We start from the raw sequence: 56,186 nt of genomic DNA, 5'->3' as shown, positions 1-56,186 counted from the left end.
CATCGACCTGTTCAGCGATGCCGACCCCAAGACCCTGCTCAACCAGCTGCAGGACGACATTCTCGAACTGCGCCCGCTGGCCGAAACCCGTGAGCAGTGGCCCGCAGTCGACCCCGCCAAGGACCGCTCGGTGCGCTTCCATGTAGCCCACAGCCCGCAACGTGAAGTGGAGATCCTCCACGACCAGCTGCTCGCGCGCTTTGGTGCCGACCCCACGCTGCGCCCACGGGACATCATCGTCATGCTCCCGGCCATCGACGCCTATGCCCCGCACATCCGCGCGGTATTCGGCCAGCTGGAGCGCAGCGACCCACGCTACATCCCGTTCACCCTCACCGACCAGGGCCAGCGCGGCCGCGACCCGCTGCTGATCGCCCTCGAACACCTGCTCAAGCTCCCCGACAGCCGTTTCGCTGTCAGCGAAGTGCTCGACCTGCTCGACGTACCCGCCGTGCGCGCCCGCTTCGCCATCCAGGAAAGCGACCTGCCCACCCTGAATCGCTGGATCGAAGGCGCCGGCATTCGCTGGGGCCTCAGCGCCGAGCAGCGCGCGACCCTCGGCCTGCCTGAAGGCCTTGAGCAGAACAGCTGGCGTTTCGGCCTGCGGCGCATGCTGCTGGGCTATGCCGTGGGCGTGGGTGAAGGCTGCGACGGTATCGAACCTTACGACGAGATCGGCGGCCTCGACGCCGCGCTGATCGGCCCGCTGGTGGCTCTGCTCGACGCCCTTGAAGTCGCCTGCCAGGCCCTGACCCAACCAGCCACCGCAACCGAGTGGGGCGAGCGCCTGCACGCGCTGTTGCAGGTGTTCTTCCTCGCCGAACACGAGCACGACGAGCTGCTGCTGGCCCAGCTCCAGGACTTGCGCGACACCTGGCTCGAGACCTGCGAGTCGGTCGCCCTGCAAGACCCACTGCCGCTCACCGTGGTGCGCGAAGCCTGGCTGTCGGGCCTGGACCAAGGCAAGTTGTCCCAGCGTTTTCTCGCAGGCTCCGTGAACTTCTGCACCCTGATGCCCATGCGCGCCATCCCGTTCCGCGTGGTCTGCCTGCTGGGCATGAACGACGGCGACTACCCGCGCGCCCAGCAACCGCTGGACTTCGACCTGATGGCCAGCGACTACCGCCCCGGCGACCGTTCGCGCCGCGAGGACGACCGCTACCTGCTGCTCGAAGCCCTGCTGTCCGCCCGCGACCAGCTCTACGTCAGCTGGGTCGGCCGCAGCATCCGCGACAACAGCGAGCGCCCGTCCTCGGTGCTGATCGGCCAGTTGCGCGACCACCTTGCCGCCGGCTGGCAACTGGCTGGCGCCAAGCCCGGGCAGAAGGACGACCCCGGCCAGCAACTGCTGCACGCCCTGACCCAGGAACACCCGCTGCAGCCCTTCAGCCAGCGCTACTTCCAGAAGGGCAGCGCGCTGTTCAGCTTCGCCCACGAGTGGCTGGCCCTGCATCAGGCCGGTGAAGGCGAACAGGCCGAACCCCAAGCCCTGCCACCGTTCAGCAGCGATGAACCACTGACCCTGGTGCAGTTGCAGGATTTCCTGCGCCACCCGGTTCGGCACTTCTTCAGCCAGCGCCTGAAGGTATTCTTCGAGGCCCTGGAAGCGCCCACCCCCGACGAAGAGCCCTTCGTCCTCGACGCCCTGCAACGCTATGGCCTGAGCGAAAGCCTGCTCGGCGCTGCGCTGGCCGAACCCGACAACGCCGAGCAAGCCCTGCAGCGCCAGGCCCGGCGCCTGCAAGCCTGCGGCCTGCTACCCCTGGCCGGTTTCGGCGAAGCGCTGCAGGCCGAACTGATCCAGCCACTGCCCGACCTGCTGCAACGCCACCGCCAGTTGCTGCAACGTTGGCCGAGCGTGGTCGAAGGCGCCTTGCCGATCCACTTCGAGCACGGCCCGCACGCGTTGGAAGGCTGGCTCGGCCGCGTCTACCAGGCCGAAGACCAAAGCCTGCTGAGCATCAACACCGTACCCAACACCCTCAGCGCCGGGCGCAATGCCCTCAAGTGGCAACGCCTGATCCCGGCCTGGGTGATGCACCTGGCCGCCTGTGCCAGCGGCTACCCGCTGCACACCGCCCTGGTGGCCAGCGACCTCACCCTGCTGCTGGCCCCCCTGGCCAGGGAAGAGGCCGCCGAGCGCCTGGCAGACCTGCTGGTCGCCCGCCAGGCCGCGATGAACGCGCCGCTGCCGGTGGCCGCCAAGACCGCCTTCGCCTGGCTGGCCCAGAGCGACCCGGACAAGGCCCTGGCCGCGGCCACCCGCGCCTACGAAGGCGACGGCCAGAACAGCTTCGGCGAGCGCAGCGAAAGCCTGGCCCTGGCCCGCCAGTACCGCGACTTCGCCGCCCTGGCCCAGGATGAAACCTTCGAAGGCTGGTGCGAAACCCTGTACCGCCCCCTGTTCGCTGCCCCCTGGCAGACCCTCGGCAACCCGGAGAGCGCCCAATGAGCCAGGCCCGCCCATTGGCCCTGAGTTTCCCCCTGCACGGCAGCCAGCTGATCGAGGCCAGCGCCGGCACCGGCAAGACCTTCACCATCTCGGCGCTGTACCTGCGGCTGATCCTCGGCCACGGTGGCGAGCAGGCCTTCGAGCGTGAACTGCTGCCGCCGCAGATCCTCGTGGTGACCTTCACCGACGCAGCCACCAAAGAGCTGCGCGAGCGTATCCGCGCCCGCCTGGCCGAAGCCGCGCGGTTTTTCCGCGGCGAGCTTGAAGGGGCCGACCCGCTGTTGCACCTGCTGCGCGCCGACTACCCCGAAGAACACTGGCCACGCTGCGCCAACCGCCTTGAGATCGCCGTGCAGTGGATGGACGAGGCCGCCGTCTCGACCATCCACGGCTGGTGCCAGCGCATGCTGCGCGAGCACGCCTTCGACAGCGGCAGCCTGTTCACCCAAAGCCTGGAAACCGACCACAGCGAGCTGCTCGGCCAGGTGGTGCGCGACTACTGGCGGCGCTTTTGCTACGGCATGCGCGGTGAGTCGCTGGCCTGGGTGCGCGGCAACTGGGGTAGCCCCGATGCGCTGCTGCCGCGCATCCGCCCGCTGTTCGGGCGGGTGCGCGACAGCGTGCAGGCCGAGGAGCCGCAGGCGCTGATCGAAGCCACCCTGCGCCAGCGCACCGAGCAACTGAACCAGCTCAAGGCCCCCTGGGCTGCCTGGGCCGATGAGCTGCAGCAAATCTGCCGCGACGCCGTGGCCGCCAAGCAGGCCGATGGCCGCAAGCTGCAAGCACGCTTTTTCGAACCCTGGTTCGACAAGCTGCGCACCTGGGCCGCTGATGAGCAGGCCATGGAGCTGGACCTGGGCACCGGTTTCACCCGCCTGACCCCTGCCGGCATGGCCGAGGCATGGAAGGCCGGCGAGCCCCCCGAGCACCCGGCGTTGCACGCCATGGAGGGCCTGCGCGAGCAACTGCAAGGCCTCGCCAGCCCCGACGTGCAACTGCTGGAGCATGCCGCCGGCTGGGTCTCGGCGCGGTTCGAAACAGAAAAGCGCCGCCGCGCCGAAATGGGCTTCGACGACATGCTCCTGCGCCTGCAGCACGCCCTGGCCAGCGAGGCCGGCGAGCGCCTGGCCGGACTGATCCGCGAGCAGTTCCCGGTGGCGCTGATCGACGAATTCCAGGACACCGACCCGGTGCAGTACGGCATTTTCGAGCGCATCTACCGCATCGGCGAGAACAACCCGCACACCGGCCTGTTCATGATCGGCGACCCCAAGCAGGCGATTTACGCCTTCCGTGGCGCCGACATTTTCACCTACCTCGGCGCCCGTCGCGCAACCCTCGGCCGCCTGCACAGCCTGGACACCAACTACCGCTCAAGCCAAGCCATGGTCGCGGCGGTCAACCGCGTATTCCTGCTGGCCGAAGGGCGTGAGCAGGGCCGTGGCGCCTTCCTGTTCCGCACCGCGCGTGACAACCCGCTGCCCTTCGTCGAGGTCAAGGCCAAGGGCCGCAGCGAGCAATTGCTGATCGACAGCCAGCCCGCCACCGCCTTGCAATGCTGGCAGCTGCAAAGCGACGAGCCGGTGTCCAACACCCTCTACCGCCAGCGCCTGGCTGCCAGTTGCGCCAGCCATATCGTCGCGCTGCTCAATGGTGGCCAGCAGGGTGTCACCGGCTTTGCCGATGGCGACGGCACGCTGCGCCCCTGCCTGCCCTCGGACATCGCGATCCTCGTGCGCGACGGCCGCGAGGCCCAGCTGGTGCGCGCCGAACTTGCCGCCCGCGATGTGCGCAGCGTGTACCTCTCCGACAAGGACTCGGTGTTCGCTGCGCAAGAAGCCCACGACCTGCTGGCCTGGCTCAAGGCCTGCGCCGAGCCCGATTCCGAGCGCCTGCTCAAGGCTGCCCTGGCCAGCCTCACCCTCGACCTGCCGCTGCTGGAACTGGAGCGCCTGAACCAGGACGAGCGGGTGTGGGAAGACTGGGTCATGGACTTTCGCCGCTACCGCGACACCTGGCAGCGCCAGGGCGTGCTGCCGATGCTGCGCCGCCTGCTGCACGACTTCCAGCTGCCGCGCAGCCTGATGGGGCGCAGCGACGGCGAACGGGTGCTGACCAACCTTTTGCACCTGGCCGAGCTGTTGCAGCAAGCCGCCGGCGAGCTGGACGGCGAGCAGGCGTTGATCCGCCACCTGGCCGAGCACCTGGCCAACGCTGCGCAGGCCGGTGAAGAACAGATCCTGCGCCTGGAAAGCGACGAGCAACTGGTCAAGGTGGTGACCATCCACAAGTCCAAGGGCCTGGAATACCCGCTGGTGTACCTGCCGTTCATCTGCACCGGCAAACCGGTGGATGGCTCGCGCCTGCCGCTGTCCTGGCACGATGACGACGGCGCCGCCCACCTGACCCTCACCCCCAACGCCGAGCAGATCGAGCGCGCCGACGACGAGCGCCTGGCCGAAGACCTGCGCCTGCTCTACGTGGCCCTGACCCGCGCCCAGCACGCCTGCTGGCTGGGCGTCGCCGACCTCAAACGCGGCACCCAGCGCAGCTCGCAGTTGCACCGCTCGGCCCTCGGCTACCTGCTCGGCGGCGGCTTGCCGCTGGCAGCCTCGAGCCAACTGGGCGAATGGCTGGACGCGCTGCAGGCGGCAACCCCCGCCATCGCCCGCCTGCCGCTGCCAGAGGCCGACGAGCAACGCTACCGCTCCCCGGCCAGCACGCTTGAGCTGCTGCCCCCGCGCAAGCCGCGCCGCGCCGCCGCCGAGCACTGGTGGATCGCCTCCTACAGCGCCCTGCGTGTGGGCGACCAGACGCTGATCGCCGACAGCTCCCAGGCCCAGCAACTGCTGGACGACGAGGTGCTCGACAGCCAGCTGCTGCGCGAAGTGCCGGCCGAGGCCGGCGACATCCACCGCTTCCCCCGTGGCCCGGCGCCCGGCACCTTTCTTCACGGACTGCTGGAATGGGCCGGCCGCGAAGGCTTTGCCGAAGTCAGCGCCCAGCCCGAGCAGATCGAGCATACCGTTGGCCGGCGTTGCAACCGCCGCGACTGGGCCGGCTGGATCCCCACCCTCACTCAGTGGCTGCACGCCATGCTGGTTCAGCCCATGCCGCTGCAGGACGCCAGCCTGACCCTGGCAAGCCTGAGCCAGTACCAGATCGAGATGGAGTTCTGGTTCGCCAGCCACAAGGTCGACGCCCTGCAACTCGACCAACTGGTAGCCCGCCACACCCATGCCGGCGCCGCCCGCCCGGCGGCCCAGCCGACCCAGCTCAACGGCATGTTCAAGGGCTTCATCGACCTTGCCTTCGAACTGGACGGGCGCTACTACGTGGCCGACTACAAGTCCAACTGGCTCGGCCCCGACGCCCAGGCCTACAACGCCCTGGCCATGGAGCAGTCGATCCTCGAGCACCGCTACGACCTGCAGTACGTGCTGTACCTGCTGGCCCTGCACCGCCAGTTGCGCGCGCGCCTGCCCGACTACGACTACGACCGCCATGTCGGCGGTGCCCTGTTCATCTTCCTGCGCGGCGTTACCGCCGCTGGCCACGGGCTGTACCACGCCCGCCCGCCACGGGCGCTGATCGAAGCGCTCGATGCGTTGTTCCGCGGCGAAAGCGCCCCGGCGCAGCAGGACCTGTTTGCCGGAGCCGCGCCATGAGCCGAAGCCTCGACGACCTGCTGCCCACCGCGCTGCAAGCCGAGCACCTCAGTGCCCTGGCGCCGCTGCACAGCAGCCTCGACCTGCTGGCCCTGCTCGACCGCTGGGTGGAGCGCGGCTGGCTGCGCGCCCTCGACCGGGCGTTCGTCAGCTTTCTCGAAGAACGCGCCCCCGGCAGCGACCCGCTGGTACTGCTGGCTGCCGCCCTGGCCAGCCACCAGTTGGGCCACGGCCACGTGTGCCTGGACCTGGCGCAGACCCTCGCCGAGCCGGACTTCGCCTTGTCGCTGCCGCCGGAGGGCGATGCCCTGGCCGGCCCGCTGCTGCTGCCTTCGCAGCTGCTGGCCAGCCTCGACCTGCCGACCTGGCTGCAACGCATCAGCGAAAGCCCGCTGGTGGCCGACGCCGATGCCCCCGGGCAATCGCCCCGGCCGCTGGTGCGCAGCGGCGAGCGCTTGTACCTGCGCCGCTACTGGTCCTACGAGCGGCGCATCGACTCGGCGCTGCACCAGCGCCTGGCGCGTCAGCAGGCGCAGCAGCCCGACTTGGCCGAGCGCCTCGGGCAACTGTTCGCCGGCGGCGCACCGGCAGGCGAGGTGGATTGGCAGAAGCTCGCCTGTGCCCTGGCCACCCGTGCCGGTTTCAGCGTCATTACCGGCGGCCCCGGCACCGGCAAGACCACCACCGTGGTGCGCCTGCTGGCCCTGCTGCAGGCCCCTGCGGTCGAGCAGGGCAGGCCGCTGCGCATCCGCCTGGCGGCGCCCACCGGCAAGGCCGCCGCGCGCCTTACCGAGTCCATCGGCCAGCAGGTCGAGCGCTTGCAGGTGGACGGCGCCGTGCGCGCGCAGATCCCCACCGAGGTCAGCACCGTGCACCGCCTGCTCGGCAGCCGCCCAGGCTCCCGGCACTTTCGCCACAACGCCGGCAACCCGCTGCCGCTGGATGTGCTGGTGGTCGACGAAGCCTCGATGATCGACCTGGAGATGATGGCCAACCTGCTCGACGCCCTGCCGCCGGCTGCGCGCCTGGTACTGCTAGGCGACAAGGACCAGCTGGCCTCGGTGGAAGCCGGCGCGGTGCTGGGCGACCTGTGCCGCGACGCCGAAACCGGCTGTTACTGGCCGCAGACCGTCAACTGGCTGGAGCAGGTGGGCGGCCAGTCGCTGGCCGCCAGCGGCTTGCAGCCAGGTATCGCCGAGCGCAACCCGCTGGCCCAGCAGATCGTCATGCTGCGCCATTCGCGGCGCTTTGGCGAAGGCAGCGGCATTGGCCAGTTGGCCCGGCTGGTCAACCGCCAGCAGGCAGACCAGGCCCGCGAGCTGCTGAACAACAAGCCGCAGGACGTGTTTTGCCTGACCCTGGGCGGCGAGCACGACAAGCGTTTCGACCGCCTGCTGCTCGATGGCCTCGACCGCGGCCCTGAAGGCCCGCAAGGCTACCGCGGCTACCTGCGGACCATCGGCCGCCTGCGCCCGCCGCCCGGCACCCCTGGCGACGACCCGCGCTGGGAGCAGTGGGCGGCGCAAGTGCTGCGCAGCTTCGAGGACTTCCAGCTGCTGTGCGCTGTGCGTAAAGGCGCGTGGGGCGTCGAGGGCCTGAACGAGCGTGTGGCCCGGGTACTGCACAACGCCGGGCTGATCGACAGCCAGCAAGCCTGGTACGAAGGCCGCCCGGTGCTGGTGACCCGCAACGACTACGGCCTGGGCCTGATGAACGGCGACATCGGCATCGCCCTGCGCCTGCCTGACGATCAGGGCCAGGCCCTGCTGCGCGTGGCCTTCCCGCGTAACGACGGCAGCGGCGGGGTGCGCTTCGTGCTACCCAGCCGCCTGAGCGAGGTTGAGACCGTGTACGCCATGACCGTGCACAAGTCCCAGGGCTCGGAGTTCGCCCACACCGCCTTGGTGCTGCCCGACGCGCTGAACCCGGTGCTGACCAAGGAGCTGGTATACACCGGCATCACCCGCGCCAAGCATTGCTTCAGCCTGGTCGAGCCGCGCCAGGGCGTGTTCGAGGAGGCCGTCCTGCGCAAGGTCAGGCGCATCTCCGGCCTGATGCTCGAGCAGCTCTGACGCCAACACTCTTTGGGATTCAACCCTCTTAAGGGCCATTGCGCTTTGGGGCGTTGCACAGCGCATGATTCAGGCCCTGCGCAATCCTGTAGGAGCCGGCTTGCCGGCGATCACCGGCACAGCCGGTGCCAGCTTTCGCCTGGGCCGGCCCTATCGCCGGCAAGCCGGCTCCTACAGGCACAGCGCTGGCCTGAGACTAATGCAATCCCTGTGGGAGCAACTGTCTTGTGCTGCCTGAACCGGCCTCATCGCCGGCAAGCCGGCTCCTACAGGTACGGCACTGGCCTGAAGCTTATGCAGTCCCTGTGGGAGCGGCTTTAGCCGCGAACACCGGCGCAGCCGGTGCCATCCACTGCGCCACCTGCTGCTCCATGCCATCCATGTGCTATCGTTGCGCCGAGTTAAGACGCGATTTTGAGAGATATCTCACATGACAGGCACCAGGGACCGGTTGACAGGCTGCATGCTATCGCTGTTGCTGGCCGCCCTGTTGCTGTGCGCCGGCCCCGCCCGTGCCGACTCCGCCACCCCCGCCCAGGCCCAGCAGCGCGCCAAGGCTGTGACCCAGGTGGTGCTGGGCATCCTCAGTTACGCCCGCTGGCCCAGCGAACCCAACCCCCTGCGCCTGTGCCTGGTAGGCCCCACCGAATACGCCGACGACCTGATCAAGGGCAACCTGCAGAACTCCGGGCAGCCGCTATTGGTGCGTCGCCTGCTGGCCACCGATGCCAGCGTGGCCAGCGCCTGCGATGCGCTGTACATCGGCCGGCTCGACCAGAGCCTGCGCGAGCGGCTGTTCCAGGCCATCAACGGTCACCCGGTACTGAGCATCAGCGAGGCCGACGACCCCTGCACCGTGGGCAGCCTTTTCTGTCTGCGGGTCAGCGACCAGCAGGTGACCTTCGAGGTCAACCTCGACTCGGTCGCCCGCAGTGGCGTGCGCATTCACCCCAGCGTGCTGCAACTGTCGCGGCGCCGGGCGGTGCAGCCATGAAGCCCAAGGCTGTGCGGTTCCCCCGGCCAACCCTGCGCGCGGTGCTCGGCCGCGGCCACCTGCTGGTGGCTTGCCTGGCCGCGGGCCTTGCCGGCGTGCTGGTAACCCTGCTCGGGGTGGCCGCGCTGCGGGTCAACGCCAACCACAACCTGCACCTGATCGCCCGCTCCATCAGCTACACCGTCGAGGCTGCAGTGGTGTTCCGCGACAGCGCGGCGGCCAATGAGGCGCTGGCGCTGATCGCCGCCTCGGAAGAGCTGGCCGAAGCCCGGGTCTACGGCGACGACGGCACCCTGCTGGCCCACTGGAAGCATGACGGGCAGGGCTTGCTGGCGCAGTTGCAGGCCAAGGTGGCCGGTGCCTTGCTGGAAGAACCGGTCAACCTGCCGGTGCAGCACATGGGTCGCCAGGTCGGCCATGTCGAGCTGGTTGGCCAGGGCGGCAGCCTGGTGCGTTTTCTGCTCAGCGGCCTGGCCGGCATCCTGCTGTGCGCCGTGGCCAGTGCGCTGCTGGCGTTGTACCTGTCGCGGCGGGTGTTCAGCGACATCATCCGCCCGCTGCGCCACCTGGCCAGCGTGGCCCATGCCGCGCGGCGCGAACGCAGCTTTGGCCGGCGCGTGCCGCAAACCCAGATCGCCGAGCTGAACGAACTGGGCAACGACTTCAACGCCCTGCTCGACGAACTCGAAGCCTGGCAGAGCCACCTGCAAAGCGAGAACGCAAGCCTCGCCCACCAGGCCAGCCACGACAGCCTCACCGGGCTGCCCAACCGCGCCTACTTCGAAGGCCGCCTGGGCCGCTGCCTGCACAGCGCCGCGCGGCTGCGCGAGCATGCGGCGCTGTTGTTCCTCGACAGCGACCACTTCAAGCAGATCAACGACAGCCTCGGCCACGCCGTGGGCGATGAGGTGCTGGTCAGCGTCGCTGCGCGGGTGCGCGCGCAACTGCGCGAGCACGACCTGGTGGCGCGCCTGGGCGGTGACGAATTCGCCGTGCTGCTTGCGCCACTGCAAGCCCGTGAGGATGCCGAGCGCATTGCCGAGAAGATCGTCGCCAGCATGCAGCAGCCGATCCAGCTGGACGATGGCAACAGCCTGACCACCTCGTTGAGTGTCGGCATCGCCTTTTACCCCGACGACGGCCGCGACCCGGCCAGTCTGCTCAATGCCGCCGATGCGGCGATGTACCAGGCCAAGCGCAAACGCCGTGGCCAATGGCAGGTGGCGCAGCCGGAACGCCGCGCCGTGGATGGAAGAACAGGAGCTCAACCGTGATCGACCGCTTGTTGCGTATGCGTTTTCCCTTGCTGGCCGTGTTGCTCGCCGTGCTGGCGCTGCAGGGCTGCCAAAGTGTCCCCCCCAAGGGCCTGACCGCAGAGCAGGTCGCAGTGCTCAAACGCGAAGGCTTTGCCCCCACCGACGAAGGCTGGGCGTTCGATCTGTCGGGCAAGGTGCTGTTCGGCAGCGATGTGGACGGCCTCAACAGCCAGAGCCAAAGCATTGTCGAGCGCATCGGCAAGGCCTTGCTGTCGGTGGATATCCAGCGCGTGCGGGTCGACGGCCATGCCGATGCCTCGGGCAAGGCGGCCTACAACCAGCAGCTCTCCGAGCGCCGCGCGCAAAGCGTGGCCCGGGCCCTGCAAAGCATCGGCATGCAGCCGGGCAACATCCAGACCCGCGGCCTTGGCAGCAGCCAGCCGGTGGCCGACAACCGCACCAGCGCCGGGCGCATGGAGAACCGCCGGGTGTCGATTGTGGTGGCGTCGAGCTGACATGCCGCCTGGCTACCCCCTGTAGGAGCCGGCTTGCCGGCGATAGGGCCAAACCTGCAAGGCCGAGATCTGCGTCAGGGCTGCAGGCCTCATCGCCGGCAAGCCGGCTCCTATCGAACAAATCACAACTCGTTGATTTAACGAAGATTCTGTGGGAGCGGCTTTAGCCGCGAACACCGGCGAAGCCGGTGCCATCTACCGCGCTGCCTGCTTCGCGGCTAAAGCCGCTCCCACAGGGATTGCACTAGCTTCAGGCCAGTGCCGTACCTGTAGGAGCCGGCTTGCCGGCGATGAGGCCGGTTCAGGCAGCACAAGACAGTTGCTCCCACAGGTGCCGGGGCGCGCTTGCGGCCGCAGTTCCCTGCGCGACAGCGCAGCCCGAAGGGCTAGGGGATCTCCTAAGGGAAAAAGCTCAATTCTGGGCGAATTTTATCTCGCGCGTCTCACCCATCAACAACGGCGCATTCGCCTCGGTCACCCCGCGGATGTAATCCCACAGCAGGGTGATGCGCTTGAGCTTGCGCAAATCCTCCCGGCAGTACATCCAGAACGACAACGAGGGAAAGGGTTAACCCATCAGATTCAAGGGCTTAACCATCATGAATACCCATCCGCAGGATCACCTTGTCACAAGTGCTGTCACAAACCACACGCTGCCATTAAGACCGCGTTGCCGGTTGGCTAGCCCTTACCACTACAGGCGGCACGGCGTTTACTACCTGCGCCTTCGCGAAACTGGCAGCCTGAATAGGGCGGTGTCGGTCTCTCTGAAGACCACTGATCGCAGATTGGCAGTGCAGGTATCAGGTCGTCTCACAGCATCGTTTCAGGCGTTCCACTTGGAACACCCCGATGCTTCATGGAACGATTTGAGGGAGCATCTGCTGACATTGGTGAGCGGTACGCTGAGGTCTGCTAATGACTGCCATCCATTACGCCATTGGGGTGACATGTACCGGAACGCTGGGGTTACCCCGTTGCCGGTGTTAGCACCGCAGGGTGAGGTGATCAGTACGGCTACAGAGCCAGTGGCTAATCCGCTGACTTTCGATGTGCTATCTCAGCTTTACATGGCTGATCGTGGCGGTGAGCAGAAACCTACGACCTTGAAGGAGACGAATCTTTGCCACAAAGTCATTACCGAGCATCTGGATGGATTGGACTTAAGAAACCATTCCAGAGCAGACCTTGTGGAGTTCCGAGAGCGTTTGTCGGAAGGCCGGATGCCGTCGACGGTGAACAAACTGATCGTGAAGCTTTCAGCTGTATTCGCCTGGGCTGTCGAGAACGGTCACCTAAGCAAGACCTACGACAAGAAGCTGAAGCTGACCAAGGGCGTTGAGTCTACCCGTAAGGCGTTCTCTCAACTCCAGGTGCGCAAGCTAATGGACTATGCGAACGGCCTTCCAGAAGAATCGTGGAAGCGATGGCTGCTCAGCTTGGGAATCATTACCGGTGGACGACTGAAGGAGATATGTCAGCTCACAGCGGGCGATGTTGTGACCATAGAGTCTGGCTGCGTTGCTATTCATATCAATGAGGTAGGGGAGGGTAAGTCGATTAAGAACAAGCAGAGTGAGCGGCTAGTGCCACTTACTGATGGTGCCTATGGATTCGATCTAGCTGCGTTCTTGAGGTACGTAGATTATGCCCGCCGCAGTGGGAGTGGATCGTTGGCCCAGATTGCTTACAGGCCTTCGGGTGAATGGGTCAATCAGCAAGCCATTCCAGCGGCTCTGGGAGAATCCTATGAACGTGGCTTAGTCTTCCACTCATTGCGGCACTCGCTGGCCTCGTTGATGCAGGCCAAAGGGGTTCCGACCACCCATGCTCAGGCTGTCATGGGGCATTCCTCTGGTACGATCACGTTTGATGTATATGGAGCAGGGGTTCCTGTGGATACCATCGCAAAACTACTCAGTGAGCTATTCAAGGGTGTTCGTCTCTAACTTTTGGACTGGCCCCATTTTGCTTTTTATCGAAAGGATTGTTTGGCACTAGCTGAGCGCCCAGGAAGTGGACGCTTTTGCCATCACAGTATAGTCATTTAAAATTCTTGTGCATCGTCTCTATCCTCTACTCTCTGCTTCGGGGGCTTGGGGATTTTAGGTGTGTTTTCAAGCAGGTCATCAATAGTGATATTTTCTTTCGCTAGTACAAATGTTAGGCCAAGAAGTTCGCTTTTTTTAAGGGGGTCCCCAAGTTGGAGATTCCAGCGCTTTTCCATGAATTCAAGCAGTATAATTCCACGCCGTAAAATCTCTCGGGCCGACCATTCCGGAGACATACTGACTTGAATCTCAGAAAGACACCCGTAACGATATCCTACTTGATTGGTTTCTGAACCTTTCTTTAGTTCAAATGATTTGTTACTCAAGGAAGAGTTTTTCCCATGAGACACCGGAAGGAGATTTCCAAGAGAGTTTCGCAAGACGTTCCGTTCCTTGATTGAGTAATCAGAAAAAGTATCTTTCCAGTACTTGTCGGAAGCAGTTTGAGGGTAGATGTGCTCAATTGTTTTGTGGTCAATGGAGTAAGACTCAGCCTTTTCGCCCGGTGACCAAGCAAGTAGCTGGCGAGTTGTTTTTGATAAGCGCTTCAGCTCAAGTTCATACTCGAACATGAAGTATCTGATTTGTCTCCAGCCGTAATAGCCATTGCCACCTTCTTTGCCGACGTTTTTAATTGAGTCGTTAAATTCTGGCGACTGGCAGAAAGAGCTTACTGTTTCGTCAAAGCGTTTTTTTATAGTCGTAAGTGTAGTCTTTCCTGCCAGGAACTGAATTGCTAAATATGTTGGATTTACGTCGGAGAAGTAGTAGGAGTTTATTTTTGAAAGAAATCCGAGTCGCTCAATTGACCCAAGAATAGATTCGCGTGGTTTCCCAGGTTTAGCTTTCAATAAGATTGCTACGGTTATGATGAATAAGGCGTCATCTTCAATTCGATTGATTCGTTCAACCCAAAATTTCTCTTTGTCTGACCATGTTGAATCCTCTGGTTGGGCGACCTGATAGTAAATGCTTATTACCTGCTTAATGCTTTTGGCATAGTCAAATACATTGTTGATGTTGAGTTTCTTTTTTTCATCGTCAATGGTTAAGTGTTTGGGTGTAAATATTTCATTAAGAAGTTTCTCTTTGTAAACCTGGCCGTTCCGTAGTTGGCGGGTAATTGCGTATTCTCGGTAGTCACCTTGGTTAATGGAGTTAAGGATTTTCTTGGAGAAATAGCAAATGTAATGAATCTTTAGGAAGTTGTCATCATCATATGTTTTTGAATCAATTTTCCCTAGGTAGTGGTAGACCGACTTCCAACTTTCATTGATGGATTTTCGAAGGTGGATTTTGTCGTCTTCCTCGACGTCGAATTTGGTGGAAAGGTATATCAATCTATTCTTAAGGAGTTCAAGGTGAGATAGAGGTTTGCCTCTGTTGTTCATTGTCTCAAACGTCACGAAGACATCTAAGTCTTTTTCAATGTAGAACAGGTTGAAGTGTAGGTGTTGTGTTACTACGGTGAATATTTCGGCGAGCTGATCACGGTCTAGCTTGTCAAGCTTATCTTTGAAGAACTCTTTTGCTCGCCGAAGATTTTTTGTATAGATTGTTTCTTCTGGGAGTGAGTGATTTATAGAATGATCGCCAAATATGGCTTGCTTTAAGAATTCATAACTTGGGTTGTCTTTCTCGTAGCCAAAAATATATGACTTAGATATGCCCGTGCCTTTGGGTTCGAATATGTATTTTTTACGAATGTCTGCTTTTGTCGTGAAGTTTAAAAGCTCGTCGTCATCGAGTTGATCTAAAATCCCTTGAAGAAGAATTATCGCTGTCGTCAGTCTCTGCTGTCCATCAACGACATACATAGGGCTCCAACGTTTAGATGTGATAATCCAGAGGTCATCATCCCATCTGCTATAGTTTGCTTCAGTCACAGGCTCTAGCGTCAAAACTCCAGTATAATGATTGTTGCCTTTTGGAAGTTGCTCAATATCACTCCAAAAATCTTTTAGGTGTTTTTCTTCCCAAGAATATCCACGTTGATAGTCAGGGATTCGGAAGATGACTTCCGAGAATATTTTTGATATTGACTTCAGTTCTGATTGCATTTTTGGTTTCGCTTCTGTGGTTAAGTGCTAGCGTTAGCTGTTTGAAGGGGTGGCAATAAAAATATAGATCCTTCATGAAGCTGCTGTGTCTCAGGGTTTTCGCTTAAACTTTGATGGGGAACGATGAGTCGCAAAGGTAACGACCACTCGCCAGATAATTTCCCTAAAGTAGTAAGGAAACGTTCTGAACAAGTGCTCATCTTGCCGAATATCGTAGGCACTAGAGTTCCATGCTGAAGGCGCTAGGAGCGTAGGCGTTCAATCGCCGAGGTAATGGCGTCGGCGTTTGTGTCAAGAGCCTTTAACGCTACCATCGCATTGTCATGGGCGTTTACGGAGCCGCGCTGACGGATCCAGGTACTCAGTTCCTCGATTGCGGCTCTGAGGGCTGCCTGGTTCATCATTAGCATTTCAAGGGTGTCTGCGGCTACTGCGGCCTTGTCGTCATCCATGTGCATTCCTGATGTGAACACTAGCGTTGATTGGTTTGCTGCTGAGGCTATGCGGCTGCACCATCGTGTGTGAGGGTGGGGTAAGGGCCTACACCATAGTGGCAGATAACCGAAACTTTCCGAACCGACCACTAGCTGATACCGAATATCATAGGCCGATCGGGAATGGAATATCGTAGTCAGTGGGTAAGAATGAGCCGGATCTGGGGCAGTGCTTAATGCCTCTGGCCTCAGCGGATGGCCCTGGCAGCCATGAAAACAGAATATCGTGGGGGGTTGTGGGTCGCTTGGTAGCGTTGCTGTAAAGGCTTCCTACGAGGCTACAGGGCCACTCTTTGCCTTGTTCAGATCCAAGCCCAGCCGCTGCATCACTCGCATCACTGCCGTTGGCGACCACTGTCCACCACGGGCAGTAGGAATGTTACGTTCAACCAGGCAATCGGCCACAGCTTGCAGGCTGCTGGCACCATCATGGATGCATAGCCGGATCGCGTCCTTGACCAATGCTGCACGTTCGTTTGCTTGCTGTCGCTGGGTGTCATGCCCTTTGGTTCGGTTCAGCATGCTACGGCCCTTGGCGAGAGCCTGAGAGCGGTTGTTGATCTTATGCAATGCCTCGGGGTCACCACTCGCTGCCCGTGCCTCTAACGACTTGAGAGCGGCCTTCGTGCGTTCGCTGATGAAGGTGCGTTCCTGCTCGGCCAGCATCGCGTGGATGTGCAGCTCCACCGTCGAGGCGTTGGGCATGGTTGCTACCTTGAAGTTGCCGCGCTTCATCAGGCCAGCAATGTGTTCAACGTCGCGGCTCAGTCGGTCGAGCTTGGCCACTACCACAGGCCTGCCATTGGCGAACGCTTTGGCCCCTGCTGGGCGCTCTAGCGGGTGAATAGACCCCGATACGCCCACATCCTCAAACTCTTCCACCACCTGCCATCCGTGCTGCTGAGCGGCAATGTTGATGTATTCCCGCTGAGCATCGAGGCCCAGGCCGGACTCACCTTGTCCTTTGGTGGAAACTCGGTAGTAAGCGACAACTTCCATGCTGGTGATCCAACTTGTTGGGGTTTAGGTAAATTTTACATCTGTTAGATCGACCGTTCAACAGGTGTAAAGTCTGTAGCAGTTGTTAGCGGCCACAAAAAAGCCCGCACGAGGCGGGCAGATGGGAGCGGCTAGGTCGTTGATGGTTCGGGGTGGCTAGCTCACAGTGCAATTCCATATAAATACTGTAGATATTGCGACAGTGGAACGAGTTGCTTAACCCCTTCTGAACAGAAGTCCCGTGTTTGGGGGCTTTGCCGTGCGACTAAGTTGTCCCGGGCACAGTGAGACCGCCTGCTAGAAATAGTTTAGGCGTTGGTTTGTAATAGTTCTGCTGGGCTGCTGCGGGTGGCTTGCGATATTGTGATGTAACGAAGTTACGCGGCTTGTCCAAGTGCTCGTTTTACATCTTCAACTGAGCCGAGCAGGTTTCGGCCGTTCTCCATAACCTTAAGGCCAAAGCGTTGACCGAAGGCCGTTGAGTTTTCGTTTGGCGATTCAATCGCGATGTGCTGATACCCAAGCTCGGCAGACTGTTCACATATCAGGCTCAGAAGCTTCCGGCCATAACCCTTACGTGGTCGGTGGAAACCGATCCTCGCGATAATCAATGTCTCTCGTGGCCACCCCGCCTCGGGTGCAGGAAACAAACGAAGATAGATATCATATTTCAGAGTATACGCGTTAATCGTTGCGGTAAGCCCAAGGTTCAAATGCCGATTAATATGTCGGTCAGAGTAACCGAAATTTTCTTTCAGAAATGGACGGAGCTCTGAGATCAAGCGGTTTCCACAAAGTTCTGCGTAATCGTTCCAGAGCTCTTTGTCGGAGTCAAGTACTGGCTTTTGGGGCAACATTTTGGCTGCTCGGTTGTGAATGTCATATGCAGAAAAGCAGTGTTCGCCATGCCTTGTCAAGAGGTTTTTTGGGGCGCGGAACATGGTGTTTGGCTATTTTTTTGGAGTCTAGGTAATTGCTGTTCGACTTCGAGTTAAAAGCCTATTTCACGATGCGGTGAAAACTCGACAACTTGCTTTGGTTGGATAAATAACTTGTCTGTCTTTCTATTTCTGGAAACTCGATAACTTGCACTTTTTGCCATGTCGAAAACTCACCAACTTAGCTCGGGCTCAATGAGTATCTGGGCTGTGATAGCTAGTTGGATGGCTCGCTCACAGCCCTGTTACATCAACGATCATGGCAGTAGGTGGAGCGGCTTGTGGTGTATTTCCAGGTGGAGCATCTCCGCCGCCGCCCCAAAGTCGGGATGAAATGCCGGTGAAGCCCCCGCCACCAGCTGAGGGGCCCACGCGAATGGCGTAACTCATTAGGACTCCCCATGGTAAGCCCGCCTGCATTGCTCCACGCCAGCATTTGGCGTAGACACCCAGCCCTATTGCGTAATTGCGGGTGGGATCTGGCCACGGCTTGATCGCCAGCCCGCTCGTTGGGACGGTGAAGGCATCGACCACCTTCATGAAGTTGCTTTCGGAGTCGAACGTGAGGACGCCGTTCTCATCGAAAAGCTGTAGCCCGGACCCGCTGCCAGAATCTTGAGCTGGAGAGTCCTTGAAGCCGTAGATTTCGATCGCTCCCGGGGTACTCGTCACGAAGGTGTGAGAGGTGCCGGCCTTCTTGATAAGGGCGATGCTTCGCTCAACGGGGGATGCGAAGAACAGGTACTTCGTTTCGAGGGGGATGGTGACCGTGAAGTGATACCACGTCCCAACGAAAGCAGTGTTGCTGCTGGTGTAAGGTCCGGCGTACGTCAGTCTAAATGCTGGAGCGACTGTCTTGAAGTTCGAGTCGATCTGCATGATGCCGTCATCCATGAATAGCGTGAATCCGGCTTGCATCAGTACACACCCACATTAATGACGACGCTGCGCCGTGGGGCTAGTCCAAACGGCGAAATGGGGATCTGATAGTCCAGGAACGCCCAGGAGACTGTCGTTCCAGTGATGGTGACGTCCGGGTACGCAAAGTACTCAGCGAAGTAATCGGCATCGGTGGTGATCTGGAAGAAAGGTGTGCCAGCATCTTGAAGTTCGGGAATAGTGCGAGATGAGTTAGTAGCACCGCTTTCAAATGAGGTGACGATCCTGCCGATACGATGTGTGGCGTCAAGCATCAGCACACCGTTAGAGTCAAAAGTTTGAAGTCCAAATGGCATATTGTTTGTCTAATGTAAAGGGCGTTATTCCGCCCTTGCTTGATTTTCTTGTCGTGTGGAGTTGGTGTAGCAGGCTAGCATCCAAGCAACAAACTCTCTGAGTGGCTTCTTGTGCTTGCGGGCTTGCCGGTTAAGTTCGTCGTAATCAGCGAGGTCAAGGGTGATCCTCAACGCCCGCTGGTGTTCATATTTACCGATCACGCTGCAATCTCTTCTGCAATGGGGTCAGCCTTGGCCTTTGGTTTCACCGGCTTTGCGTAGGCAGCGATCAGGTCAGCGTTGGCTCTCTGTCGTGCTGCTTCAAGTTGCTCTGCGAGGGCTTTAGCGGCTGCGGCCTCACGCTCACGAGTTTCACGGGCCAAGGTGATGTCTACTTGGCGGACGTGCTCTGCGATGTTGCGGGCATAGCGGCTTTCGGCATATGCCGCCTCCACTTCAGCTGTAAGAATGGCAAGGTCAGAGTCAATCAGGTCTTGAGGCTTCCTGAGCTGGACTTTGAGGTAAAGGGGCTGGTGTACCGCAGCTGCAACCCCGTAGCCTTTACTCGTCCATTCCAGCAGTTCGTTTAGGGCCGGGGTCAGTGGCTTATCGCTGAAGAAATCAACATGAGCGCCTAGCTGTGGATAGGCTGGTGACTCAGAGTGGCGGAAGTACTGAACTGTGCGCTGGTCGATTAGCGCCTTCAGTGCATCGGGGTCGTGCTTGAAGAACTCTACTACGAGAGTTCCGTAGGGGTAGGTGGTGTTAATCATATTTATCTTCTCTTGTTGGCCTGGTACTTTCTTAAGAACTCTTTCACGCTTGCTTTGATTGGTGAGTCTTCTTTGTATACGTTTGAGTTGGTGGGTTTGCTCACGCTCTTTGACAGCTTTTGAGCAATGTTGCGTGCTGTCTCGATATCTTGAGCTGCCTTAGTTGCTTTCGCTTCTTGAACCCGTTTCCGATGGGCGTACAGGTCATCGAGGCTAGCCACGGTTCCAGCTGGAAACACGTGATCCTCTAGGGCTGAGAGGTACGTCAGCTCATCTTGAGTTGCCTGTACATAGTCCACCGTTGTGGATACCGTTTCTGGGCACTCGATAAAGTAGCTCAGGATCGCCCCGTCTGACTTGCGGGCTTCAAGGTAAATGTTGTTGTTCGGCATTGTGTGGTTCCGGTGTTGGTTGATTGTTGTTTGCTGACTCTTGCTCTTTGAAGGACTTCTCAAGTTCTTCCTGTGTGGCTCTGTTGCGTGCTCGCCACTCTTTAACTTGGTGTGCGACGCAGCAATATTGACTCTGGTTGCTGCGGCTGTAGAACCTACGTCCACAGGATAAGCAAGTTCGCAGGCGTAATGGGCGTTGTTTCGCCATGTATAATTCCTGTATGTATGTTGATTCCGTTCGAGCATGAAAAAGGCCCGTTCTCGATATGAGCTTCGGGCCAGTTTCACTAACGGCTCTAGGATGAGGTGTGCTATGGGCTAGCACTTAACCACCCGTTGCGGGCAGATATATGGATGAGTAGCCAGTTCCGCTGCACCCACTGGCTCATGGGCGTAACCTTGATGATGGGGCGCTTAAACCCTAATCAAGCCGGTGCAGCTAGTCTATCTATGCCGCATCAGTCATATGCCCTGGACTGAAGAACAGGGTGAGTACAAGTCAGGAACATGCCCAGCCTGACGATGTACTGGCATTTGGGATTGAGTAGATGGGTATTACAGGGGGGCTTGGTTGAATTGCTCAACTAGTACCAATTTTACCACGTTCTGTGTGGTGTCAAGGGGTAATACATACATTCAGCAACTTTATTTTCACTCGTTGCTCCGATATCTCTCTATAGACAGGGGGCAGCCCCAACGACCAGAGGCTTAAGCTCTGCAAGTAAGTGTGTGAAGCCTCGTCACGAGTGATGGTCTTCTATATTCTATTGGGAGCAGTGGAGTGGTTGTGCACCACACCTCTCTGCACATCTAGCAACTCTATATGATTCCTCGCGGCATAGTGGTCATAAAGATGGGGGTAGAAGCGAATGCCCCCAGACTGTTCAGGTTTAACTGTGGTTGTAAGCGTAACGTACCGTTATCATGGGCTTGGTGCACAAGATACCTGTAGAGTTAAGATCAAGATTAGAGGCGGGGAAGGGGTGGCCCCTTCTTTCCCCTGCTTAATAGAGTTGTTAGTCGTGCTTCAGGCACAGGTTGTCTCGTTGTGGCGTAGACGCCACGGAGCGATAGAGAGCTATAGCGTTGATTTGGCGATCTGTCAGCTTATATGTTCTGCTCCGATGGTCTTGCCTTATTATATCCTGCCGTAATTACTCGCGGCTCAGATTGGCTCTACTGAGTACTCTGTCTCATCGAGATCGAGACTCTCACCCCAAGTGTCTTCGAGACCTATCCGGTCTTTGATTCGTTGCAGCTCGTAGGGATGTTGCTCAAGGTAGCGCTCAATGTGGCCAACAGCCACTCGGCCCGCTGATGCGAGATAGCGAGTGTACCGGTCACTTATCGTCTCATAGTCGTGGTTGCGGAAGACTGAGTTAAGGGCAATCTTCTCCGTTGATATTACAGGCATGGTGATTACGTGCCGAACATAGGTTGGTCGGATGTTGAGTGTGCCGTTGCTGCTTCCTGCTGTAATGTATACTCCAGCCATTATTGCGTTCTCGATCCAGTGGGTTCTCTCTTTGACTGCGTGCTGGATTATGTCGGCTAATGGATTGGGGCGAACTTTGGGTTTAGGTCCTCGTCTGGTCCCGGTGGAGGTGGGTGTGGCAGCGTTCTGGGACTCGCCTATAGAGGGAGGGCAGAGTTCACCGGCTGTTACGGGGTTGGCATAAGTAGGGGAAGTCAGGTCGCGTTGGCTGAAGGTAGGAGGCGGTGGTTGATGTGGGAGTTCTCCCACAAGTTTAAGAGTCGGTTTGCTCGTGCTTCTAATATACTGTCCGTAAATTTCGCCCGTCTTTTTGTCTACCCTGTAGTTCGCGATGTTTGACGTGTGGACGTGGTCGGGTAGATTGCGGCTGTCAGGTACTTTATTCGATGGTTCTTGCAGTGAAAGTGCGCGTAACATAATGGTATTTCTCTTTGGTTCGATTGCTTGCGGACTCTCTGATTGTTTAAGTCGGTCACTTTCGCAAGCAGCATGAAACCCGCTCTGTTCAGTGGGTTGGCTGAACAAATGAGGTAATTGTCTGATATGTGGAGGTGTTGCTGATGGTGCCTGCTGTGGGGCAGGTGTGGCGATACTATAAGCTCTCGCGAAAGTGTCAAGAGATTTTTGTTATTACCATTAAATCGGTGGAAGTTAAGATTTACTTTGTTGTGGGTGTCAGGGTATATGGCGTAGGCAGCTGAGCGTACAACTCCAACTCACCCTCAAGTCGCTTATCTGCCCAGCGGGGCAGCGGATAGCACTCAGCTTCCAGCATATACTTTATCTCTTCAAAGTACGCACGATACATTTGCTCGGCGTAGTTGATATGTTTCGGGGCAGTCAAGCCTTCGGCAACCCAGCGTTAACCATCGCCAAGATCGAAGTCTTGATCAGCGTGAAGAAGTTCTTCACAACACGGCATGGCAGCAGGATGGGGCCGATGAAGGCTTCACCCAGGACTTCATAGAAGTCGCTATCTGTTACACGGCGTCCCTGAGCTTGACGTTCGAAGCGAAGTGCGAACAGGGCATAGACCACGTATACCGCGTAGATGATGCCGTAGGCGATGGCAATTGCCATCCACTTGGCAAGGATGAAGTCAATCATGTTTACGTTCCATGTTATCTCGAATGCAGTTCAACTTACCTGATACCCACTTGAGCAAGCACCAGTACAGGGTAACGATGATTACCAGTGGCCAAAATACACCAGCACCAGTGCTGGCCAAAACATCATCACCATCGTTAATGTCGTCAATGAACCAACCCGCCACAATTACAGCGATGATAAGGTATACAGCGATCCACCCGGCAATCAATCGTCTTCACCCAAGTCTGGATTACCCGCTTTCTTCAAGCGCTTCTGCACGTAAGTCTTACCCTTGCCCGTCAGTACTGTCTGGGTGTAGGTGAACTTCTTACCGTCTTCATCTTTCCGGGTCTTGTCCAGCACGCGGAAGTGACCTTCATCGATGTGTCGCTGCTGCGGCTTGTTGTCGCCCATCAAAATGTTCTGTTCACGAAGCCACTTGAACAACTTGTTCCGGCCAAACCCAAGCACTTTGGCGAAGTCGCCAATTGTTTGAGTGTTCTTGGCGTCACGTACTTGCGAGTAGTAATCGACCTTCGGTTCATCTTCCGCAACCTTAGCCTCCAGCTTCATCACCTGTTCGGTGTAGCTCAGCAACAAGCCACGCAGAGCAGCAGGGTCATTCAGGTTGGCCACTGGCTTAGCCACTTGAGCCTCCAGTTCACGCCAACGATCAATCACCACAGCCCGCATAGGCGTGCTATAGCCAGTGAGCAAAATGTCAGTCTCACGGCGTGGCAGATCGAAGCATGGGAGCTGCTTATTCTGGGCGCTCACATAGGAGCCAGCAAATCTGCTGTCTCCTCCTTCACCAAGCGCCTTCACCATCTTTTTAATGTCACGCATAACGTCTGCGTGATTCTTTCCTGTTAGATCAGCAATCTCAAGGCTGCTCATCGTCAGCGGTGTATCGGTACTGTTTACAACAGTCACTATATGACTCATTAAATCTGGTGCCCTCCGGGGCATTAGTGGCGCCCGCTTGGCAGGCGCCTTTATTGTTATGCGGCTTCGGACATATCGTTGAGGTACTGTTGCATCTCAGCCAAATATTCCGCTTCACGTTCTGCCCGGTACTCAGCGTACTTTGGCAGGCGCTCTCGCAGATCATCTGCGAAGAAGTACAAGTCCTTACCGTTGTCCAGGATCGCTACAAACTCTGCCTCGGTCAGGAACCCTGCGTAAGTTCGAAGCACCCACTCACGGTTTACACGTTCCGTGTAGGCCACGCTGAGGCGAACGTCCGACTCTTTGCCGTAGCCGGGGGAGTAGGAGCTTTATAATGTGGGTGGGTCGAGCAAAGGAGTTGGATGTGAAGCGAACTGTTGAGGGGATGGCGCTTGCGGGAGAGGCATTGATTCGTCAGGCAATAGATGCCCAGCGGCGGTATCACGAGGCACACGATGCTGGTGCACCTGCTGATGAAGTCGAGCGTCTGCGACTTTTGGCTGACTCGCTGTTCCAGACGGTCACTGACTACCAGCTCGACGCAGTTGGTCATCAGCGACAGACACGCCACTGATTCCAAGCACGTTCGGGGCCGAGAGCGAGAGCTACACCTTTATCTGCATCAACGCTTCCCTCATCGCCTTGAGCGGGCTTCGGCTGCCATAGATGCTGAAGGTCACGGCACCGTCTTCATGGCCAGCGATTCGCTTGATCAGCGAATCTTGCACCGGGCTTCTGGAGCAATGCTCAAGCTATCGGTCTTGCAGGCAATTGCTGACTCAACGTCGCGAACTTGTCCATGGTAGAGCAGAGCTGAACGAGTCAGGGCGTGTCACAAGTAATGTCATAACCCCTGTCACAAGGCGTTGCCACAGCCCCCTTGCGATGGGTAGGATGAGGCACCCTTACTCATTGTCGATTTACCCTGGGCGAACTTCATCTCGCGCGTCTCACCCATCAACAACGGCGCATTCGCCTCGGTCACCCCGCGGATGTAATCCCACAGCAGGGTGATGCGCTTGAGCTTGCGCAAATCCTCCCGGCAGTACATCCAGAACTGCCGCGTCACCTCGATTTCATCGGGTAACACCGTCACCAGCCGCTCATCTTGCGCGGCCAGAAAACACGGCAGGATCGCCAGCCCGCGCCCCTGCAGCGCCGCCGTGTACTGGGCAATCACGCTGGTGCTGCGCAGGTGCGCCTGGGCGTTGGGGATCAGGTTGGCCAGGTACAAAAGCTCCGAGCTGAACGCCAGGTCGTCCACGTAGCTGATGAACGGGTGGCTGGCCAGGTCTGCCACCGAATGGATCGGCGCATGGTTGTCCAGGTAGCCCTGGGTTGCATACAGCCGCAGCCGGTAGTCGCACAGCTTGCAGCACACATAGGGCCCATGCTCGGGCCGCTCCAGGGCAATGACGATGTCGGCCTCGCGCTTGGACAGGCTGATGAAGTGCGGCAACGGCAGAATGTCCACCGAAATGGCCGGCCAGGCATCGACGAAGTGGCTCAGTTGCGGGGTAACGAAAAAGCTGCCGAACCCCTCGGTGCAGCCCATGCGCACATGCCCCGACAGCGCCACCCCCGAGCCTGACACCTGCTCGCAGGCCATGTGCAGGGTGCTCTCGATGGACTCGGCGTAACCCAGCAAACGCTGGCCTTCGGCGGTCAGCACGAAGCCGTTGGTGCGGGATTTTTCAAACAGTAAAGTGCCCAGCGCCCCTTCCAGCGAACTGATCCGCCGCGACACCGTGGTGTAGTCCACGGCCAGGCGCTTGGCTGCGCTGCTGGCCTTGCGGGTGCGCGCCACCTCAAGAAAGAACTTGAGGTCGTCCCAGTTCAGCGCGCCCAGGGAGGTGAGGTCTTTTTGCATGATGATCCGGTTTTTTTGTTAATTCTTGTTGGATGTTTGCACATCTATACTCGAACTCAGCCCCTGTACGCCACCCCGTGTCCGCCCCGGGCGCCGGCATCATCGCTGCGACAATAATTCCAAGGAGAGCGCAGATGAACGCACCGCACACCCCCGACCAAACCAAGGTCGAGCAGGTGAAACTGCTCATCGACGGCCACTGGGTCGAGTCGAAAACCACCGAATGGCGCGACATCGTCAACCCGGCCACCCAGCAAGTGCTGGCGCGGGTGCCGTTCGCCACCGCAGACGAAGTGGACGCCGCCGTGGCCGCCGCCGAGCGCGCCTTCAAAACCTGGCGTGACACCCCCATCGGTGCGCGCATGCGCATCATGCTCAAGCTGCAGGCGCTGATCCGCGAGCACAGCAAGCGCATCGCCGTCACGCTAAGCGCCGAACAGGGCAAGACCATTGCCGACGCCGAGGGCGACATTTTCCGCGGCCTCGAAGTGGTCGAGCACGCCGCCTCCATCGGCACCTTGCAGATGGGCGAGTTCGCCGAGAACGTCGCCGGTGGCGTCGACACCTACACCCTGCGCCAGCCCATCGGCGTGTGCGCCGGCATCACCCCGTTCAACTTCCCGGCGATGATCCCGCTGTGGATGTTCCCCATGGCCATCGTCTGCGGCAACACCTTCGTGCTCAAGCCGTCCGAGCAGGACCCGCTGTCGACCATGATGCTGGTGGAACTGGCGCTCGAAGCCGGCGTGCCGGCCGGTGTGCTCAACGTGGTGCACGGTGGCAAGCAGGTGGTCGATGCCATTTGCACCCACCAGGACATCAAGGCCATCTCGTTCGTCGGCTCCACCGAAGTCGGCACCCACGTCTACAACCTGGGCAGCCAGCACGGCAAGCGCGTGCAGTCGATGATGGGCGCCAAGAACCACGCCGTGGTGTTGCCAGACGCCAACCGGGTGCAAACCATCAACGCCCTGGTCGGCGCCGCCTTCGGTGCGGCCGGCCAGCGCTGCATGGCCACCTCGGTGGCGGTGCTGGTGGGCAAGGCCCGCGAATGGCTGCCAGACATCAAGGCTGCCGCCAGCAAGCTCAAGGTCAATGCCGGCTGCGAGCCGGGCACCGATGTTGGCCCGGTGGTCTCCAAGCGCGCCAAGGAACGTGTGCTGGGGCTGATCGAAAGCGGTATCAAGGAAGGCGCCAAGCTTGAACTGGACGGCCGCGAGGTCAAGGTGCCGGGCTATGAGCAAGGCAACTTCGTCGGCCCGACGCTGTTCTCCGGCGTGCGCACCGACATGCAGGTGTACACCCAGGAAATCTTCGGCCCGGTGCTGGTAACGCTTGAGGTGGACACCCTCGATGAGGCCATCGCCCTGGTCAACGCCAACCCGTTCGGCAACGGCACCGGCCTGTTCACCCAGAGCGGCGCTGCGGCGCGCAAGTTCCAGAGCGAGATCGACATCGGCCAGGTGGGCATCAACATCCCGATCCCGGTGCCGGTACCGTTCTTCAGCTTCACAGGCTCGCGTGGCTCCAAGCTCGGCGACCTCGGCCCTTACGGCAAGCAAGTGGTGCAGTTCTACACTCAGACCAAGACCGTCACCGCCCGCTGGTTCGACGATGACAGCGTCAATGATGGTGTGAACACCACCATCAGCCTGCGCTAAAGGAGTTCGCCATGCGTATCGCATTCATCGGCCTGGGCAATATGGGCGCGCCCATGGCCCGCAACCTGATCAAGGCCGGGCATTCGCTGAACCTGTTCGACCTGAACAAAACCGTGCTGGCCGAGCTCGCCGAGCTGGGCGCCCAGGTCAGTAGCTCGCCGAAAGACGCCGCCGCCAGCAGCGAGCTGGTGATCACCATGCTGCCGGCTGCCGCCCATGTGCGCAGCGTGTACCTGGACGAAGACAGCGGCGTGCTGGCCGGCATTCGCCCCGGCACCCCGACCGTGGACTGCAGCACCATCGACCCGCAGACCGCACGCGACGTATCCAAGGCCGCTGCAGCCAAAGGCATCGACATGGGCGACGCGCCGGTATCCGGCGGCACCGGTGGCGCGGCCGCCGGCACCCTGACCTTCATGGTCGGTGCCAGCGCCGAGCTGTTCGCAACGCTCAAGCCGGTACTGGAACAGATGGGCCGCAACATCGTGCATTGCGGCGAGGTGGGCACCGGGCAGATCGCCAAGATCTGCAACAACCTGCTGCTGGGCATCTCGATGATCGGCGTGTCCGAGGCCATGGCCCTGGGCAACGCGCTGGGCATCGATACGAAAGTGCTGGCCGGCATCATCAACAGCTCCACCGGGCGCTGCTGGAGTTCGGACACCTACAACCCGTGGCCGGGCATCATCGAGACCGCCCCGGCCTCGCGCGGCTACACCGGCGGCTTTGGCGCCGAGCTGATGCTCAAGGACCTGGGGCTGGCCACCGAAGCTGCGCGCCAGGCTCACCAGCCGGTGATCCTTGGCGCTGTGGCCCAGCAGCTGTACCAGGCCATGAGTTTGCGGGGTGAAGGCGGCAAGGACTTCTCGGCGATCGTCGAGGGCTACCGCAAGAAAGATTGATTCCAGAGGTGGGCTTGATCGCATGGCCAGTGCCGCTTCCCCCTGTAACTGCGCACCTGGGGGACGTGGCGCTGGCGGTGCGATTTTTTTTGCGCGTGAAAATCAGGGCTGCGTGGTAACTGTAGGAGCCGGCTTGCCGGCGATAGGGCCGGAACAGGCGACCACAAGGTATGCCGCCTGGGCTGGCCTCATCGCCGGCAAGCCGGCTCCTACAGGTTGTGCGTCAGCCTTTGGAGTCAGGCAAACACGAAATATTTGCGCACCGTTTCGACCACTTCCCAGGTGCCTTTCATGCCCGGTTCGATCACGAACACATCGCCCCCTTTGAGGTGCTTGGGCTCTTCACCTTCCGGGGTGATGATGCAGTAGCCTTCGAGGAAGTGGCAGAACTCCCACTTGTCGTAGTTCACCTCGAACTTGCCCGGGGTGCAGATCCAGGTGCCCATGATCTTGCTGCCGTCGGCCGACAGGTAGGCGTTGAGGTTGACGGTGTGCGGCTCGCCGCCGATGCGCTTCCACTTGGTCGCGTCGACCACCGGGGTCGGGCAGGTTTCGCGCAGGACAGTGATGAAATCGGACATGGCGTGGCTCCAGGCAACAGGTGATGTGACCCGTCACCTTAGGGCCATCGCCATCCCCGCAGTTGCCTGGGCTCGACGCCCAGCTGTCTGCCCGCGCTATGCCAGGGCATTCACCTCGACGGTGATATGGGCCAGTTCCTCATGCACCGCCAGCGCCTGGCGCACGCTGTCGGCGCTCAATGCTGCGGCGGTGGCCAGGCTGACGATGCAGGCGTACTGGTCCTTGCCCACGCGCCACACATGCAGGTCGGTGATGCTCGCCGGCACCGGCAGTTGCGCCACCACTTGGCGGATCTCCTCCACCACCGGCGCGTCCATCTCGGCGTCCAGCAGCACCCGCCCGGTGTCGCGCAGCAGGCCACGGGCCCACAGCGCCACCAGCAGCGCACCCACCAGGCCCATCACCGGGTCCAGCCAGCTGGCGCCCCACAGCTTGCCGGCCACCAGGGCGACGATCGCCAGTACCGAGGTGGCGGCGTCGGCGACCACGTGCAGGTAGGCCGAGCGCAGGTTCAGGTCGTGGTGGTGTGAATGCCCATGGTCGTGGTGATGATCGTGGCCGTGATGGTGATGGTCGCCACGCAGCAGCCAGGCGCACAGCAGGTTCACCCCCAGGCCGATCACTGCGATGAAGATCGCTTCGTCATAGTGGATCGCGCCAGGGCTGAGCAAGCGCTCGACCGACTGGAACGCCATCAGCCCGGCCACGCCGAGCAGCAGCAGGGCGCTGGAGTAGCCGCCGAGGATCTCGATCTTCCAGGTGCCGAAGGCAAAGCGCCGGTCCCGCGCGTAGCGCCGCGCGGCGGCATAGGCCAGCAGCGAAAGGCCCAGCGCCAGGGCGTGGGAGCTCATGTGCCAGCCGTCGGCGAGCAGGGCCATGGAATTGAAAAACCAGCCGCCGGCGATCTCGGCGACCATCATCACCGCGGTAAGCCACACCGCCAGGCGCGTCTTGCGCTCGGCGCCCAGGTTGCTGGTGTGAAACTGATGGCTGTGTTGCCAGCGGTCGGAGGTTTGCGTGGTCATGGTTTATCATGCTCCCGGAAGATCGTGAAATATACTATACCCCAGTATACCTATGGTGGTGGAAGCACAATGGCACATACCCAAAAGAGCAAGAAGCAACTGCTGACCCGGGTGCGCAAGATCAAGGGCCAGGCCGCAGCCCTGGAGACCGCGCTGGAGCAGGACAAGGACTGCCTGGCGATCCTGCAGCAGATCGCCGCCGTGCGCGGCGCGGTGAACGGACTGATGGCCGAGGTGATGGAAGGGCATATCCGCGAACACCTGGTAGCCGACGGGATGAGCGCCGAGCAGCGCCAGGAAGAAGCCGACAAGGTGGCGTCGTTGTTGCGTTCGTACCTGAAGTGAAGCCATCGCGGGGCAAGCCCGCTCCCACAGGGATCGCACAACCCTCAGGCCAGCGCTGCACCTGTAGGAGCCGGCTTGCCGGCGATGAGGCCAGGGCGGGCAACACAAGACAGTTGCTCCCACGAAGCACGTGGGAGCGGGCTTGCCCCGCGATAGCGACCTAAAGCCGATCACGCAGCGCAGCAATCACCTCAGGTATACCCCTCCCCAGTACCTCGGGTGGCTGCAGGCTCTCACCAAACTCCCGCCAGACGAACAAGGTCAGCTCGGCCCCATCGGTGGCCGACAGCGCCTTTTCCATCGATCCGAACCGCTGCAACGCCCGGTAGCGCTCGTCGCGCCAGAACAACGCCTCGACCCAGTCGTAAACCGGTATGAAATGAAAATGCAGCGGGCACCCCGGCACATGCCCATAGCGCCCGATGTACAGCCACTTGGGTGCCAGTTCCAGGTCCATGGCCCGTTGCAGCTTGCCCATCAGCAGGCCCATCTGCGCCAGCGCTTCGCCCGGAAGGTCCGCAAGGCTGGCCACTGGCGCCCGCGAGCCGAGCATCAGGTAGCCCGGCAGGCGTGAGCTCAAGTGGTGGTTGACCACCCAGTGCTCGGTCTGGTGGACGATATGGCTGGCAGGTATTTGCACCGACTCACGCCCACCAGTAGCGCACGAAGTGGAAGAACACCGGCGCTGCAAAGCACACCGAGTCCATGCGGTCGAGCATGCCGCCGTGGCCCTCGATCATGTGGCCCCAGTCCTTCACCCCGCGGTCGCGCTTGATCGCCGACATCACCAGCCCGCCGAAGAAGCCCATGGCATTGACCGTCAGCGCCATCAGCGCCGCCTGCCAGAAGGTGAACGGGGTAATCCAGCACAGCATGGCGCCGATCAGCGTCGCCAGGGCCACACCGCCCAGCAGGCCTTCGAGGGTTTTGGACGGCGACAGGTTGGGCGCCACCTTGCGCTTGCCGAACAGCTTGCCGCACACGTACTGCAGCACGTCGGACAACTGCACCACGAGGATCAGCCAGGCGATCAACAGCAGGTTGCGGCCCTCGAAGCCGGGGATATCCAGGGTCATCAGCGCCGGCACCGACGACACGCAGTACACCGCGATCATCAACCCCCACTGCACCTTCGACGCCCGCTCCAGAAAGCGCGTGGTGTCGCCACCGAAGCTGGCCAAAATCGGCAACAGCAGGAACAGGTAAACCGGGATGAAGATGCTGAACAGCCCGTACCAGTCCATGGCGATCAGCAGGTACTGCACCGGCAGCGCTACATAGAACGCCGCCACCAGCGCCGGGTAGTCGCTGCGCCGGGTCGGGGTGAGGGTCATGAATTCGCGCAGGGCATAGAACGACACGCCGTAGAACAACACGATCACGCCGTACTTGCCGAACAGGAAGGCGATGCCGATCACCAGCACCATCACCCACCAGGCGTTGATGCGCGCGTTGAGGTTGTCGATGACTGCGTGGGGCGCGGCGCCGGCGCGCCACTTGAGCAGGCGGCCGATGACGCTGGCCAGCAACAGCAGGGCGCCGATGCCGGCGAACAGGGACAGGGTGTTGTGATCCATCTCAGGCATCCTTCGGGGCCAGGTTCAGCAGGGCCTGGCGGGCCCGCTCCAGAAACGCGTGTTTGCTCTCGTCCGCTTGCAGGTGCAGCGGCTCGCCAAAGCTCAAGGTGCACAACAGCGGCAGCGGCAGCGCGCGGCCCTTGGGCATCACCCGGTTGAGGTTGGCGATCCACACCGGCACCAGCTCCACCTGCGGGTTGGCCGCCGCCAGGTGGAACAGCCCGCTCTTGAACGCCAGCAACGGCTCGTCACCCAGGTTGCGCGTGCCCTCGGGGAAGAAGATCAGCGAATCGCCCTGGGCAAAGGCGTCCAGCACCGGTTGCAGCGGGTTGCCTTCGGCGGCCGGGCGCTGGCGGTCGATCAGCACCGCGTTGAACACCCGGCGGATGATGAAGTCGCGGATGCCCGGCTTGCACCAGTAGTCGGCCCCGGCCACCGGCCGGGTGTGGCGGCGCAGGGCCTCGGGCAGCGCCGCCCACAGCAGCACGAAGTCGCCGTGGCTGCTGTGGTTGGCGAAGTACAGGCGCTGCACCGGCTGCGGCGTGCAGCCCAACCACAGGGCGCGGGCGCCGGTGATCAGGCGGGCGGCGGAGGTGATGACGAAGGCAGTCAGGCTGGCAAGCATGGCATCGGTCTTATCCAATGAAGGGGAGGGTGAGTATCAGCAGTACTTGCGCCGCCAGGCACAGGGCCTGGCGGCGAAGCAAGGCCAGCGCGCCCTGGCTGCGGGCAGGCCAGTCGCGGCTGTCGCTGGCCTTGGGTTTCAGGTGCAGTGTGTGCAGGGCGTGGTCCAGCGCCTGGGTGTCGGCAGCCAAATCGGTGCTATTGGCCAGGCGGGCAAACAGTTCGGCATCCAGGGCCACGCGCACGGCCCAGTACTTGTGGGCCAGGCCCAGCAGCAACAGCAGCCCGCACAGCAGGCGTGGCAGCGCAGGCAGTGGCAGGCCGAGCAAGGGCGCCAGGCTGCAGGCCAGGGCCAGCCAGGTGATGCCGTCCGACAGGCGTTCGAGCTGGCGGCCGCGGGCCAGCAGGCTGGCGGTGACGAACAGGTTCATGGGCGAGCCTCCAGCCCTTGCAGCACCTGGTGATGGGCCGGGTGCAGGACCACGCTGGGGCGGGCCTTGCGGATCAGTACCTCGGCCTCGGCGCTGCTCTGGCAGCGCCCGCTGGCCAGCAGCCAGGCCGCAACGGCGCTGGCGCTGCGTGAGTAGCCCAGGGCGCAGCAAACCAGCACCGGGCCTTGCTGGCGCAGGTGTTCGATGGTTTGCGCAGCCTGTTGCAGGGTGTGGTGATCAGGCGCAACCAGGTCCAGCGATGGCAGGCACTGGTAGACCATCGCGGGGTGATCATCGTGGGAGCGGGCTTGCCCCGCGATGGCGGCGGTACAGGCCAGCTCAGCACTCAAATCCACAACTGCAACAAACTCCGAAGCCTCGCCTTTGCCCGGTACCCGCCCCAGACACACCCCTTCACATACCTCATCCGCCTGCGACCGCCGCCAGGTCCACAACCGCGAATTCACCCAAGCCCCCAGCAGGTACGGCGCCAGCAATCCGCGCGCCGCAACCGACAATTGCCCATCGGCACCTTTCTGAAACCCGCCCGCCTCGAACAGCGCATAGTTAAGCGCCACCAGCAGCAGCGAAAGCGCCGGCCACAGCAACCACAGCGCGGCATGCCCGGCCCCGAAGCCGACCAGCGCAAGCACCAGCGCCCCAAGCCCGTAACGCAACGCCAGCCGCCAGCGCTGTGGGTCACGCGCCCAATGCGCCTGCTGCCAGGGCAAAGGCCCTGCGTGCGGCCACAGCCACAGGCACAGCAGCCCGGCCAGCGCCCCGGTGGGCAGGTCGATGAAGTGGTGCTGCCAGGTGGTCAGCACCGACACCCCGATCAGGCCCATCCAGCCATGCACCAGCCACCGCCACAGCGGCTGGCGCACATGCCGGGCGAACATGGTCCAGATGATCACCAGCAGCGCAATGTGCAACGACGGCGCCTGGTTGTAAGGCTTGTCGAAGCCCATCAGCACATCGAACAGCCAGCCGAACACCCCGTGCAGTTCCGGGCGCTCGAAGGTGAAGCGCAGCGGCCAGAGCAAGAAGCAGCAGACGCTGAGCAGCTGAGCGCTGAGCAGCGCCAGGGCGTGGCGGTCCGTTTCCCGGCGGCTGCGCGGCAGCAGGAACGACAAGCCATACAACAGGTCGATGGACCAGTACGGGATGATCGTCCACGGCCACAGCGGCATGTGCCGCTCCCAGGCGAACACCAGGCTGCCGACATCGTCGCGCCCGGCGGTGTAGCTGTTGCTCAGGCCGTAGCTGAGGAAGAAAAACGGCCCGAGCAGCAACAGCCAAAGGATGCCCCGGCGAATCAACCCGGCTTCGCGGGCCATCAATGCACCCGCTGGGCCAGGCTGACGCTGAAGATGCCCCACTCGTCGATGCGCTGGGCAACCTTGCGAAAGCCCGCCGCCGCCACCAACTGGTCCATCTCGGCCTGGCTGCGCCGGCGCATCACCCAGGCCTCGCCACCGCGGTGGCTGGTCAGGGCCCGGGCGATCATCTCCAGTTGCGGGTGCCACGGCTGGCCGGTGTAAACCAGGTAGCCGCCTTCTTCAACAGCCTCGGCCAGGCCCGCCAGGGAGTTGCCCACCCGCTCGTTGCTGGGGAACAGTTCGTACAGCCCGGACACCACGGCGAGGGTCGGGCGCGGGTCGAGGCTGGCCAGGCTTTGCCGGTCGAAGGCATCGCCCTGGACAAAGCGGGCGACCTCGCCCAGGCCTTTTTCATCGATCAGTGCGTTGCCTTGCTGCACGTTCAGCTCGCTGTAGTCGCGCAGCAGGATCGAGTCCGGCAGCTGTTCCATACCCTGCAGCGCTTCGAGGATGTAGCGGCCGTGGCCGGCGGCGATATCGACGATGCGCACCGGGCGCTGCTGCTGGCGCAGGCGGGCGATGGCCTCGCGCAGCAGTTCCTCGACGTTCAGCTTGCGCTGGCGAATGCCGCGCCAGCCGATGGCGTTCAGGTAGTTCTGGTCGATCAGCTCGCCCAGGCGGCCCTTGCCGGTGGGCTGGTTGCGGTACACGTAGTCCAGGGTGGAGCCGGAATCGAAGCCGGTGTCGAAGCCAAGCTTCACTCCCTCGGACAGCCCCTTGCCCAGTTGCAGGCTGGCGCGGGTGGCGCGCCAGTACAGCTCGCGCGGCGAGTTGCGCGGCAGCGCTGCGGCCAGGCTCTCGGCCTCGGCGCAGCTGGCGCCGACCTTGTCGGCGTCGAGCAGCGAGGGGGCCGCCACAGGTGCATCGAAGCAATGCCCGACGAAGCGCTCGATGCGCCGCAGGGCATGGGCGCGGTCGCGCTCGCCGAGGGTGTCGTGGAAGAACCCGGGCAGCACATGCATCTCTTTGCGGGCGCTGCCCAGGCGTTCGAAAAAGCGCTCCTGCGGGCCGCGCTCGACCACAAAGTCGGCGCCAGACACCAACAGTTGCGTCGGCACCTGAATCGCCTGGGCGTCGGCCACCACGCGGTCGGCCGCCTCGTACAGGCCCAGCAGCATGGTCACCGAGATCGGCCGGCTGATCAGCGGGTCGGCCAGGTACGACATCACCCGCTCGGGGTCGTGGGTCAGCAGCCGCGGCTTGACGTAGCTGTTGACGAAGAAGTTGCCGCGCAGGGCCTTGAGCAGCTTCAGCCCGGGGCGGGCGAAGGGCACGTACAGCTTGACCTTGAACGCCGGCGAAGCCAGCACCAGGCAGCGCACCTTGGGCGCGTAGTCATGGGCCCAGGTGGCGATCAGCACCGCGCCGACGCTCTGCGCCAGCACCACCATGTCGGCCTCGGCGATGCCGTGCTGCGCCTGCAGGTGCTCGATGAAGGTCTGCACGTCGCGCACGCTGGTGGCAAAGCCCGGGCTGTCGCCGCGCGCCCCCGGCGACTGGCCGTGGCCACGGGCGTCCCAGGCGAAGAAGTCGTAGCCCGGCATGTCCAGCTCGTCGGCCAGGTGGGCCATGCGCCCGCCGTGCTCGTGGCCACGGTGGAACATCACCACCGCCCGGCGTGGCTGGTGTTCGTTGCGGGTGGCAGGCCAGTGACGGTAGTGCAGCTCGACCCCGTCATGGGTCAGAAAATGCAGCGATTGCGCTTGGCGCATGGCGAATATCCTTGTTCGGCAGGGGAGGCTCAGCGGGTTTCGGCAAGGCCCTGGCGAACCCGGTTGTACAGGGTATAGAGCGAGAGCAGCAGGATGACCAGCAGCAGCCCGTTGATCCACCCGGCGCTCAGCAGGCCGAAGGCCACCCCGGTGCCCAGCACGCCGAAGGCGAAGGCCCGGTCGCTCTTGCCCATCGGCCCGTCATAGCGCCGCGAAGCGCCAGCCAGCGGGCCCATGACACCTGCGTACTCGCTGACCACGGCGAACAGCACCACCAGCACCACCAGCGCAGGCGATACCCCGGCCAGCAGTGCGAAAGGCAGGTACAGGGCGGCGTCGGCGACCACGTCGCACAGCTCGTTCAGGTAGGCGCCCAGCTTCGATTGCTGGCCGAACTCCCGGGCGAGCATGCCGTCCACGGCGTTCAGCGCCATACGCAGCAGCATCCACAGCGGGAGCAGGATGAACAGCCAGGTGATATGGGGCAGCCAGGCCAGCAGCAGGCCCAGGGCGATGGACACGACGGCGGCGGCGACGGTGACCTGGTTGGCGGTGACGCCGCGGTCGTACAGGCGTTGCACGGACGGACGCAGCAGCGCCTGGAAGCGGGGTTTGAGCTGGTAGATCGATGGCACGTGGAACTCCCTGTCTGGTGCGGCGTGGGGCGGATTGTGGGGAATCCGCCTGGCTTCGGGCAAGTGTCATCACTCCCACATGTGAACCGGACGATGCTTGCGCGGGTTGTGCAATCGGCCGCTTGTCGCTCTGAGTGTGCATGGTGTGTATTTGGCTTTGTTTTTATCAAGCCCGATGTGTAGCCTACACATCACCTGCCAAAGGAATGGTGCATGCGCAGCAGGGAAGTGATTCAGCTCATCGAAGCCGATGGCTGGTACGAGGTGGATGTCAAAGGGAGTCATCACCCATTCAGGCATCCGTTCAAGAAAGGTCGGGTCACGGTGCCTCACCCCAAATGCGATCTGCCCAGGGGGACGGTGCACAGCATCCTGAAACAAGCAGGCCTGAAATGAGGCCGCTCGTGCTATCCGGGGCGCCCTGCGCTTCAGAACATCAATGGAGACAGACCATGAAATTTCCAGTTGTACTGCACAAGGATGCGGGCTCGGACTACGGCGTAATCGTGCCCGACGTGCCAGGCTGCTTCTCTGCCGGGGCCACCGTGTCCCAGGCGCTGGAGAATGTGCAGGAAGCCTTGGCCCTGCACTTCGAGGGCCTGGTGGCCGACGGTGAACCACTGCCTCAGCCCGAGGAAGTGGACGTGCATGTGCTCAACCCTGACTACGCTGGTGGTGTGTGGGCGGTGGTGGACTTCGATGTGACGCCCTACCTGGGAAAGGCGGTGCGGTTCAATGCCACGTTGCCGGAGAACCTGTTGCAGCGCATCGACGAGAAGGTCAAACGTGACCATCGCTACGCCTCGCGCTCGGGCTTTCTGGCATCGGCTGCTTTGCGCGAACTGGCCGTGGTTCATTGAGCGGCGCCTGGAGGTTATTATTCCGATTGCCGAGTTGCCATGAGGCGTGGGAGCGGGCTTGGCCCGCGATATCGGCTAAACCGGTGGCAACCATCGCGGGGCAAGCCCGCTCCCACTGGGATTGCATGAGCTTCAGGCCAGTACCGTACCTGTAGGAGCCGGCTTGCCGGCGATGAGGCCGGTTCAGGCAGCACAAGACAGTTGCTCCCACGGGCCATGGTTTTTTTTACCGGGGGCTGGCAACCAAGGTTTCCACCAACCCCGCCGCATACCCCGGCAGCGCCGAAAAATCCCGGGCGCACACCAGCAACTGGCGGTTCGCCCACTCCTCCGGCAGCGCCACCCAGCGCAATGCCAGCAACCCTTCCCAGCGCCGCACCGACGCCAACGGCACCACCGAAACCCCGGCACCCCCGGCCACCATGCGGATCACCCCGTCGAACCCCTCGGCCCTGACCCGCACCTGCATCCGCCGCCCCAGCCGCAGTGCCTGTTCTTCCAGATGCAGCGCCAGCGCGCTGCTGGGCCCCAGGCCCACATGGCCATGGGCAAGGCTGTCCGCAAAACCCGGCTCGACCACCTCGGCCAGCGGGTGCCCGGGCGGCATCACCAGCACCAGCGGGTCGTCGCGAAACGGCCGGGTCTGCAGGTGCCCGAGGGGGGCGGCGGTGGACACCACGCCCAAATCCGCCATGCCCTGGGTGATGGCCTGCACGATGCGCAGGCTGGGTTGCTCCTGCACATCCACGCTCACCCCCGGGTGCGCCGCCAGATAGCGGGCCAGCAGCTCCGGCAGGTATTCGGTCAGCGCGGCGGTGTTGCACAGCAGGCGCACCTGGCCCTGCTGGCCCTGGGCGTACTGCGCCAGGTCGTATTGCAGGCGCTCCACTTGCCGGGTGATCAGTTGCGCGTGCTGCAGCAACGCCTGCCCAGCGGGCGTGGGCTGCACGCCGCGGCGGTTGCGTTCGAGCAGCGCAATGCCCAGCGACGCCTCCATGGCGCGGATGCGCGCGCTGGCGGCAGGCAGCGACAAGTGGCTGCGCCGGGCGCCGGCAGTGATGTTGCCGCACGCCAGGGTGTGCTGGAACAGTACAAGGTCGGTCAGGTCGAAATGCATCAGCCTCTGTCCTGGCAAGAGTCTGGCTGAGTATATGGCAGATTTTCAGCCGCCCTGCGCTGGCGCAGCATTGGCGCCATGAATACCTTCCTCGCGTTCTACCAGAACATTGGCCCGGCACTGACAGTGCTGGTGATTCTCACCTTCGTGCTGGCCGGTGCGGTCAAGGGGGTGATCGGCCTCGGGCTGCCGACCATCGCCATGGGCCTGCTCGGCCTGGCTATGCCGCCGGCGCAGGCTGCGGCGCTGCTGATCGTGCCGTCGACGCTCACCAACCTGTGGCAACTGGCAGCCGGCGGGCACCTGCTTGCGTTGCTGCGCCGCCTTGGCCCGATGTTGCTGATGATTTTCGTCGGCACCTTGCTTGGCAGCGTCTGGCTGGGTATCGACAGCGGCCCGTGGGCGGCCCACGCCTTGGGTGGCGCGCTGCTGGTGTACGCGCTGTACGGGCTGGCAGGGCCGGGCCTGCGGGTGGCACCCGGGCGGGAAAAGTGGCTGGGCCCGGTGTGCGGGCTGGTGACGGGGGTGGTCACGGCGGCCACCGGCGTGTTCGTGATGCCGGCGGTGCCCTACCTGCAAGGGTTGGGGCTGAGCCGTGACGAACTGGTCCAGGCCCTGGGCCTGTCGTTCACCGTCTCGACTGTGGCCCTGGCCATCGGCCTGGCCGGCCAGGATGCCTTAGGCGGCCAGGCGCTGGGGGCATCACTGCTGGTGCTGGCCCCGGCGCTGTTGGGCATGTTCGCCGGCCAGTGGCTGCGTGGCCGCATCAGCGCCGTGCTGTTCAAGCGCTGCTTCTTCATCGGCCTGGCGCTGCTGGGGGCTCACTTGTTGGTCAACGGATAGCGCTGGAGGCGCTGAGCATGTCGACCTTCTGGATGTCGAAATCGCGCTCCAGGTAGTCCATGCGCTTTTCGAAGAACGCCTGCATGTGCGGCAGGGCCGAGTGCACATCCAGCGCAGCCTGGTCGGCCCACACCTCGAAGAACACGAACAGGCTCGGGTCCTGCTGGTCGCGCAGCATGTGGTACTCGATGCAGCCCGGCTCCTGACGGCTCGGCTCGACGTAGGGGCGCAGCAGTTGCTCGAAGGCGTCGGCCATTTCCGGGCGGGTCTTGGCTTTGAGGATGAAGGCTTGTTGCTGGCTCATGGGTATGCGGCCTTTGCAGAGTGAGTGATGTGGCCAAGTCTAAAGCAACAATGCCAGGTTGATTCGTGAAATCAGGGCAAATGTATTTTGCCCCGGGGTGGCTGTTTCCCGTGCCCGCGAGTGCCTAATCTGCCGGCAATTCCACTCACGAGCCCAACCCCCATGAAAAAGATCCTCCTGCTCAACGGCGGCAAACAGTTCGCCCACTCCGACGGCCGCCTCAACCAGACCCTGCACGACGCGGCCCTGGCCCACCTCGACCGCGCCGGTTTCGATGTGCAGCAAACCTTCATCGACGGCGGCTACGACGTGCAGGCAGAAGTGGCCAAATTCCTCTGGGCCGACGTGATCGTCTACCAGATGCCCGGCTGGTGGATGGGCGCGCCCTGGACCGTGAAGAAGTACATCGACGAGGTGTTCACCGCCGGCCACGGCAGCCTGTATGCCAGCGACGGCCGCACCCGCTCGGACGCTTCGCAGAAGTACGGCAGCGGCGGCCTGGTGCAGGGCAAGCAGTACATGCTGTCGCTGACCTGGAACGCCCCGCAGCAGGCCTTCGACGACCCCAGCGACTTCTTCGAGGGCAAGGGCGTGGATGCGGTGTACTTCCCGTTCCACAAGGCCAACCAGTTCCTCGGCATGCGCGGCCTGCCGACCTTCCTGGCGGTGGACGTGATGAAGCGCCCGGACGTGCCGGCGGCGCTGGCGGCGTATGAGCGGCACCTGGAGCAGGTGTTCGGCAAGGCGCAATGATCAAAGCCTGATTGTGGGGCAACCGTGGGAGCGGGCTTGCCCCGCGATGGTTGCGCAGGCTTGCGCGCTTCTCGCCCAGACGCTATCTATCAACGCGTTCCCCTACCAAGGCCACTGCGCGTGAAAACCCGATCCGAAGAACTCCAGGTATTCGTCGCCGTCATCGACTGCGGTTCGATCTCGGCCGCCGCCGAACAGATCGGCCAGACCCCGTCAGCGGTCAGCCGCACCCTGTCGCGCCTGGAGGGCAAGCTCGGCACCACGCTGGTCAATCGCACCACCCGGCGCATGGACCTGACCGAAGAGGGCCGCTTCTTCCTCGAGCGGGCGCGGTTGATCCTCGAGCAGATGGACGACCTCGAAGAACGCCTGTCGCTGCACCGCCAGACCCCGTCCGGTCGCCTGCGCATCAACGCTGCCGCGCCGTTCATGTTGCACGCCATCCTGCCGTGGATCGGCGAGTTTCGCCTGCAATACCCGGGCATCGAGCTTGAGCTGAACACCGACGACTTGATCATCGACCTGCTGGAGCAGAGCACCGATGTGGCCATCCGCATCGGCGAGCTGGCCGACTCCAGCCTGCATGCCCGCTCGCTGGGTTGCAGCCCGGTGCAGGTGCTGGCCAGCCCGGATTACCTGGCCCGGCACGGCACGCCGCAAAGCGTCGAGGCATTGAACGAGCATTGCCTGCTCGGCTTCAGCGCCCTCGACTCGCTCAACCAGTGGCCACTGCGCCATGCCCAGGGCGACCGCTGGGCGATCCGCCCGCAACTGACCGCCTCCAGCGGCGAGACCCTGCGCCAGCTGGCCCTGGCCGGCGAGGGCATCGTCAGCCTGTCGCACTTCATGACCCATGAAGACATCCGCGCAGGCCGCCTGCAGGTGCTGCTGCCGGAGCACAACAACGGCTACCGCCAGCCGATCCACGCGGTCTACTACCGCAACACCCAGCTGGCCCTGCGCATTCAGTGCTTCCTCGACTTCATCCAGAAAAAGCTGGCCATGTACGCCTGCTGAGTTGCCTGAACGCGACAGCGTCTGCCCATCGGCGGCGCAATTTCCTTGTGTTGGTTGCTGCTTGTCCAGGCTTGCGCCTTAATGAGTGGTCAACAAAAACAACACCAAGGAAGTGCCCATGCGTCTTGTCATGCTCCAGCCCCTGGCCCTGGGGGCCGCGATCCTGAGCTGTTCTTCGGCCTTTGCGGTCACCCTTGAAGGCGGCGCGGTGGCCGCGCCCGATCAATATGGCGCACAGGTGGCCGCCGATATTCTTAAAAAAGGCGGTAACGCGGTGGACGCCGCCGTCGCCACCGCCTTCACCCTGGCCGTCACCTACCCTGAGGCCGGCAACATTGGCGGCGGTGGCTTCATGACCCTGTACGTCGGCGGCAAGCCGTACTTCATCGACTACCGCGAAGTGGCGCCCAAGGCCGCTACCCGCAACATGTACCTGGACGACAAGGGCGAGGTCATCGAGAACCTGAGCCTGGTCGGCGCCCGCGCCGCCGGTGTGCCGGGCACGGTGATGGGGCTGTGGGAGGCGCACCAGAAGTTCGGCAAGCTCAAGTGGAGCGAGCTGCTCACCCCGGCCATCGGCTATGCGAAAAACGGCTTCAAGATCGCCCAGAAGCAGTACCAGTACCGCGACGATGCCCAGGGCCTGTTCAAGACCGCCACCAACTTCAACGACTACTTTGGCCACATGAAGGTCGGCGAGCTGTTCAAGCAGCCGGAGCTGGCGCAAACCCTGGAGCGCATTGCCGACAAGGGCGTGAGCGAGTTCTACCAAGGCAAGACCGCCGACCTGCTGGTGGCGCAGATGCAGGCCGACAAGGGCCTGATCACCAAAGAAGACCTGGCCGGCTACAAGGCCGTATGGCGTGACCCGATCGCCATCAACTGGCGCGGCAATGTGGTGTACACCGCTCCGCCGCCAAGCTCTGGCGGCGTGGCCCTGGCCCAGCTGCTGGGTATCAAGGAGGACCGCGCGGCGGACTTCAAGGGCGTCGAGCACAACTCGGCCAAGTACATCCACCTGCTGGCCGAAATCGAAAAACGCGTGTTCGCCGACCGCGCCGACTACCTGGGCGACCCCGGTTTCACCAAGGTGCCGGTCGACCAGCTGATGGCCAAGGACTACCTGGCCAAGCGCGCAGCGCAGGTGAACCCCGATGCCATCTCCGATACCGACAAGGTCAAGCCGGGCCTGGAACCGCACCAGACCACGCACTTCTCCATCGTCGACAAGCAAGGCAACGCGGTGAGCAACACCTACACCCTCAACCTCGATTACGGCAGCGGCGTGGTGGTGAAAGGCGCAGGCTTCTTGCTCAATGACGAAATGGACGACTTCAGCGCCAAGCCCGGTGCGGCCAACGTGTTCGGCGTGGTGGGCGGTGATGCCAACGCCATCGAGCCGGGCAAGCGCATGCTCTCGTCGATGAGCCCGAGCCTGGTCACCCGTGACGGCCAGGTGGTGCTGGTGGTGGGTACGCCGGGCGGCTCGCGCATCTTCACTTCGATCTTCCAGGTGATGAACAACCTGTACGACTTTGGCATGCCGCTGGAAAAGGCCGTGGCGGCGCAGCGCGTGCATCACCAGTTGCTGCCCAAGGACACCATCTATTTCGACAGCTATGCACCGCTCACCGGCAAGGTGGCGGACGAGCTGAAGAAGATGGGCTATGTGCTGGAGGACCAGGGCTGGGAGATGGGCGATATCCAGGCGATCCGGGTCACCGGGCAGAAGCTTGAGACCGCGTCAGACCCGCGGGGCCGCGGGGTGGGGTTGATCGTCAAGTAGGCCGGTGCTGGCTTGACTGACGCCTTCGCGGGTAAACCCGCTCCCACAGGTTATGCGTTGACCCTGTGGGAGCGGGTTTACCCGCGAAGCTTTTGCTGCATCAGACGCGGAACTGGCTGACCAGGGTCTGCAGGTGCCCGCCCAGGCGCGCCAGCTCGACGCTGGAAGCGGCGGTCTCGTCGCTGGCCGAGGCGGTCTGCTCCGATACATCACGCACATTGAGGATGCTGCGGCTGATCTCTTCGGCCACGGCGCTCTGCTGCTCGGCGGCGGCGGCGATCTGCTGGTTCATCGACTGGATGTTCGACACCGTGCGGGTGATGTTCTCCAGCGACCCACCGGCCTTGCGCGCCAGCTCCACACTGCTGTCGGTCAGGCTGCGGCTGCCGCTCATCACGTCGGCCACCTGCTGGGTGCCCTGTTGCAGGCTGGCAATCAGGCCTTCGATTTCTTCGGTGGACTGCTGGGTACGCTGGGCCAGGCCACGCACCTCGTCAGCGACCACGGCAAAACCACGCCCGGCTTCACCGGCGCGGGCGGCCTCGATGGCGGCGTTCAGGGCCAGCAGGTTGGTCTGCTCGGCCACCGACTTGATCACGTCCATCACGCTGCCGATCTTCTGGCTTTCCTGTTGCAGCAGGTTCATCGCTTCGGTGGAGCGGTTGACCTCGGTGGCCAGGCGTTCGATCTGGCTGATCGCCTCGCCCACCACCTTGTCACCGTTGCGTGCTTCGCCGTCGGCGTTGGTGGCGGCCATGGCGGCCTGCTCGGCGTTGCGCGCCACTTCCTGCACGGTGGCGGCCATTTCATGCATGGCGGTGGCCACCTGGTCGGTCTCGACCTTCTGGCTGTTGGCGCCGGCGCTGGTCTGCTCGGTCACCGCCGACAGCTCTTCGGCGGCGCTGGCGATCTGGGTGACGCCATCGCGGATACCGGTGATCAGCTCGCGCAGGGTGGTGCCCATGCGGCCGATGCCCTGTTGCAGCACGCCCAGCTCGTCGCGGCGGGTGACGCGCAGGTTCTGGGTCAGGTCGCCACCGGCGATCTTCTCCACCGCGTCCAGGGTTTCACGCAGCGGGCGGGTGATCTGGCGGGTGATCAGCACGGCAGCCAGCACGCCCACCAGCAGCGCCAGCAGGGTGGCGAAGATCTGCATGTTGCGGGCCTGGGCGCTTTCGATGTCGCGGCGCTCCAGCTGGATGGCGTACAGCGCATCGCTGGTCTTGACGATATCGCCGCCCTGCACGGTCATTTCGGCGCGGGCAGTGGCGATGGCGGCCACCGCATCACGGAACTGGCGCACCGCGTCGCGGTAGGCCTGCACCGACTGCTCGAACTGCTGCACACGGGCCGCCTCGTTGGGCAGCTCGCGCTTGAGGGTGTCCACTTCAGCCAGGGCACCGTCGAGCTGGCGCAGGGCGGCCTGCTCGTTGGCGGCGGTGTTGTCGGCAATGTAGCCGCGCACGTCGATGCGCACCTGCAGCAACTGCTGGCGCGCCTTGCTGATCAGCTGGTACTGGGCCAGGCGCACGTTGTCGGCTTCGCTGCGGGCCATCACGTCCTGGCTCAGGGTGTCCATGGCCTCGTCGGCCTTGGCCGCCGAAACGTTCATCGCCTCACGGGCAGCGGTGGAGGTCTTGTAGCCGGCGCGCATCTTGTTCAGCGACACCTTGTACTCGCTGACGGTCTGGCCCAGCTCGCGCAGCAGCTTGACGTTCTCGGGGCTCTTGAAGGTGTTGACCAGGTATTCCTGCTGCTTGCTGAAGGCGTCCAGCTTGGTCTGGGTGTTGGCCGCCGAGGCATCGTCGCCGTTGGCGATCATGTACTGCAGGCGGGCTACACGCAGCTCGGTCAAGTATTTGTTGAGCTGACCGATGTCGCCCATCCAGTTGCTGCGGTCGATAAGGCTGCCCAGGCTGTTCCAGCCGGTCAGGGCCAGCAGGCCGGTCAGTACCAGCACCAGGCCGAAGCCCAGGCCGAGTTTGAGGTTTACGCTGATGTTTGCGAACCAGCTGTTCATGCACGCTCTCCCGAATTTGATTTCGCTCACTTGATCTCAAATCGCGGGCGTTGTTGTTGTGCAGGGCCCTGCTGATTCGTGCAGGGGTTATCGGCAAGCCGGGGGGAAGCTGAAACGCTTTTTCAGCAGATTTGTAACCTCTTGAAAACGCAGGTTTTCGGCCCTGTAGGAGCCGGCTTGCCGGCGATTGGCCCTCACGCGCTCTAAGCCGCCTGTTCTGGCCCAATCGTCGGCAAGGGGGGGTTACAGGCTACGCGCCGAAAAGGTATCGCACTGCCGCAAATCACCACTGCCAAAGCCTGCCTTGAACCAGCGCACCCGTTGCTGCGAGGTGCCATGGGTGAACGAGTCGGGCACCACGCGGCCCTGGCCCTGTTGCTGCAGGCGGTCGTCGCCAATGGCGTTGGCGGCGTTCAGCGCTTCCTCGATATCCCCCGGCTCCAGCCAGTTCAGGCGTTTTTGCGCCTGGTAGGCCCAGACGCCTGCCAGGCAGTCGGCCTGCAGCTCCTGGCGCACCAGCAGGCCGTTGTCGCCCTCCATGCGCTGGCCGCTGCGCCGCGCGGCATCGACTTTGGCCGACACCCCCAGCAAGGTCTGCACGTGGTGGCCGATCTCGTGGGCGATCACGTAGGCCTGGGCGAAGTCGCCGGCGGCCTTGAAGCGCGTTTCCATCTCGCGGAAGAAGGCCATGTCCAGGTACACCCGCTGGTCGGCCGGGCAGTAGAACGGCCCCACGGCAGACGACGCAAAGCCGCAGGCCGAATTCACCTGGCCGCTGAACAGCACAAGCTTCGGGTCGCGGTACTGCTTGCCGGCCTGGGCGAACAGGGCCTTCCAGGTGTCTTCGGTGTCGCCCAGGATCGAGGCGACGAACTCGGCCTGCTCATCATTGGCCGGTGGCGCCTTGCCGCCGGCACCGGCCGGCACGCTCTGCTGCTGCTCCATCTGCCCGGCCAGCTGGCCGAGGATCTGCAGCGGGTCCTGCCCGGTGAGCCAGCCGATGCCGACGATCAGCAGGATGGCACCGAGCCCCAGGCCCTTGCCGCCGCCGAAACGCATGCCGCCGCCACCGCCACCTTCGCCGCGGGCATCGACCACGTTGTCGCTGCGTCGGCCTTTTCGCCATTCCATGAAGTGCTCTCCGGTTTTGCAACATGAAGTCAAAAGATTAGTTCAGCGCTGGCGCTGGCGTTGCGCTACGGCTATCTGCATAACCAAATGGTTATGCCTGTGACCGTGGAATTCAATATTCATCCCGCCACACCTGCCGGAAACTGCAAGTCCGCCTGCCACGCCCAGGCGCTTCGATAATTCCAAGAGAGGAAACCGGCATGCCCGCCCAGGACACCAGCCGCTTCGTGATCCGTGATCGCAACTGGCACCCCAAGGCCTTCACGCCTGACTACAAGACGTCCATCGCCCGCTCCCCGCGCCAGGCGCTGGTGAGCATCCCGCAGTCGATCAGCGAAACCACCGGCCCGGATTTTTCGCACCTGCGCTTCGGCGAGCACGACCACGACCTGCTGCTGAACTTCAACAACGGCGGCCTGCCCATCGGCGAGCGCATCATCGTCGCCGGCCGGGTACTCGACCAGTACGGCAAGCCTGTGCCCAACACCCTGGTGGAAATGTGGCAGGCCAACGCAGGCGGGCGCTACCGGCACAAGAACGACCGCTACCTGGCGCCGCTGGACCCGAACTTCGGCGGCGTCGGCCGCTGCCTCACCGACCGTGACGGCTACTACAGCTTCCGCACCATCAAGCCCGGGCCCTACCCGTGGCGCAACGGCCCCAACGACTGGCGCCCGGCGCATATCCACTTCTCGGTCAGCGGCCCGTCGATCGCCACCAAGCTGATCACCCAGCTGTATTTCGAGGGTGACCCGCTGATCCCGATGTGCCCGATCGTCAAGTCGATCGCCAACCCCGAGGCGGTGCAGCAACTGATCGCCAAGCTGGACATGAGCGCCGCCAACCCGATGGACTGCCTGGCGTATCGCTTTGACATCGTGCTGCGCGGCCAGCGCCAGACCCACTTCGAAAACCGCTGAGGACACCCGACATGCCTATCGAACTGCTGCCGGAAACCCCCTCGCAGACCGCCGGCCCCTACGTGCACATTGGCCTGGCCCTGGAAGCGGCCGGCAACCCCACCCGCCACCAGGAAATCTGGAACCGCCTGGCCAAGCCGGACGCCAGCGGCGAGCACATTCTGCTGCTCGGGCAGGTATACGACGGCAATGGCCACCTGGTGCGCGATTCGTTCCTGGAAGTGTGGCAGGCCGATGCCAACGGCCAGTACCAGGACGACTACAACCAGGAGAACGCCTTCAACAGCTTCGGCCGTACCGCCACCACCTTCGACGCTGGCGAGTGGACGCTGCACACGGTCAAGCCGGGCGTGGTCAACAACGCCGCCGGCGTGCCCATGGCGCCGCACATCAACATCAGCCTGTTCGCCCGGGGCATCAACATTCACCTGCACACCCGGCTGTACTTCGACGACGAGGCCGAGGCCAACGCCAAGTGCCCGGTGCTCAACCTGATCGAACAGCCGCAGCGGCGTGAAACGCTGATTGCCAAGCGTTGTGAAGTGAACGGGCAAACCGCCTACCGCTTCGATATCCGCATTCAGGGCGAAGGCGAGACGGTGTTCTTCGACTTCTGATGTGATGCCCACATCGCTGGCAAGCTGCGCAATCCCCTGTAGGAGCCGGCTTGCCGGCGATAGGGCCAGTGCAGGCAACCCAAGCCTGCGCCCAGTTACAACCTGTCTTCAGCCACCCGCAACGGCGGGTGCGTGCGCCGCCACTCATCCGCCAGCTGCCGCGCCTGTTCCAGCTGCAGGGCAGTCATCTCATACCCCAGCGACTCCAGGCTGTATTCGGCATTGCGGCGCAGCTCGGAGCCACTGCCGAGCGCCAGTAGCTGCACATTCAGCGCATAGGCTTTGACCAGGTCCTTGTGCACCCGGTACGGCCCGCCGGTCTCCAGCATGTAGGCATAACCGGCCACGGCCGCCACATGGCCCTGCTCGGCCGCCTTCACATACCAGCCACGCCCTTGGTCGAACTCACCACGCGCTGCCAGCAGCGCCGCGTAGTCCACCTGCGCCTGGGGCAGGTTGGCCATGGCGGCAAGCCTCAGCCATTTCTCGATGGCCTCCTGGCGCTGGCCCGGCCAGAACAGCGAGCGGCCGGCCTGGTACTGCCGGGCCAGTTGCCAGCGCGCCATGGCATTGCCCGCCTCGGCGGATTGCTTGAGCCAGCCCAGCTTGTCATCCAGCCGCCAGAGCAGGCGCATGGCTTCGCTGTCGCCCTGTTCGGCCTTGGTTTGCAGGCGGGCTTGCCACTGCGCCGGGGTCAGCGCCCCGGTCGCTCGCTCGCCCTGGCGGGCCAGCTGGTAGATGGCGTGCACGTCACCCTGGTTGGCGGCCTGCAGGTAGCCGGCAAGCGTGGTGGCGACAGCCGACGGTGCGTGCCCGAGCGCGAGGCCGAGCAGCACGTAGAAAATCAGGATGTTGCGTTTGAACGGTCGTGTCATGTGTTTCGAAACTTGCAGTAGAGGCGGCGGCCCGCAGGGAGCCGCCGCGGGGTCACGGGCGTTTACGCCGAGACCGGGGCACGCCAGTCATCGGAGCCGGAAGTGCCGGAGACTTCGTGGGTCCAGGTGATTTTGCGGTAGGTGAAGTAGACGTCTTCGAGGTGGGTGAAGTGCGCCATGTTCGGGTCCTGGCAGTTAGCCATGTTGGACTGCACGTCGACGATGATCGCGTCTTCGAGCTTGATGGTGTAGTAGTGCTCCTGGGTGCCGGAAGCCGAGGTGCGGAACCACTTCAGGGTGCACTCGGTCAGGCGCTCACCGCTGGTCAGGGCGGTGAAGATCAGCGGTGAGGACTTGTCGAACACCTTTGTGATCATCAGCGGCTTGTGCACGCGCTGGCCGGTTGGCTGGCCGGACTGCGGGTCACGCGGGATGATTACCTGGTGGTCGAAGGCCTGGACCAGGATCTCGTCCTCGTGGCCTTCCTGGAAGATGTTGCCGACCGAATCTTCGGTGAAGGTGCCGGCGGTGATCAGGCCTTGTTTGGTGCCCTGCAGGGTCAGGTACGCGGGTGTTGGCATTGCAGCTCTCCTTGCGGAATAAGGTATCGATTTGCCGGAAATCGTTGTCCGGTTGCAGTTACCTGTTTTCAAGTTGCATGCCAGAAAGCGGCCAGCCCTTGCCCGGCGGGGGCTGGCGCGCAGTGTCGAGGGGCGTGGCAAATAAATGCGAGCGCCGGGGGCAGGAAAGTGCGCAAGAACTTGCGCAGTGCTGTGCAAGTTCTTGCGCACCTGGCTACAGGCCCCGTTGTTAAAGGGCTGTGGCGTTTTTAGCGGGGGTGTTGGGCAAAACGGTTGCGCAACTTCTTGCGCAGTCGGCTGGGGCCGTTGCGGCCCCCGCCGGGTTGCCGGTCAGCGACGGACCAGCAACACCCCGCTTTCCATGTGATGGGTATAGGGGAACTGGTCGAACAGCGCGCAGCGCTCGATACGGTGGGTATCGTGCAGCTGGGCGATGTTCTGCGCCAGGGTCTCCGGGTTGCACGAGATGTACAGGATGCGTGCGAAGCGTCGGGTCAGCTCGCAGGTGTCCGGGTCCATGCCGGCGCGCGGCGGGTCGACGAACACGGTGCCGAAGTCGTAGCTTTTCAGGTCGATGCCTTCCAGGCGGCGGAACGGGCGCACCTCGTTCAGCGCCTGGGTCAGCTCTTCGGCCGACAGGCGCACCAGGCGCACGTTGCCCACGCCGTTCTCGTCCAGGTTATGCAGGGCGGCGTTGACCGAGGTCTTGCTGATCTCGGTGGCCAGCACCTGGCGGGCGCGGGTGGCCAGCGGCAGGGTGAAGTTGCCGTTGCCGCAGTACAGCTCCAGCAGGTCGTCGTCACGCTCGCCCATGGCCTCGAAGGCCCAGCCGAGCATCTTCTGGTTCACCTCGCCATTGGGCTGGGTGAAGGCGCCTTCGGGCTGGCGGTAGCTGAAGGTGCGCCCGGCGATGTCGAGCTGTTCCACGGCATAGTCGCGGCCGATGACCACGCGCTTGCCCTTGGAGCGGCCGATCACGCTGACCTTCAGCTTGCTGGCCAGTTGCGTGGCGGCAGCTTCCCAGGCTTCGTCCAGCGGGCGGTGGTAGCACAGGGTAACCATCGCATCGCCGGCCAGGGTGGTGAGGAACTCCACCTGGAACAGGCGGTTGTTCAGCGCCTCGCTGGCTTGCCAGGCCGCCTTCAGGCGCGGCATCAGGTCGTTGATGCGCTCGCTGGCAATGGGGAAGTCGTCGATCAGGATCGCCTTGTGCTTCTCGCCCGGGGCGAACATCGCGTAGTGGCGCTGGCCATCCTCGCGCCACAGGCGAAACTCGGCGCGCAGGCGGTAGTGCGCGCGCGGCGAGTCGAACACGGCCGGCTCCGGTGCCCCGAAGGGCGCCAGCAGTTCACGCAGGCGGGCGACCTTGCCCGCAAGCTGCGCGTCGTAGGTGGAAGGGTCGAAGACGGCACTCATGCGTTGAACCAGCCCAGCTTGATGACGAACAGGATGGACAGGATCACCAGGGCCGGGTTCAGCTCGTGGCGACGGCCGGACAGCAGCTTGATGGCGGTCCAGGCGATGAAGCCGAAGGCGATGCCATTGGCGATCGAGTAGGTCAGCGGCATGGCCAGGGCAGTGACCACCACCGGGGCGGCTTCGGTAACGTCATCCCAGTTGATTTCGGCCAGGCCGGAGGCCATCAGCACGGCCACGAACAGCAGCGCCGGGGCGGTGGCGAAGGCCGGTACGCTGCCGGCCAGCGGGGCGAAGAACAGCGCCAGCAGGAACAGGATGGCAACCACGATGGCGGTCAGGCCGGTGCGGCCACCGGCGCTCACGCCCGCAGCGGACTCGATGTAGCTGGTGGTGGTCGAGGTGCCCAGCAGCGAGCCGGCCATGGCGGCGGTGCTGTCGGCGATCAGGGCGCGGCCCATTTTCGGCATGTGGCCGTCCTTGCCCATCAGGCCGGCGCGTTTGGCCACGCCGATCAGGGTGCCGGAGTTGTCGAACAGGTCGACGAACAGGAAGGCGAAGATCACGCTGATCAGGCCGACGTCCAGCGCGCCCTTGATGTCCAGCTGCAGGAAGGTCGGCGCCAGCGATGGCGGCATCGACACCACGCCGCCGAACGGGGTGACGCCCAGGGCGATGGAGGCGATGGTTACGGCGAGGATGCCGATCAGCACCGCGCCGCGCACTTTCAGCGATTCCAGGGCGACGATGATGAAGAAGCCCAGGGTGGCGAGGATCGGCGCCGGTTGCTTGAGGTCGCCCAGGCCCACCAGGGTGGCCGGGTTATCGACGACGATGCCGGCGTTATGCAGGGCGATCAGCGCCAGGAACAGACCGATACCGGCGGCGATGGCCGAGCGCAGCGGCAGCGGGATGCTGTTCACGATCCATTCGCGGATGCGGAAGATCGACAGCAGGAAGAACAGCACCGCCGAGAGGAACACCGCCCCCAGTGCCACCTGCCAGGTGTGGCCCATGTGCAGCACCACGGTGTAGGTGAAGAAGGCGTTCAGGCCCATGCCCGGCGCCAGGGCGATCGGGTAGTTGGCGATGATGCCCATGGTCACCGAGCCAATGGCCGCAGCCAGGCAGGTGGCAACGAAGATCGCGCCCTTGTCCATGCCGGTTTCGCCGAGGATGCTCGGGTTGACGAACAGGATGTAGGCCATGGCCAGGAAGGTGGTGACGCCCGCCAGTATCTCGGTGCGCACATTGGTGTTGTGTGCTTTTAGTTGAAACAGCCTTTCCAGCATGCCGGCTCCCGGGGCGCCCTCGCGCCGTGAATGTATCGACCCCATCAGCAAAGCACAGAGGTCGGAAAAAAGCCGCGCATCATACCAGCATGGGGGGCGGGGGCCTATTGTGGGAGCGGGCTTGCCCCGCGATTTCGTCGGTTCGTGAGGAGCAGGCCGTGCAGGCGCAATCGCGGGGCAAGCCCGCTCCCACGGAGGATCAACCGTTATGCAAGCGGTCGCGGTGGGTCAGGGTCGGGAACAGCTTCATCCATGTCCCGGTCACCACCAGCGTGCCCACTCCGCCCAGCACCACCGCCGGCACCGTGCCGAACCAATGCGCGGTCAGCCCCGACTCGAACTCGCCCAACTGGTTCGAGGCGCCGATGAACAGCCCGTTCACTGCGCTCACCCGGCCGCGCATCTCGTCCGGGGTCTCCAGCTGCACGAAGGCGCCGCGGATGACCATGCTGATCATGTCTGCCGCACCCAGCACCACCAGCACCGCCAGCGAGAACCAGAACGAGGTCGACAGGCCGAAGGCGATGGTGGCCACGCCGAACACCCCCACTGCAGTGAACATGGTCAGCCCCACCTTGCGCTCCACCGGGAAGCGCGCCAGCCACAGCGACATCAACAGTGCCCCCACCGCCGGCGCCGAGCGCAGCAGGCCCAGGCCCCAGGCGCCGGTCAGCAGGATGTCCTTGGCGAACACCGGCAGCAGCGCGGTGGCGCCGCCCAGCAGCACGGCGAACAGGTCCAGCGAGATGGCGCCGAAGATGTCCGGGCGGCTGCGGATAAAGCGCACCCCGGCCAGCAACGAATCGAGGCTGGCGCGGCCACGCTGGGCCTGCTGCTGGCGCGAATCGAGGCTGAGCATCAGGCAGCAGGCGATCACGTACAGCAGCACCGTGGGGCCGTACACCCAGATGCTGCCGAAGGCATACAGAAAGCCGCCCACCGCCGGGGCGACGATGGTTGCCGACTGGGTGGCCGAGGCGGAGGCTGCAACCGCCCGCGGGAACAGCCCCGGTGGCACCACGTTGGGCAGCAAGGCCTGGGTGGCCGGCATCTCGAACGAGCGGGTGGCACCGAGCAGGAAGGCCAGCCCGAAAATCAGCTCGCGGCTGACGTTGTCGGTGGCGCTGCCCAGCGCCAGGGCCAGGGCGATCAGCCCCTGCAGGGTCTGGCACAGCGCGGCCACCTTGCGCCGGTCGTAGCGGTCGGCGACGTGGCCGGTGTGCAGCATGAACAGCACCCGCGGGGCAAATTCCACCAGGCCCACCAGGCCCAGGTCGAGCACGTTGCCGGTGAGCTGGTAGAGGTGCCAGCCGATGGCCACGGTGAGCATCTGGAAGCCGCTGGCAGTGAACACCCGGGCCAGCCAGAAGGCGATGAACGGGCGGTGATGACGCAGCAATTGCGGGGCGGAGTCGGACATCGGCGAGCCTGTAGCACCGGGAACAGAGGGGCCTGAAGCGTAACATCTGTTTGTAACAAATGGTTGCTGAAAGGCGCCGTGGCCATTTTTTCATCTACCGGTAAAGGGGGTGGGGCAACCGGTCACGCGGCATCGCGCCACGCCTCCCGGCGCAGGATTCAGGGCTATGCTTGCTGACATTCGTTGACTTGGATCAATCGTTCCAGATGCAACGAACGGGCCTTTGGGCCGCAATCCCTGCGATCGAACAGAACAATTCCAACGCGCCGCACTCGACACCCGTAGGGGCAGTGGGCAACGGGCCACAAGCCCTGCGCCGGATTATCTGAAGAGGAAGCACCATGTTCGGATTAGAAGCCCTAGAGCTCGCCCGAATCCAGTTTGCCTTTACCGTGTCCTTTCACATCCTGTTCCCGGCCATCACGATTGGCCTGGCGAGCTACCTGGCGGTCCTCGAAGGCCTTTGGCTGAAGACCGGCAACAACACCTACCGTGACCTCTACCACTTCTGGTCGAAGATCTTCGCCGTCAACTTCGGCATGGGCGTGGTCTCCGGCCTGGTCATGGCCTACCAGTTCGGTACCAACTGGAGCCAGTTCTCCGACTTCGCCGGCGCCATTACCGGCCCCTTGCTCACCTATGAAGTGCTCACCGCGTTCTTCCTCGAGGCAGGCTTCCTGGGGGTCATGCTGTTCGGCTGGAACCGCGTCGGCCGCGGCCTGCACTTCTTCGCCACGGTGATGGTGGCGCTGGGCACGCTGGTGTCGACGTTCTGGATTCTCGCCTCCAACAGCTGGATGCAAACTCCGCAAGGCTACGAGATCGTCGATGGCCGGGTGATCCCGGTGGACTGGCTGGCGGTGATCTTCAACCCCTCGTTCCCCTACCGCCTGATGCACATGGCCACCGCCGCGTTCGTCGCCACCGCGTTCTTCGTCGGCGCCTCGGCGGCCTGGCACCTGCTGCGCGGGCGTGACAACCCGGCAGTGCGCAAGATGCTGTCGATGGCCATGTGGATGGCGCTGATCGTGGCCCCCATCCAGGCCGTGATCGGCGACTTCCACGGGCTTAACACCCTCAAGCACCAGCCGGTGAAGATCGCTGCCATTGAAGGCCACTGGGAGAACAAGCCCGGCGAGCCGACGCCGCTGATCCTGTTCGGCATCCCCGACATGAAAGCCGAAACCACGCGCTTCAAAGTGGAAATTCCGGCACTGGGCAGCCTGATCCTGACCCACAGCTTGGACAAGCAGGTGCCGGCGATGAAGGAGTTCCCGCCTGAGGACCGGCCCAACTCGACCATCGTGTTCTGGTCGTTCCGGGTCATGGTCGGGTTGGGCTTCCTGATGATCTTCGTCGGCCTGTGGAGCCTGTGGCTGCGCAAGCGCGGCACCTTGTACAGCTCGCGGCCGTTCCTTTACCTCACCCTGTGGATGGGCCCGTCGGGGTTGGTCGCCATCCTCGCCGGCTGGTTCACCACCGAGATCGGCCGCCAGCCGTGGGTGGTGTACGGGCTGATGCGCACTGCCGACGGGGTGTCCAACCACAGCTATGCGCAGCTCGGTTTCACCCTGGTGATGTTCGTGGTGGTGTACTTCGCGCTGTTCGGCACCGGCCTGGGCTACATGATGCGCCTGGTGCGCAAGGGCCCGAAAACCGGCGAGGGCGACGAGCAGCCGCCGGGCGGCCCAGGTCAGCAACGTACCCCGGCGCGGCCGCTGTCCGCCGCCGACGATGGCCACGAGGCCGACTCCGCCAGCCTGAACAAGGGGAACTGAGATGGGTATCGACCTTCCGCTGATCTGGGCCGTGATCATCATCTTCGGGGTGATGATGTACGTGGTGATGGACGGCTTCGACCTTGGTATCGGCATCCTCTTCCCGTTCGTACCGGGCGAGGGTGATCGCGATGTGATGATGAACACCGTCGCCCCGGTGTGGGACGGCAACGAAACCTGGCTGGTGCTGGGCGGCGCTGCGTTGTTCGGCGCCTTCCCGCTGGCCTATTCGGTGGTGCTGGAGGCCTTGTACCTGCCGCTGATCCTGATGCTGGTGGGGCTGATCTTCCGTGGCGTGGCCTTCGAGTTCCGCTTCAAGGCGCGGGCGCACAAGCGCCATATCTGGGACAAGGCGTTCATCTGGGGCTCCCTGGTAGCGACCTTCTTCCAGGGCGTGGCGCTGGGCGCCTTCATCGAAGGCTTCAAGGTGGTGGACCGCAAGTTCGTCGGCGGCACCCTCGACTGGCTGACCCCCTTCACCCTGTTCAGCGGCCTGGGGCTGATCGTCGCCTATGCGCTGCTGGGCTGCACCTGGCTGATCATGAAGACCGAAGGGCCGCTGCAGCAGAAGATGCACGACCTGGCCCGGCCACTGGCGCTGGTGCTGCTGGCGGTGATCGGCATCGTCAGCCTGTGGACGCCGATTGCCTACCCGCAGATCGCCGACCGCTGGTTCAGCATGCCCAACCTGGTGTGGTTCATGCCGGTGCCGCTGCTGGTGCTGGTGACCTTCTACGCGTTGCTGCGAGCGGTGCAGCGCAATGCCCACTACACGCCGTTCCTGCTGACCCTGGTGCTGATCTTCCTGGGTTACAGCGGCCTGGGCATCAGCCTGTGGCCGAACATCATCCCACCGTCGATCAGCATCTGGGACGCCGCGGCGCCACCGCAAAGCCAGGGCTTCATGCTGGTGGGCACGCTGTTCATCCTGCCGTTCATTCTTGGCTATACCTTCTGGAGCTACTACGTGTTCCGCGGCAAGGTCACCCATGACGATGGCTACCACTAGTAGGAGCGCGCGGTGATGAACGTCGAAGAGAAGAAACCGCTGTGGCAACGCCTGGGTTGGCTGGTGCTGATCTGGGCACTGAGCGTGGCGGCGCTGGGGGTGGTGGCGTATGGCATGCGCCTGTTCATGAATGCCGCGGGGCTCAGTACCCACTGAGCTGAAGCCACCACCGCGTCTGTAGGAGCCGGCTTGCCGGCGATAGGGCCAGTGCAGGCCCCATCGCCGGCAAGCCGGCTCCTACATTACCCAATCACGTTACTTGCGTGCCTTGAGCACCACGAACTTCGGCGTCGC

General features: G+C 62.7%; 51 protein-coding genes and 3 pseudogenes (2 of these 54 cut by a window edge). 23 read left to right on the top strand and 31 right to left on the bottom strand.

Translation table 11 applies throughout. The features are described from left to right. The 6 genes from recC to ACI2KK_RS16455 form a co-directional block, all read left to right on the top strand. Positions 1 to 2,452, top strand: the 3' portion of a protein-coding gene (gene recC, locus ACI2KK_RS16480) for an exodeoxyribonuclease V subunit gamma (RefSeq protein ID WP_404669668.1). Its footprint begins 1,031 nt before the window's first position; the window shows 2,452 of its 3,483 coding nt (coding positions 1,032–3,483); the start codon falls outside the window, past its left edge; it ends in the stop codon at positions 2,450 to 2,452. Further along, a complete protein-coding gene (gene recB, locus ACI2KK_RS16475) occupies positions 2,449 to 6,120 on the top strand; it encodes an exodeoxyribonuclease V subunit beta (protein WP_404669667.1) in 3,672 nt (1,223 codons plus the stop codon). The genes recC and recB overlap by 4 nt, the downstream gene beginning before the upstream one ends. Continuing rightward, positions 6,117 to 8,192: an exodeoxyribonuclease V subunit alpha gene (gene recD / locus ACI2KK_RS16470; RefSeq protein WP_404669666.1), complete on the top strand. Its 2,076-nt coding sequence runs from the start codon at positions 6,117 to 6,119 to the stop codon at positions 8,190 to 8,192. Before recB ends, recD begins: the two co-directional genes overlap by 4 nt. 430 nt (positions 8,193 to 8,622) lie before the next feature. Beyond that, positions 8,623 to 9,186 (top strand): YfiR family protein, encoded by a 564-nt coding sequence (locus ACI2KK_RS16465; protein WP_404669665.1) that lies wholly within the window; start codon positions 8,623 to 8,625, stop codon positions 9,184 to 9,186. Next, positions 9,183 to 10,460: a diguanylate cyclase domain-containing protein gene (locus tag ACI2KK_RS16460; protein WP_404669664.1), complete on the top strand. Its 1,278-nt coding sequence runs from the start codon at positions 9,183 to 9,185 to the stop codon at positions 10,458 to 10,460. Before ACI2KK_RS16465 ends, ACI2KK_RS16460 begins: the two co-directional genes overlap by 4 nt. A 17-nt stretch (positions 10,461 to 10,477) precedes the next feature. Beyond that, positions 10,478 to 10,957, top strand: coding sequence for an OmpA family protein (locus tag ACI2KK_RS16455; RefSeq protein ID WP_217843654.1), 480 nt, complete (start codon positions 10,478 to 10,480; stop codon positions 10,955 to 10,957). Positions 10,958 to 11,369: 412 nt separating this feature from the next. Here ACI2KK_RS16455 and ACI2KK_RS16450 read toward each other — a convergent pair. Next, positions 11,370 to 11,507, bottom strand: a pseudogene (locus ACI2KK_RS16450) (LysR family transcriptional regulator); the annotation flags it as partial. A 289-nt stretch (positions 11,508 to 11,796) separates the two neighbouring features. Between ACI2KK_RS16450 and ACI2KK_RS16445 the strand changes: the two are divergent. After that, positions 11,797 to 12,906, top strand: coding sequence for a tyrosine-type recombinase/integrase (locus tag ACI2KK_RS16445; protein ID WP_404669663.1), 1,110 nt, complete (start codon positions 11,797 to 11,799; stop codon positions 12,904 to 12,906). Positions 12,907 to 13,004: 98 nt separating this feature from the next. Here ACI2KK_RS16445 and ACI2KK_RS16440 read toward each other — a convergent pair whose 3' ends face one another. The 10 genes from ACI2KK_RS16440 to ACI2KK_RS16395 form a co-directional block, all read right to left on the bottom strand. Then, entirely contained in the window at positions 13,005 to 15,068 is a 2,064-nt protein-coding gene (locus ACI2KK_RS16440) for a DUF262 domain-containing protein (RefSeq protein ID WP_404669662.1), read from the bottom strand. Positions 15,069 to 15,310: 242 nt separating this feature from the next. Continuing rightward, positions 15,311 to 15,520: a hypothetical protein gene (locus ACI2KK_RS16435; protein WP_404669661.1), complete on the bottom strand. Its 210-nt coding sequence runs from the start codon at positions 15,518 to 15,520 to the stop codon at positions 15,311 to 15,313. 312 nt (positions 15,521 to 15,832) lie between these two features. After that, positions 15,833 to 16,561, bottom strand: coding sequence for a recombinase family protein (locus ACI2KK_RS16430; protein ID WP_404669660.1), 729 nt, complete (start codon positions 16,559 to 16,561; stop codon positions 15,833 to 15,835). Positions 16,562 to 16,938: 377 nt separating this feature from the next. Next, entirely contained in the window at positions 16,939 to 17,418 is a 480-nt protein-coding gene (locus ACI2KK_RS16425) for a hypothetical protein (protein ID WP_404669659.1), read from the bottom strand. A 315-nt stretch (positions 17,419 to 17,733) separates the two neighbouring features. Then, a complete protein-coding gene (locus ACI2KK_RS16420) occupies positions 17,734 to 18,417 on the bottom strand; it encodes a hypothetical protein (RefSeq protein WP_404669658.1) in 684 nt (227 codons plus the stop codon). Next, a complete protein-coding gene (locus tag ACI2KK_RS16415) occupies positions 18,417 to 18,692 on the bottom strand; it encodes a hypothetical protein (RefSeq protein WP_404669657.1) in 276 nt (91 codons plus the stop codon). Before ACI2KK_RS16415 ends, ACI2KK_RS16420 begins: the two co-directional genes overlap by 1 nt. Before the next feature lie 239 nt (positions 18,693 to 18,931). Then, positions 18,932 to 19,486, bottom strand: coding sequence for a hypothetical protein (locus ACI2KK_RS16410; RefSeq protein ID WP_404669656.1), 555 nt, complete (start codon positions 19,484 to 19,486; stop codon positions 18,932 to 18,934). Positions 19,487 to 19,488: 2 nt separating this feature from the next. Then, positions 19,489 to 19,878, bottom strand: a complete 390-nt coding sequence (locus ACI2KK_RS16405; protein WP_404669655.1) for a hypothetical protein — start codon at positions 19,876 to 19,878, stop codon at positions 19,489 to 19,491. Positions 19,879 to 22,213: 2,335 nt separating this feature from the next. After that, complete coding sequence (locus ACI2KK_RS16400; protein WP_404669654.1) at positions 22,214 to 22,480, bottom strand: hypothetical protein; 267 nt, start codon at positions 22,478 to 22,480, stop codon at positions 22,214 to 22,216. 207 nt (positions 22,481 to 22,687) lie between these two features. After that, positions 22,688 to 23,395: a phage antirepressor KilAC domain-containing protein gene (locus tag ACI2KK_RS16395; RefSeq protein WP_404669653.1), complete on the bottom strand. Its 708-nt coding sequence runs from the start codon at positions 23,393 to 23,395 to the stop codon at positions 22,688 to 22,690. A gap of 400 nt (positions 23,396 to 23,795) precedes the next feature. Here ACI2KK_RS16395 and ACI2KK_RS16390 point away from each other — a divergent pair, with 400 nt between their 5' ends. Further along, positions 23,796 to 23,984, top strand: coding sequence for a hypothetical protein (locus ACI2KK_RS16390; RefSeq protein ID WP_404669671.1), 189 nt, complete (start codon positions 23,796 to 23,798; stop codon positions 23,982 to 23,984). Between the two features lie 354 nt (positions 23,985 to 24,338). On the opposite strand, the pseudogene ACI2KK_RS16385 reads toward ACI2KK_RS16390, so the two are convergent. Then, positions 24,339 to 25,280: pseudogene (locus ACI2KK_RS16385) on the bottom strand (LysR family transcriptional regulator); the annotation flags it as partial. Positions 25,281 to 25,414: 134 nt separating this feature from the next. On the opposite strand from ACI2KK_RS16385, the gene ACI2KK_RS16380 reads away from it, so the two are divergent. Together ACI2KK_RS16380 and mmsB are read left to right on the top strand one after the other, a co-directional pair. Beyond that, complete coding sequence (locus ACI2KK_RS16380) at positions 25,415 to 26,941, top strand: CoA-acylating methylmalonate-semialdehyde dehydrogenase (protein ID WP_404669652.1); 1,527 nt, start codon at positions 25,415 to 25,417, stop codon at positions 26,939 to 26,941. Between the two features lie 11 nt (positions 26,942 to 26,952). Next, on the top strand, positions 26,953 to 27,843 hold the full coding sequence (gene mmsB, locus ACI2KK_RS16375; RefSeq protein WP_404669651.1) for a 3-hydroxyisobutyrate dehydrogenase: 891 nt from the start codon (positions 26,953 to 26,955) through the stop codon (positions 27,841 to 27,843). Positions 27,844 to 28,079: 236 nt separating this feature from the next. Here the strand turns inward: mmsB and ACI2KK_RS16370 are convergent, their stop codons facing one another. Continuing rightward, positions 28,080 to 28,424 carry a cupin domain-containing protein gene (locus tag ACI2KK_RS16370; RefSeq protein ID WP_038411964.1) on the bottom strand — a complete coding sequence of 115 codons (345 nt, stop codon included), beginning with the start codon at positions 28,422 to 28,424 and terminating at the stop codon, positions 28,080 to 28,082. A 96-nt stretch (positions 28,425 to 28,520) separates the two neighbouring features. Next, positions 28,521 to 29,450, bottom strand: coding sequence for a CDF family Co(II)/Ni(II) efflux transporter DmeF (gene dmeF / locus ACI2KK_RS16365; RefSeq protein ID WP_404669650.1), 930 nt, complete (start codon positions 29,448 to 29,450; stop codon positions 28,521 to 28,523). 69 nt (positions 29,451 to 29,519) lie between these two features. Here dmeF and ACI2KK_RS16360 point away from each other — a divergent pair, with 69 nt between their 5' ends. After that, complete coding sequence (locus ACI2KK_RS16360) at positions 29,520 to 29,795, top strand: metal/formaldehyde-sensitive transcriptional repressor (RefSeq protein ID WP_404669649.1); 276 nt, start codon at positions 29,520 to 29,522, stop codon at positions 29,793 to 29,795. A 160-nt stretch (positions 29,796 to 29,955) separates the two neighbouring features. Here the strand turns inward: ACI2KK_RS16360 and ACI2KK_RS16355 are convergent, their stop codons facing one another. Genes ACI2KK_RS16355 through ACI2KK_RS16325 form a run of 7 tightly spaced genes read right to left on the bottom strand, consistent with a single transcriptional unit; the run spans position 29,956 to position 36,153 of the window. Continuing rightward, positions 29,956 to 30,435, bottom strand: a complete 480-nt coding sequence (locus ACI2KK_RS16355) for an HIT family protein (protein WP_404669648.1) — start codon at positions 30,433 to 30,435, stop codon at positions 29,956 to 29,958. A gap of 4 nt (positions 30,436 to 30,439) precedes the next feature. Then, entirely contained in the window at positions 30,440 to 31,372 is a 933-nt protein-coding gene (locus ACI2KK_RS16350; RefSeq protein WP_404669647.1) for a phosphatidate cytidylyltransferase, read from the bottom strand. Position 31,373: 1 nt separating this feature from the next. Continuing rightward, positions 31,374 to 31,997 carry a lysophospholipid acyltransferase family protein gene (locus ACI2KK_RS16345; protein ID WP_404669646.1) on the bottom strand — a complete coding sequence of 208 codons (624 nt, stop codon included), beginning with the start codon at positions 31,995 to 31,997 and terminating at the stop codon, positions 31,374 to 31,376. A 10-nt stretch (positions 31,998 to 32,007) separates the two neighbouring features. After that, the gene (locus ACI2KK_RS16340) at positions 32,008 to 32,427 is read right to left on the bottom strand and encodes a hypothetical protein (protein WP_404669645.1); all 420 of its coding nucleotides are present in this window, start codon (positions 32,425 to 32,427) and stop codon (positions 32,008 to 32,010) included. Then, positions 32,424 to 33,764, bottom strand: coding sequence for a phosphatase PAP2/dual specificity phosphatase family protein (locus tag ACI2KK_RS16335; RefSeq protein WP_404669644.1), 1,341 nt, complete (start codon positions 33,762 to 33,764; stop codon positions 32,424 to 32,426). Before ACI2KK_RS16335 ends, ACI2KK_RS16340 begins: the two co-directional genes overlap by 4 nt. Beyond that, positions 33,764 to 35,518 (bottom strand): bifunctional alpha/beta hydrolase/class I SAM-dependent methyltransferase, encoded by a 1,755-nt coding sequence (locus ACI2KK_RS16330; RefSeq protein WP_404669643.1) that lies wholly within the window; start codon positions 35,516 to 35,518, stop codon positions 33,764 to 33,766. The genes ACI2KK_RS16335 and ACI2KK_RS16330 overlap by 1 nt, the downstream gene beginning before the upstream one ends. Before the next feature lie 29 nt (positions 35,519 to 35,547). After that, entirely contained in the window at positions 35,548 to 36,153 is a 606-nt protein-coding gene (locus ACI2KK_RS16325; RefSeq protein ID WP_217886595.1) for a CDP-alcohol phosphatidyltransferase family protein, read from the bottom strand. A 213-nt stretch (positions 36,154 to 36,366) separates the two neighbouring features. Here ACI2KK_RS16325 and ACI2KK_RS16320 point away from each other — a divergent pair, with 213 nt between their 5' ends. Next, positions 36,367 to 36,549 (top strand): type II toxin-antitoxin system HicA family toxin, encoded by a 183-nt coding sequence (locus tag ACI2KK_RS16320; protein ID WP_404669642.1) that lies wholly within the window; start codon positions 36,367 to 36,369, stop codon positions 36,547 to 36,549. Between the two features lie 56 nt (positions 36,550 to 36,605). After that, positions 36,606 to 37,013, top strand: coding sequence for a type II toxin-antitoxin system HicB family antitoxin (locus ACI2KK_RS16315; protein WP_404669641.1), 408 nt, complete (start codon positions 36,606 to 36,608; stop codon positions 37,011 to 37,013). A gap of 226 nt (positions 37,014 to 37,239) precedes the next feature. Here the strand turns inward: ACI2KK_RS16315 and ACI2KK_RS16310 are convergent, their stop codons facing one another. Next, complete coding sequence (locus ACI2KK_RS16310; RefSeq protein WP_404669640.1) at positions 37,240 to 38,130, bottom strand: LysR substrate-binding domain-containing protein; 891 nt, start codon at positions 38,128 to 38,130, stop codon at positions 37,240 to 37,242. Positions 38,131 to 38,208: 78 nt separating this feature from the next. Between ACI2KK_RS16310 and ACI2KK_RS16305 the strand changes: the two genes are divergently transcribed. After that, positions 38,209 to 38,973, top strand: coding sequence for a sulfite exporter TauE/SafE family protein (locus ACI2KK_RS16305; RefSeq protein ID WP_404669639.1), 765 nt, complete (start codon positions 38,209 to 38,211; stop codon positions 38,971 to 38,973). Here the strand turns inward: ACI2KK_RS16305 and ACI2KK_RS16300 are convergent. Further along, on the bottom strand, positions 38,963 to 39,277 hold the full coding sequence (locus tag ACI2KK_RS16300) for a putative quinol monooxygenase (protein ID WP_404669638.1): 315 nt from the start codon (positions 39,275 to 39,277) through the stop codon (positions 38,963 to 38,965). The genes ACI2KK_RS16305 and ACI2KK_RS16300 overlap by 11 nt on opposite strands. A 162-nt stretch (positions 39,278 to 39,439) precedes the next feature. Between ACI2KK_RS16300 and ACI2KK_RS16295 the strand changes: the two genes are divergently transcribed. The 3 genes from ACI2KK_RS16295 to ggt all read left to right on the top strand — a co-directional run bounded on the left by ACI2KK_RS16295 (position 39,440) and on the right by ggt (position 42,833). Next, positions 39,440 to 40,030, top strand: a complete 591-nt coding sequence (locus ACI2KK_RS16295; protein ID WP_404669637.1) for an NAD(P)H-dependent oxidoreductase — start codon at positions 39,440 to 39,442, stop codon at positions 40,028 to 40,030. A gap of 120 nt (positions 40,031 to 40,150) precedes the next feature. Next, positions 40,151 to 41,047 (top strand): LysR family transcriptional regulator, encoded by an 897-nt coding sequence (locus tag ACI2KK_RS16290; RefSeq protein WP_404669636.1) that lies wholly within the window; start codon positions 40,151 to 40,153, stop codon positions 41,045 to 41,047. 118 nt (positions 41,048 to 41,165) lie between these two features. Continuing rightward, complete coding sequence (gene ggt / locus ACI2KK_RS16285; RefSeq protein WP_404669635.1) at positions 41,166 to 42,833, top strand: gamma-glutamyltransferase; 1,668 nt, start codon at positions 41,166 to 41,168, stop codon at positions 42,831 to 42,833. A 100-nt stretch (positions 42,834 to 42,933) separates the two neighbouring features. Here ggt and ACI2KK_RS16280 read toward each other — a convergent pair whose 3' ends face one another. Further along, complete coding sequence (locus ACI2KK_RS16280; RefSeq protein WP_404669634.1) at positions 42,934 to 44,853, bottom strand: methyl-accepting chemotaxis protein; 1,920 nt, start codon at positions 44,851 to 44,853, stop codon at positions 42,934 to 42,936. Positions 44,854 to 45,096: 243 nt separating this feature from the next. Beyond that, entirely contained in the window at positions 45,097 to 45,984 is an 888-nt protein-coding gene (locus ACI2KK_RS16275) for a neutral zinc metallopeptidase (protein ID WP_404669633.1), read from the bottom strand. Positions 45,985 to 46,184: 200 nt separating this feature from the next. On the opposite strand from ACI2KK_RS16275, the gene pcaH reads away from it, so the two are divergent. Continuing rightward, positions 46,185 to 46,904 (top strand): protocatechuate 3,4-dioxygenase subunit beta, encoded by a 720-nt coding sequence (pcaH, locus tag ACI2KK_RS16270; RefSeq protein ID WP_369988194.1) that lies wholly within the window; start codon positions 46,185 to 46,187, stop codon positions 46,902 to 46,904. Positions 46,905 to 46,915: 11 nt separating this feature from the next. Continuing rightward, positions 46,916 to 47,521 (top strand): protocatechuate 3,4-dioxygenase subunit alpha, encoded by a 606-nt coding sequence (gene pcaG, locus ACI2KK_RS16265; protein WP_217886583.1) that lies wholly within the window; start codon positions 46,916 to 46,918, stop codon positions 47,519 to 47,521. Between the two features lie 95 nt (positions 47,522 to 47,616). Here the strand turns inward: pcaG and ACI2KK_RS16260 are convergent, their stop codons facing one another. The 5 genes from ACI2KK_RS16260 to ACI2KK_RS16240 all read right to left on the bottom strand — a co-directional run bounded on the left by ACI2KK_RS16260 (position 47,617) and on the right by ACI2KK_RS16240 (position 53,105). Continuing rightward, entirely contained in the window at positions 47,617 to 48,396 is a 780-nt protein-coding gene (locus tag ACI2KK_RS16260) for a tetratricopeptide repeat protein (RefSeq protein WP_404669632.1), read from the bottom strand. A gap of 62 nt (positions 48,397 to 48,458) precedes the next feature. Beyond that, positions 48,459 to 48,977 (bottom strand): Hcp family type VI secretion system effector, encoded by a 519-nt coding sequence (locus ACI2KK_RS16255; protein ID WP_217840421.1) that lies wholly within the window; start codon positions 48,975 to 48,977, stop codon positions 48,459 to 48,461. A 330-nt stretch (positions 48,978 to 49,307) separates the two neighbouring features. Next, positions 49,308 to 50,393 carry a tRNA (uridine(54)-C5)-methyltransferase TrmA gene (gene trmA, locus ACI2KK_RS16250; RefSeq protein ID WP_404669631.1) on the bottom strand — a complete coding sequence of 362 codons (1,086 nt, stop codon included), beginning with the start codon at positions 50,391 to 50,393 and terminating at the stop codon, positions 49,308 to 49,310. Further along, entirely contained in the window at positions 50,390 to 51,685 is a 1,296-nt protein-coding gene (locus ACI2KK_RS16245; protein ID WP_217840419.1) for an NCS2 family permease, read from the bottom strand. The genes trmA and ACI2KK_RS16245 overlap by 4 nt, the downstream gene beginning before the upstream one ends. A gap of 199 nt (positions 51,686 to 51,884) precedes the next feature. Continuing rightward, positions 51,885 to 53,105 (bottom strand): MFS transporter, encoded by a 1,221-nt coding sequence (locus ACI2KK_RS16240; protein ID WP_217840418.1) that lies wholly within the window; start codon positions 53,103 to 53,105, stop codon positions 51,885 to 51,887. Positions 53,106 to 53,446: 341 nt separating this feature from the next. Between ACI2KK_RS16240 and ACI2KK_RS16235 the strand changes: the two genes are divergently transcribed. The 4 genes and pseudogenes from ACI2KK_RS16235 (at position 53,447) to ACI2KK_RS16220 (ending at position 56,048) form a co-directional block, all read left to right on the top strand. Next, on the top strand, positions 53,447 to 54,883 hold the full coding sequence (locus ACI2KK_RS16235) for a cytochrome ubiquinol oxidase subunit I (protein WP_404669630.1): 1,437 nt from the start codon (positions 53,447 to 53,449) through the stop codon (positions 54,881 to 54,883). Between the two features lies 1 nt (position 54,884). Then, positions 54,885 to 55,844, top strand: a pseudogene (gene cydB / locus ACI2KK_RS16230) (cytochrome d ubiquinol oxidase subunit II); the annotation flags it as partial. Further along, positions 55,825 to 55,908, top strand: a complete 84-nt coding sequence (locus ACI2KK_RS16225; protein ID WP_404669670.1) for a hypothetical protein — start codon at positions 55,825 to 55,827, stop codon at positions 55,906 to 55,908. The pseudogene cydB and the gene ACI2KK_RS16225, both read left to right, overlap by 20 nt. Next, positions 55,908 to 56,048 carry a DUF2474 domain-containing protein gene (locus ACI2KK_RS16220; RefSeq protein ID WP_217886572.1) on the top strand — a complete coding sequence of 47 codons (141 nt, stop codon included), beginning with the start codon at positions 55,908 to 55,910 and terminating at the stop codon, positions 56,046 to 56,048. Before ACI2KK_RS16225 ends, ACI2KK_RS16220 begins: the two co-directional genes overlap by 1 nt. 99 nt (positions 56,049 to 56,147) lie before the next feature. Here ACI2KK_RS16220 and ACI2KK_RS16215 read toward each other — a convergent pair whose 3' ends face one another. Continuing rightward, positions 56,148 to 56,186, bottom strand: the 3' end of a protein-coding gene (locus tag ACI2KK_RS16215) for a methyltransferase (RefSeq protein WP_404669629.1). It continues 1,086 nt past the right edge of the window; 39 of the gene's 1,125 nt are visible here — the last part of the coding sequence; its start codon lies off the right edge, out of view — the gene reads right to left on this strand; its stop codon occupies positions 56,148 to 56,150.

Source organism: Pseudomonas sp. NPDC089406, from assembly GCF_044900265.1.
In the GTDB taxonomy this organism is placed as follows: Bacteria; Pseudomonadota; Gammaproteobacteria; order Pseudomonadales; family Pseudomonadaceae; genus Aquipseudomonas; species Aquipseudomonas fakonensis.
This window is presented reverse-complemented; position numbering and strand designations above follow the sequence as displayed.

Coding starts and splice junctions, on each gene's coding strand:
- recB (WP_404669667.1), top strand. CDS start 2,449: ATGAGCCAGGCCCGCCCATTGGCCCTGAGTTTCCCCCTGCACGGCAGC.
- recD (WP_404669666.1), top strand. CDS start 6,117: ATGAGCCGAAGCCTCGACGACCTGCTGCCCACCGCGCTGCAAGCCGAG.
- ACI2KK_RS16465 (WP_404669665.1), top strand. CDS start 8,623: ATGACAGGCACCAGGGACCGGTTGACAGGCTGCATGCTATCGCTGTTG.
- ACI2KK_RS16460 (WP_404669664.1), top strand. CDS start 9,183: ATGAAGCCCAAGGCTGTGCGGTTCCCCCGGCCAACCCTGCGCGCGGTG.
- ACI2KK_RS16455 (WP_217843654.1), top strand. CDS start 10,478: ATGCGTTTTCCCTTGCTGGCCGTGTTGCTCGCCGTGCTGGCGCTGCAG.
- ACI2KK_RS16440 (WP_404669662.1), bottom strand. CDS start 15,068: ATGCAATCAGAACTGAAGTCAATATCAAAAATATTCTCGGAAGTCATC.
- ACI2KK_RS16435 (WP_404669661.1), bottom strand. CDS start 15,520: ATGGATGACGACAAGGCCGCAGTAGCCGCAGACACCCTTGAAATGCTA.
- ACI2KK_RS16430 (WP_404669660.1), bottom strand. CDS start 16,561: ATGGAAGTTGTCGCTTACTACCGAGTTTCCACCAAAGGACAAGGTGAG.
- ACI2KK_RS16425 (WP_404669659.1), bottom strand. CDS start 17,418: ATGTTGCCCCAAAAGCCAGTACTTGACTCCGACAAAGAGCTCTGGAAC.
- ACI2KK_RS16420 (WP_404669658.1), bottom strand. CDS start 18,417: ATGCAAGCCGGATTCACGCTATTCATGGATGACGGCATCATGCAGATC.
- ACI2KK_RS16415 (WP_404669657.1), bottom strand. CDS start 18,692: ATGCTTGACGCCACACATCGTATCGGCAGGATCGTCACCTCATTTGAA.
- ACI2KK_RS16410 (WP_404669656.1), bottom strand. CDS start 19,486: ATGATTAACACCACCTACCCCTACGGAACTCTCGTAGTAGAGTTCTTC.
- ACI2KK_RS16405 (WP_404669655.1), bottom strand. CDS start 19,878: ATGCCGAACAACAACATTTACCTTGAAGCCCGCAAGTCAGACGGGGCG.
- ACI2KK_RS16400 (WP_404669654.1), bottom strand. CDS start 22,480: ATGATTGACTTCATCCTTGCCAAGTGGATGGCAATTGCCATCGCCTAC.
- ACI2KK_RS16390 (WP_404669671.1), top strand. CDS start 23,796: ATGGCGCTTGCGGGAGAGGCATTGATTCGTCAGGCAATAGATGCCCAG.
- ACI2KK_RS16380 (WP_404669652.1), top strand. CDS start 25,415: ATGAACGCACCGCACACCCCCGACCAAACCAAGGTCGAGCAGGTGAAA.
- mmsB (WP_404669651.1), top strand. CDS start 26,953: ATGCGTATCGCATTCATCGGCCTGGGCAATATGGGCGCGCCCATGGCC.
- ACI2KK_RS16370 (WP_038411964.1), bottom strand. CDS start 28,424: ATGTCCGATTTCATCACTGTCCTGCGCGAAACCTGCCCGACCCCGGTG.
- dmeF (WP_404669650.1), bottom strand. CDS start 29,450: ATGACCACGCAAACCTCCGACCGCTGGCAACACAGCCATCAGTTTCAC.
- ACI2KK_RS16360 (WP_404669649.1), top strand. CDS start 29,520: ATGGCACATACCCAAAAGAGCAAGAAGCAACTGCTGACCCGGGTGCGC.
- ACI2KK_RS16350 (WP_404669647.1), bottom strand. CDS start 31,372: ATGGATCACAACACCCTGTCCCTGTTCGCCGGCATCGGCGCCCTGCTG.
- ACI2KK_RS16345 (WP_404669646.1), bottom strand. CDS start 31,997: ATGCTTGCCAGCCTGACTGCCTTCGTCATCACCTCCGCCGCCCGCCTG.
- ACI2KK_RS16340 (WP_404669645.1), bottom strand. CDS start 32,427: ATGAACCTGTTCGTCACCGCCAGCCTGCTGGCCCGCGGCCGCCAGCTC.
- ACI2KK_RS16335 (WP_404669644.1), bottom strand. CDS start 33,764: ATGGCCCGCGAAGCCGGGTTGATTCGCCGGGGCATCCTTTGGCTGTTG.
- ACI2KK_RS16330 (WP_404669643.1), bottom strand. CDS start 35,518: ATGCGCCAAGCGCAATCGCTGCATTTTCTGACCCATGACGGGGTCGAG.
- ACI2KK_RS16320 (WP_404669642.1), top strand. CDS start 36,367: ATGCGCAGCAGGGAAGTGATTCAGCTCATCGAAGCCGATGGCTGGTAC.
- ACI2KK_RS16315 (WP_404669641.1), top strand. CDS start 36,606: ATGAAATTTCCAGTTGTACTGCACAAGGATGCGGGCTCGGACTACGGC.
- ACI2KK_RS16310 (WP_404669640.1), bottom strand. CDS start 38,130: ATGCATTTCGACCTGACCGACCTTGTACTGTTCCAGCACACCCTGGCG.
- ACI2KK_RS16305 (WP_404669639.1), top strand. CDS start 38,209: ATGAATACCTTCCTCGCGTTCTACCAGAACATTGGCCCGGCACTGACA.
- ACI2KK_RS16300 (WP_404669638.1), bottom strand. CDS start 39,277: ATGAGCCAGCAACAAGCCTTCATCCTCAAAGCCAAGACCCGCCCGGAA.
- ACI2KK_RS16295 (WP_404669637.1), top strand. CDS start 39,440: ATGAAAAAGATCCTCCTGCTCAACGGCGGCAAACAGTTCGCCCACTCC.
- ggt (WP_404669635.1), top strand. CDS start 41,166: ATGCGTCTTGTCATGCTCCAGCCCCTGGCCCTGGGGGCCGCGATCCTG.
- ACI2KK_RS16280 (WP_404669634.1), bottom strand. CDS start 44,853: ATGAACAGCTGGTTCGCAAACATCAGCGTAAACCTCAAACTCGGCCTG.
- ACI2KK_RS16275 (WP_404669633.1), bottom strand. CDS start 45,984: ATGGAATGGCGAAAAGGCCGACGCAGCGACAACGTGGTCGATGCCCGC.
- pcaH (WP_369988194.1), top strand. CDS start 46,185: ATGCCCGCCCAGGACACCAGCCGCTTCGTGATCCGTGATCGCAACTGG.
- pcaG (WP_217886583.1), top strand. CDS start 46,916: ATGCCTATCGAACTGCTGCCGGAAACCCCCTCGCAGACCGCCGGCCCC.
- ACI2KK_RS16260 (WP_404669632.1), bottom strand. CDS start 48,396: ATGACACGACCGTTCAAACGCAACATCCTGATTTTCTACGTGCTGCTC.
- ACI2KK_RS16255 (WP_217840421.1), bottom strand. CDS start 48,977: ATGCCAACACCCGCGTACCTGACCCTGCAGGGCACCAAACAAGGCCTG.
- trmA (WP_404669631.1), bottom strand. CDS start 50,393: ATGAGTGCCGTCTTCGACCCTTCCACCTACGACGCGCAGCTTGCGGGC.
- ACI2KK_RS16245 (WP_217840419.1), bottom strand. CDS start 51,685: ATGCTGGAAAGGCTGTTTCAACTAAAAGCACACAACACCAATGTGCGC.
- ACI2KK_RS16240 (WP_217840418.1), bottom strand. CDS start 53,105: ATGTCCGACTCCGCCCCGCAATTGCTGCGTCATCACCGCCCGTTCATC.
- ACI2KK_RS16235 (WP_404669630.1), top strand. CDS start 53,447: ATGTTCGGATTAGAAGCCCTAGAGCTCGCCCGAATCCAGTTTGCCTTT.
- ACI2KK_RS16220 (WP_217886572.1), top strand. CDS start 55,908: ATGAACGTCGAAGAGAAGAAACCGCTGTGGCAACGCCTGGGTTGGCTG.